At 41.0% G+C, this 57,671-nt stretch carries 57 protein-coding genes and 1 pseudogene (2 of these 58 cut by a window edge); 32 read left to right on the top strand and 26 right to left on the bottom strand.

Translation table 11 applies throughout. From position 1 onward, the window contains the following. From argB to NSMS1_RS21795, 3 genes are all read left to right on the top strand, one after another. On the top strand, window positions 1-247 hold the end of the coding sequence (gene argB / locus NSMS1_RS21785; protein ID WP_224086823.1) for an acetylglutamate kinase. 647 nt of this gene lie to the left of the window's left edge; 247 of the gene's 894 nt are visible here — the last part of the coding sequence; its start codon lies beyond the left edge, outside the window; the stop codon is at window positions 245-247. Window positions 248-382: 135 nt separating this feature from the next. After that, a complete protein-coding gene (locus tag NSMS1_RS21790; protein WP_224086824.1) occupies window positions 383-904 on the top strand; it encodes a tetratricopeptide repeat protein in 522 nt (173 codons plus the stop codon). A gap of 83 nt (window positions 905-987) precedes the next feature. After that, window positions 988-1,836 carry a DUF3153 domain-containing protein gene (locus NSMS1_RS21795; protein WP_224086825.1) on the top strand — a complete coding sequence of 283 codons (849 nt, stop codon included), beginning with the start codon at window positions 988-990 and terminating at the stop codon, window positions 1,834-1,836. Between the two features lie 208 nt (window positions 1,837-2,044). Here NSMS1_RS21795 and pdxH read toward each other — a convergent pair whose 3' ends face one another. Then, a complete protein-coding gene (gene pdxH / locus NSMS1_RS21800) occupies window positions 2,045-2,686 on the bottom strand; it encodes a pyridoxamine 5'-phosphate oxidase (RefSeq protein ID WP_224086826.1) in 642 nt (213 codons plus the stop codon). Between the two features lie 119 nt (window positions 2,687-2,805). Here pdxH and NSMS1_RS21805 point away from each other — a divergent pair, with 119 nt between their 5' ends. After that, window positions 2,806-3,891 (top strand): AI-2E family transporter, encoded by a 1,086-nt coding sequence (locus NSMS1_RS21805; protein WP_224086827.1) that lies wholly within the window; start codon window positions 2,806-2,808, stop codon window positions 3,889-3,891. A gap of 24 nt (window positions 3,892-3,915) precedes the next feature. On the opposite strand, the gene NSMS1_RS21810 is transcribed toward NSMS1_RS21805, so the two are convergent. Beyond that, window positions 3,916-4,542 carry a DUF1361 domain-containing protein gene (locus tag NSMS1_RS21810; protein WP_224086828.1) on the bottom strand — a complete coding sequence of 209 codons (627 nt, stop codon included), beginning with the start codon at window positions 4,540-4,542 and terminating at the stop codon, window positions 3,916-3,918. 301 nt (window positions 4,543-4,843) lie between these two features. Continuing rightward, on the bottom strand, window positions 4,844-5,320 hold the full coding sequence (locus NSMS1_RS21815) for a hypothetical protein (protein WP_224086829.1): 477 nt from the start codon (window positions 5,318-5,320) through the stop codon (window positions 4,844-4,846). A gap of 161 nt (window positions 5,321-5,481) precedes the next feature. On the opposite strand from NSMS1_RS21815, the gene polA reads away from it, so the two are divergent. Beyond that, on the top strand, window positions 5,482-8,400 hold the full coding sequence (gene polA, locus NSMS1_RS21820; protein ID WP_224086830.1) for a DNA polymerase I: 2,919 nt from the start codon (window positions 5,482-5,484) through the stop codon (window positions 8,398-8,400). Window positions 8,401-8,420: 20 nt separating this feature from the next. Here polA and NSMS1_RS21825 read toward each other — a convergent pair whose 3' ends face one another. The 6 genes from NSMS1_RS21825 to NSMS1_RS35155 all read right to left on the bottom strand — a co-directional run bounded on the left by NSMS1_RS21825 (window position 8,421) and on the right by NSMS1_RS35155 (window position 12,989). Beyond that, window positions 8,421-9,170 (bottom strand): DevA family ABC transporter ATP-binding protein, encoded by a 750-nt coding sequence (locus NSMS1_RS21825; RefSeq protein WP_224086831.1) that lies wholly within the window; start codon window positions 9,168-9,170, stop codon window positions 8,421-8,423. A gap of 48 nt (window positions 9,171-9,218) precedes the next feature. Continuing rightward, window positions 9,219-10,385, bottom strand: coding sequence for an ABC transporter permease DevC (gene devC, locus NSMS1_RS21830; protein WP_224086832.1), 1,167 nt, complete (start codon window positions 10,383-10,385; stop codon window positions 9,219-9,221). Window positions 10,386-10,435: 50 nt separating this feature from the next. Continuing rightward, window positions 10,436-10,771, bottom strand: a complete 336-nt coding sequence (locus NSMS1_RS21835) for a DUF2834 domain-containing protein (RefSeq protein ID WP_224086833.1) — start codon at window positions 10,769-10,771, stop codon at window positions 10,436-10,438. Window positions 10,772-10,778: 7 nt separating this feature from the next. Beyond that, on the bottom strand, window positions 10,779-12,071 hold the full coding sequence (locus NSMS1_RS21840) for an ABC exporter membrane fusion protein (protein ID WP_224086834.1): 1,293 nt from the start codon (window positions 12,069-12,071) through the stop codon (window positions 10,779-10,781). A gap of 33 nt (window positions 12,072-12,104) precedes the next feature. After that, a complete protein-coding gene (locus NSMS1_RS21845) occupies window positions 12,105-12,707 on the bottom strand; it encodes a TetR/AcrR family transcriptional regulator (protein WP_224086835.1) in 603 nt (200 codons plus the stop codon). 156 nt (window positions 12,708-12,863) lie between these two features. Further along, on the bottom strand, window positions 12,864-12,989 hold the full coding sequence (locus NSMS1_RS35155; RefSeq protein ID WP_263432528.1) for a hypothetical protein: 126 nt from the start codon (window positions 12,987-12,989) through the stop codon (window positions 12,864-12,866). A gap of 42 nt (window positions 12,990-13,031) precedes the next feature. Between NSMS1_RS35155 and NSMS1_RS21850 the strand changes: the two genes are divergently transcribed. Then, window positions 13,032-13,256, top strand: a complete 225-nt coding sequence (locus NSMS1_RS21850; protein ID WP_224095306.1) for an addiction module protein — start codon at window positions 13,032-13,034, stop codon at window positions 13,254-13,256. Window positions 13,257-13,319: 63 nt separating this feature from the next. Here NSMS1_RS21850 and NSMS1_RS21855 read toward each other — a convergent pair whose 3' ends face one another. The 4 genes from NSMS1_RS21855 to NSMS1_RS21870 all read right to left on the bottom strand — a co-directional run bounded on the left by NSMS1_RS21855 (window position 13,320) and on the right by NSMS1_RS21870 (window position 17,422). Continuing rightward, on the bottom strand, window positions 13,320-15,242 hold the full coding sequence (locus NSMS1_RS21855; RefSeq protein ID WP_224086836.1) for an aspartate kinase: 1,923 nt from the start codon (window positions 15,240-15,242) through the stop codon (window positions 13,320-13,322). A gap of 241 nt (window positions 15,243-15,483) precedes the next feature. Next, window positions 15,484-15,864, bottom strand: coding sequence for a DUF423 domain-containing protein (locus NSMS1_RS21860; RefSeq protein WP_224086837.1), 381 nt, complete (start codon window positions 15,862-15,864; stop codon window positions 15,484-15,486). 27 nt (window positions 15,865-15,891) lie between these two features. Then, window positions 15,892-16,380, bottom strand: coding sequence for a hypothetical protein (locus NSMS1_RS21865; RefSeq protein ID WP_224086838.1), 489 nt, complete (start codon window positions 16,378-16,380; stop codon window positions 15,892-15,894). 115 nt (window positions 16,381-16,495) lie between these two features. Then, the gene (locus NSMS1_RS21870; protein ID WP_224086839.1) at window positions 16,496-17,422 is read right to left on the bottom strand and encodes a nucleoside hydrolase; all 927 of its coding nucleotides are present in this window, start codon (window positions 17,420-17,422) and stop codon (window positions 16,496-16,498) included. A 252-nt stretch (window positions 17,423-17,674) separates the two neighbouring features. Between NSMS1_RS21870 and NSMS1_RS21875 the strand changes: the two genes are divergently transcribed. Continuing rightward, window positions 17,675-19,156, top strand: coding sequence for a cytochrome P450 (locus NSMS1_RS21875; protein WP_224086840.1), 1,482 nt, complete (start codon window positions 17,675-17,677; stop codon window positions 19,154-19,156). Window positions 19,157-19,386: 230 nt separating this feature from the next. Here the strand turns inward: NSMS1_RS21875 and NSMS1_RS21880 are convergent, their stop codons facing one another. Then, a complete protein-coding gene (locus tag NSMS1_RS21880; RefSeq protein WP_015113911.1) occupies window positions 19,387-20,064 on the bottom strand; it encodes a response regulator transcription factor in 678 nt (225 codons plus the stop codon). 1,023 nt (window positions 20,065-21,087) lie between these two features. On the opposite strand from NSMS1_RS21880, the gene groES reads away from it, so the two are divergent. The 3 genes from groES to NSMS1_RS21895 all read left to right on the top strand — a co-directional run bounded on the left by groES (window position 21,088) and on the right by NSMS1_RS21895 (window position 23,804). Continuing rightward, on the top strand, window positions 21,088-21,399 hold the full coding sequence (gene groES, locus NSMS1_RS21885; protein ID WP_067771985.1) for a co-chaperone GroES: 312 nt from the start codon (window positions 21,088-21,090) through the stop codon (window positions 21,397-21,399). An 81-nt stretch (window positions 21,400-21,480) separates the two neighbouring features. After that, window positions 21,481-23,115, top strand: a complete 1,635-nt coding sequence (gene groL / locus NSMS1_RS21890; protein ID WP_224086841.1) for a chaperonin GroEL — start codon at window positions 21,481-21,483, stop codon at window positions 23,113-23,115. Window positions 23,116-23,216: 101 nt separating this feature from the next. Beyond that, entirely contained in the window at window positions 23,217-23,804 is a 588-nt protein-coding gene (locus NSMS1_RS21895; RefSeq protein ID WP_224086842.1) for an HNH endonuclease signature motif containing protein, read from the top strand. Here the strand turns inward: NSMS1_RS21895 and NSMS1_RS21900 are convergent. Then, window positions 23,770-24,725, bottom strand: a protein-coding gene (locus NSMS1_RS21900; RefSeq protein ID WP_263432530.1) for an IS630 family transposase whose coding sequence is annotated in 2 segments (ribosomal slippage) — window positions 23,770-24,383 and window positions 24,383-24,725 — 957 coding nt in all. Because the reading frame shifts where the segments join, the coding sequence is not laid out codon by codon here. The two genes, NSMS1_RS21895 and NSMS1_RS21900, sit on opposite strands and share 35 nt — an antisense overlap. Window positions 24,726-24,969: 244 nt before the next feature. Here NSMS1_RS21900 and NSMS1_RS21905 point away from each other — a divergent pair. From NSMS1_RS21905 to NSMS1_RS21915, 3 genes are all read left to right on the top strand, one after another. Next, complete coding sequence (locus tag NSMS1_RS21905) at window positions 24,970-25,302, top strand: hypothetical protein (protein ID WP_224086843.1); 333 nt, start codon at window positions 24,970-24,972, stop codon at window positions 25,300-25,302. A gap of 63 nt (window positions 25,303-25,365) precedes the next feature. Further along, window positions 25,366-25,512, top strand: coding sequence for a hypothetical protein (locus NSMS1_RS21910; RefSeq protein WP_224095436.1), 147 nt, complete (start codon window positions 25,366-25,368; stop codon window positions 25,510-25,512). Next, window positions 25,481-25,618, top strand: coding sequence for a DUF4351 domain-containing protein (locus NSMS1_RS21915; RefSeq protein ID WP_224086844.1), 138 nt, complete (start codon window positions 25,481-25,483; stop codon window positions 25,616-25,618). The genes NSMS1_RS21910 and NSMS1_RS21915 overlap by 32 nt, the downstream gene beginning before the upstream one ends. A gap of 56 nt (window positions 25,619-25,674) precedes the next feature. On the opposite strand, the gene NSMS1_RS21920 is transcribed toward NSMS1_RS21915, so the two are convergent. Next, complete coding sequence (locus NSMS1_RS21920; protein WP_224085439.1) at window positions 25,675-27,177, bottom strand: IS5 family transposase; 1,503 nt, start codon at window positions 27,175-27,177, stop codon at window positions 25,675-25,677. 338 nt (window positions 27,178-27,515) lie between these two features. Between NSMS1_RS21920 and NSMS1_RS21925 the strand changes: the two genes are divergently transcribed. Genes NSMS1_RS21925 through NSMS1_RS21940 form a run of 4 tightly spaced genes read left to right on the top strand, consistent with a single transcriptional unit; the run spans window position 27,516 to window position 29,794 of the window. Further along, window positions 27,516-28,283, top strand: coding sequence for a class I SAM-dependent methyltransferase (locus NSMS1_RS21925; RefSeq protein ID WP_224086845.1), 768 nt, complete (start codon window positions 27,516-27,518; stop codon window positions 28,281-28,283). 17 nt (window positions 28,284-28,300) lie between these two features. After that, complete coding sequence (locus NSMS1_RS21930) at window positions 28,301-29,140, top strand: urease accessory protein UreD (RefSeq protein ID WP_224086846.1); 840 nt, start codon at window positions 28,301-28,303, stop codon at window positions 29,138-29,140. Window positions 29,141-29,157: 17 nt separating this feature from the next. After that, entirely contained in the window at window positions 29,158-29,460 is a 303-nt protein-coding gene (gene ureA, locus NSMS1_RS21935; protein WP_224086847.1) for an urease subunit gamma, read from the top strand. 10 nt (window positions 29,461-29,470) lie between these two features. Continuing rightward, window positions 29,471-29,794, top strand: coding sequence for an urease subunit beta (locus tag NSMS1_RS21940; protein WP_224086848.1), 324 nt, complete (start codon window positions 29,471-29,473; stop codon window positions 29,792-29,794). Between the two features lie 23 nt (window positions 29,795-29,817). On the opposite strand, the pseudogene NSMS1_RS21945 reads toward NSMS1_RS21940, so the two are convergent. After that, a pseudogene (locus NSMS1_RS21945) lies at window positions 29,818-30,195 on the bottom strand (GxxExxY protein). 129 nt (window positions 30,196-30,324) lie between these two features. Here NSMS1_RS21945 and ureC point away from each other — a divergent pair. Genes ureC through NSMS1_RS21965 form a run of 4 tightly spaced genes read left to right on the top strand, consistent with a single transcriptional unit; the run spans window position 30,325 to window position 35,594 of the window. Further along, the gene (gene ureC, locus NSMS1_RS21950) at window positions 30,325-32,031 is read left to right on the top strand and encodes an urease subunit alpha (protein WP_224086849.1); all 1,707 of its coding nucleotides are present in this window, start codon (window positions 30,325-30,327) and stop codon (window positions 32,029-32,031) included. Next, window positions 32,032-32,985 carry a transposase gene (locus NSMS1_RS35485; RefSeq protein WP_411908642.1) on the top strand — a complete coding sequence of 318 codons (954 nt, stop codon included), beginning with the start codon at window positions 32,032-32,034 and terminating at the stop codon, window positions 32,983-32,985. An 8-nt stretch (window positions 32,986-32,993) separates the two neighbouring features. Next, entirely contained in the window at window positions 32,994-34,154 is a 1,161-nt protein-coding gene (locus NSMS1_RS21960) for a hybrid sensor histidine kinase/response regulator (RefSeq protein WP_224086850.1), read from the top strand. A gap of 57 nt (window positions 34,155-34,211) precedes the next feature. Next, window positions 34,212-35,594, top strand: coding sequence for an aldehyde dehydrogenase (locus tag NSMS1_RS21965; protein WP_224086851.1), 1,383 nt, complete (start codon window positions 34,212-34,214; stop codon window positions 35,592-35,594). 70 nt (window positions 35,595-35,664) lie between these two features. Here NSMS1_RS21965 and NSMS1_RS21970 read toward each other — a convergent pair whose 3' ends face one another. The 3 genes from NSMS1_RS21970 to NSMS1_RS21980 form a co-directional block, all read right to left on the bottom strand. Further along, window positions 35,665-36,255, bottom strand: a complete 591-nt coding sequence (locus NSMS1_RS21970; RefSeq protein WP_224086852.1) for a sulfite oxidase-like oxidoreductase — start codon at window positions 36,253-36,255, stop codon at window positions 35,665-35,667. Between the two features lie 218 nt (window positions 36,256-36,473). Further along, window positions 36,474-36,647, bottom strand: coding sequence for a 50S ribosomal protein L32 (gene rpmF / locus NSMS1_RS21975; protein WP_224095309.1), 174 nt, complete (start codon window positions 36,645-36,647; stop codon window positions 36,474-36,476). 142 nt (window positions 36,648-36,789) lie between these two features. Continuing rightward, window positions 36,790-37,347: a hypothetical protein gene (locus NSMS1_RS21980; protein WP_224086853.1), complete on the bottom strand. Its 558-nt coding sequence runs from the start codon at window positions 37,345-37,347 to the stop codon at window positions 36,790-36,792. Window positions 37,348-37,544: 197 nt separating this feature from the next. Between NSMS1_RS21980 and NSMS1_RS21985 the strand changes: the two genes are divergently transcribed. Further along, window positions 37,545-39,485: a caspase domain-containing protein gene (locus tag NSMS1_RS21985; protein ID WP_224086854.1), complete on the top strand. Its 1,941-nt coding sequence runs from the start codon at window positions 37,545-37,547 to the stop codon at window positions 39,483-39,485. A 118-nt stretch (window positions 39,486-39,603) separates the two neighbouring features. Here the strand turns inward: NSMS1_RS21985 and NSMS1_RS21990 are convergent, their stop codons facing one another. Continuing rightward, window positions 39,604-39,975 carry a Mo-dependent nitrogenase C-terminal domain-containing protein gene (locus tag NSMS1_RS21990; RefSeq protein WP_224086855.1) on the bottom strand — a complete coding sequence of 124 codons (372 nt, stop codon included), beginning with the start codon at window positions 39,973-39,975 and terminating at the stop codon, window positions 39,604-39,606. Between the two features lie 394 nt (window positions 39,976-40,369). On the opposite strand from NSMS1_RS21990, the gene NSMS1_RS21995 reads away from it, so the two are divergent. From NSMS1_RS21995 to NSMS1_RS22005, 3 genes are read left to right on the top strand one after another with little or no spacing between them, the layout of a single operon-like run. Further along, a complete protein-coding gene (locus NSMS1_RS21995; RefSeq protein WP_224086856.1) occupies window positions 40,370-41,569 on the top strand; it encodes an anion transporter in 1,200 nt (399 codons plus the stop codon). A gap of 23 nt (window positions 41,570-41,592) precedes the next feature. After that, complete coding sequence (locus NSMS1_RS22000; RefSeq protein ID WP_224086857.1) at window positions 41,593-42,495, top strand: Dam family site-specific DNA-(adenine-N6)-methyltransferase; 903 nt, start codon at window positions 41,593-41,595, stop codon at window positions 42,493-42,495. Window positions 42,496-42,502: 7 nt separating this feature from the next. After that, a complete protein-coding gene (locus NSMS1_RS22005) occupies window positions 42,503-43,237 on the top strand; it encodes an HNH endonuclease (RefSeq protein WP_224086858.1) in 735 nt (244 codons plus the stop codon). A gap of 145 nt (window positions 43,238-43,382) precedes the next feature. On the opposite strand, the gene NSMS1_RS22010 is transcribed toward NSMS1_RS22005, so the two are convergent. From NSMS1_RS22010 to NSMS1_RS22020, 3 genes are all read right to left on the bottom strand, one after another. Continuing rightward, the gene (locus tag NSMS1_RS22010; protein ID WP_224086859.1) at window positions 43,383-45,155 is read right to left on the bottom strand and encodes a ribonuclease J; all 1,773 of its coding nucleotides are present in this window, start codon (window positions 45,153-45,155) and stop codon (window positions 43,383-43,385) included. Window positions 45,156-45,475: 320 nt separating this feature from the next. Continuing rightward, window positions 45,476-46,360 carry a 4-hydroxy-tetrahydrodipicolinate synthase gene (gene dapA / locus NSMS1_RS22015; RefSeq protein ID WP_224086860.1) on the bottom strand — a complete coding sequence of 295 codons (885 nt, stop codon included), beginning with the start codon at window positions 46,358-46,360 and terminating at the stop codon, window positions 45,476-45,478. 61 nt (window positions 46,361-46,421) lie between these two features. Further along, window positions 46,422-47,465: an aspartate-semialdehyde dehydrogenase gene (locus tag NSMS1_RS22020; RefSeq protein WP_224086861.1), complete on the bottom strand. Its 1,044-nt coding sequence runs from the start codon at window positions 47,463-47,465 to the stop codon at window positions 46,422-46,424. 975 nt (window positions 47,466-48,440) lie between these two features. Between NSMS1_RS22020 and tig the strand changes: the two genes are divergently transcribed. The 5 genes from tig (at window position 48,441) to NSMS1_RS22045 (ending at window position 53,615) form a co-directional block, all read left to right on the top strand. Further along, entirely contained in the window at window positions 48,441-49,859 is a 1,419-nt protein-coding gene (gene tig, locus NSMS1_RS22025; protein WP_224086862.1) for a trigger factor, read from the top strand. Between the two features lie 348 nt (window positions 49,860-50,207). Further along, entirely contained in the window at window positions 50,208-50,906 is a 699-nt protein-coding gene (clpP, locus tag NSMS1_RS22030; RefSeq protein ID WP_224086863.1) for an ATP-dependent Clp endopeptidase proteolytic subunit ClpP, read from the top strand. A 9-nt stretch (window positions 50,907-50,915) separates the two neighbouring features. Next, on the top strand, window positions 50,916-52,253 hold the full coding sequence (clpX, locus tag NSMS1_RS22035; protein ID WP_224086864.1) for an ATP-dependent protease ATP-binding subunit ClpX: 1,338 nt from the start codon (window positions 50,916-50,918) through the stop codon (window positions 52,251-52,253). A 106-nt stretch (window positions 52,254-52,359) separates the two neighbouring features. Next, a complete protein-coding gene (locus NSMS1_RS22040) occupies window positions 52,360-53,277 on the top strand; it encodes an alpha/beta fold hydrolase (protein ID WP_224086865.1) in 918 nt (305 codons plus the stop codon). 104 nt (window positions 53,278-53,381) lie between these two features. After that, window positions 53,382-53,615, top strand: coding sequence for a hypothetical protein (locus NSMS1_RS22045; RefSeq protein ID WP_224086866.1), 234 nt, complete (start codon window positions 53,382-53,384; stop codon window positions 53,613-53,615). Between the two features lie 268 nt (window positions 53,616-53,883). Here NSMS1_RS22045 and NSMS1_RS22050 read toward each other — a convergent pair whose 3' ends face one another. Both NSMS1_RS22050 and NSMS1_RS22055 read right to left on the bottom strand, forming a co-directional pair. Then, window positions 53,884-54,261, bottom strand: coding sequence for a hypothetical protein (locus NSMS1_RS22050; RefSeq protein ID WP_224095310.1), 378 nt, complete (start codon window positions 54,259-54,261; stop codon window positions 53,884-53,886). 633 nt (window positions 54,262-54,894) lie between these two features. After that, window positions 54,895-55,923, bottom strand: coding sequence for an NAD(P)/FAD-dependent oxidoreductase (locus tag NSMS1_RS22055; protein WP_224086867.1), 1,029 nt, complete (start codon window positions 55,921-55,923; stop codon window positions 54,895-54,897). 92 nt (window positions 55,924-56,015) lie between these two features. Here NSMS1_RS22055 and NSMS1_RS22060 point away from each other — a divergent pair, with 92 nt between their 5' ends. Further along, entirely contained in the window at window positions 56,016-56,858 is an 843-nt protein-coding gene (locus NSMS1_RS22060) for a YaaW family protein (protein WP_224086868.1), read from the top strand. Window positions 56,859-57,081: 223 nt separating this feature from the next. Beyond that, a protein-coding gene (locus tag NSMS1_RS22065; RefSeq protein ID WP_224086869.1) for an O-antigen ligase family protein crosses the window boundary here: on the top strand, window positions 57,082-57,671 show its start. Its footprint extends 781 nt past the window's final position; the window shows 590 of its 1,371 coding nt (coding positions 1-590); its start codon is at window positions 57,082-57,084; its stop codon lies beyond the right edge, outside the window.

A 57,671-nucleotide genomic window follows, 5' to 3' on the forward strand; every position in this document is an offset into this window, starting at 1 on the left:
TTTAAAAGATTATAAAGACCCTAACACCCTAATTCCCAAGGTAGATATTCGGGAAGCTAGGGAATTAATATCTAGCGGTATCGTTAGCGGTGGCATGATCCCCAAAGTAACATGTTGTGTGCGATCGCTTGCTCAAGGAGTAAAAGCTGCACACATAATTGATGGTCGCCTTCCCCACGCTTTGTTACTAGAAATCTTTACTGATGTTGGGATTGGAACAATGATTCTCGGTTCTCAGTATAGTTAAGTTATAAGGGAAATGAAGGAGATGAGGGAAATGAGGTACACAAAGCAAATAAGATAAATAAAAATTATTCCCCCACTCCCCACTCCCTACTCCCCATTCTCCATTTCCAAAACAATGCTGATTAGTGAGTAAAAAGTGACTACAGAAAGTTTAGAACTGGCTAGAACTCGATATCAAGCAGGTAAGGCTGCTTTTGAAAATGGACAATATCGAGAAGCTGTAGAAAATTTGGAAAAAGCTAGGGCTTTATTGGCGCGTAACACCCGCCTTGGTGGTGAGGTGGAACTTTGGTTAGTGACAGCCTATGAAGCAGCCGGACGTACAGAAGATGCGATCGCACTTTGTCAACAATTACGTCGTCATCCCCACTCAGAAACTAGCCAGCAAGCTCGTCGTTTGCTTTATATCCTACAAGCACCAAGGCTAAAACGACCTAGTAATTGGATGACGGAAATACCCGACTTAGGTGCATTGTCTGATAATGAGTCCAAAATTCGGATCACAGCCAAGCCACTTAAACCTAGTGAACGCAAACCACCTGCTGAACCAGAATTTGTTGATCTGTCCCAAGTCAATACTAAAGATAATCGCTTTATTGGGTTGGCTTTAATTGTAATTGGATTAACTATTTCATATTTGGTTTGGTTGGGTTTTTAAGAGGCAGGGGAGCAGAGGGGCAGAGGGGCAGAGGAGAGAAAACAACTGACAACTGACTAATGAAATTGAGGAGAAATATATTAATGAATTATGGTAAATTTTTGAAGAAATTAATTCAGAACTTTAATTTTGTTTTATCAAACTTAACTGATAAAAACAAAATTAGAAAACCTATACTTTTATTAATGGTGGCGGTATCACTATTATTGTCCGGTTGTGTTGAGTATGATGTAGGAGTTAATTTTAATAACTCTAATAGTGGACAGTTAGTCCAGCATATCAAATTAGGTGAACAGCTTACCAGCTTTAGCGGTGATTATGTCTACGAATGGTTAAATAGTATAGAGCGACGCGCTCGTAAACTGGAAGGGACAGCTAAAAGAATTTCTCGGCAAGAAGTTGTTGTTACAATTCCCTTTAGTAATGGGAGAGAATTACAAACAAAGTTTAATGAGTTTTTCAATTCTGGTAGGCAGCAAGCAACAGAAACTAGCGCGGCAGAAAACTCAGAGTTACCCAAAGTTGAATCTAACTTACTCGTAGTACAGAATAATTTTCTGTTAGTAGAAAGAAATGAGTTAATCTTTGATTTAGACTTGCGATCGCTCTCTTTAATTGCTAGCAAAGGTAATGTTTTAGCCGATGCTGGTGCTATTCTCGATTTAGAGTTTGGGTTGAAAACTCCTTGGGGAGCGCAAAACATTCAAAGAGTAGAAACTGCGCCCCAACCTGAAAAGAAAGGTGGACGACTCGTTTGGCAACTACAACCCGGCGAACTCAACCATATAGAAGTTGTTTTCTGGCTACCAAGTCCTTTAGGCATTGGTGCTTTGTTAATCACTTTATTCGTCTTGGGTGGAATTTATCTCAGATATAGATTTATGCCTGATCCCCAACTTCAATTTGCTACTAAATCACCAGTAACAGAGTAGGAGGAGATGGGGAAGATGGGGAAGTAGGGGGAGATGGGGAAGTGGGATTAGCAAGTGTAGTCATCAAAAAATCATTAATCTCCCTTATCCCCCTCATCTCCCACCCTTACGGGTTCGCGTAGCGTCTGTCTCCGACACGCTACCGCGTTCGCGCAAGCGTCTCGTAGAGAACGTAAGAGAAGCAAGCTACATCTCCCTCATCTCTCTACTAAGGTGATAGTCGCTGAATTTCCCAGCTACCATCCACATGAGTATAAAGCAGGCGATCGTGTAGGCGGCTAGAGCGTCCTTGCCAAAACTCAATTTCTGTGGGTATCACTCGCAGCCCTCCCCAATGCTGAGGTCTAGGAATCTCTTGATTTTGGTATTTATCTTGCAATTCCTGCATCCGTTGTTCTAAAATCTCCCGGCTGGCAATAATTTCACTTTGATTAGATGCCCATGCACCTAAGCGGCTTTTAGCAGGACGGCTTTCAAAATAGTAATCTGATTCGCTTTCTGAAACCTTCTCCACTCTGCCTAAAATTCTGACTTGGCGTTCTAGTTCTGCCCACCAGAATACCAGGGCTGCTTGCGGGTTTTCTGCGAGTTCTTGACCTTTACGGCTGTTATAGTTAGTGAAAAAGACAAAACCCCGTTCATCAAAGTCTTTTAACAGTACCATCCTTGCCGATGGCTTACCGTCTGGTGTGGTTGTGGCAATAGTCATTGCATTAGGTTCTGGAAGTTGTGCTGCCAATGCCTGCTCAAACCATTTTTTAAATTGTATAAAAGGATTGGGTTCAACCTCGGTTTCACTCAAACCTTCTAAGGTGTAGTCTCTGCGAAGGTCGGCTATGGTTTTGTCCATTGTCATTTATTTCCTTGTTGGTCATTAGTTATTAGTCCATAGTCAATAGTCAACAGTCCATAGTCAACATTCTTTTTCCCTATCTTCCACTCCCCACTCCCTGTTTTCAGTGACATCAGATGCGCCGTTCATCATCCCTGCAACGTTTACTGATTTATGGTCTGAGCGGCCCTATTGTCGCTCTAAATGTCTGGCTACTGTCCGTACTCTTTCGCTATTTTCAAAACCCAATTACGATTCTGAGTATGGCGGCAATTTTGGCTTTTTTGCTGAATTATCCGGTAAAGTTCTTTGAACGCGCCCGAATAACTCGTACTCAGGCTGTTATTATTGTTCTACTGATTACTTTAACTATATTTAGCATTTTGGGTGTTACTTTAGTCCCATTGCTTATTGACCAAACTATTCAACTTTTAAATAAAATTCCTGATTGGTTAAGTGCGAGTCAAGCTAATCTAGAGCTAATTGAAAAATTAGCGAAGCAGCGACGTTTGCCTCTTGATTTGCGGGTGGTGAGCAATCAAATTAACGCTAGTATCCAAAGTTTAGTACAGCAATTAGCTTCTGGGGCAGTAGGATTGGCGGGAACGCTGCTTTCTGGATTACTCAACTTTGTGTTAGTGGTGGTATTGGCATTTTATATGCTTATATACGGCGATCGCGTCTGGCATGGTTTAATCAACCTATTACCATCACAAATTAGAGATTCCTTCTCTACATCTTTACAACTAAATTTTCAGAACTTTTTCCTCAGCCAGCTATTACTAGGGCTGTTCATGATTCTTGCTCTTACGCCTATATTTCTAGTTCTTAAAGTGCCTTTTGCTCTGTTATTTGCCATACTCATTGGTATTTCTCAACTTATTCCTTTCATCGGGGCAAGTTTAGGCATTGGCACAGTAACAGTGCTAGTACTTTTACAAGATTGGTGGTTAGCAGTTCAAGTCGCTATAGCCGCAATTATAATGCAGCAAATTAAAGATAATCTTATAACTCCTAAGTTACTAGGTAATTTTATTGGACTTAATCCTATTTGGATTTTTGTGGCCATTTTGATGGGTTATGAAATCGCAGGTTTATTAGGAACCCTAGTTGCAGTTCCCATTGCTGGCACAATTAAAGGTACTTTCGATGCTCTCAAAAGTGGTAAGCAAGGTGATTTTATGTCTACTGTCACTATCGCTCATGATTCACCCATTGAGTAAATTTGGTCAACAGTCAACAGCAAACTAATTTTTTACTACTTTACTTTTGCGTTGTGCCACGAAACCTAGTGAGACTCGTTTCATAAGTAAGTATAAAATTTCTAGAATAATCAAGCTAATGGTAATAATTATTAGAGGCTGTTTTCCTACAAGTTCTTCTACACCTCTAGTAAGTAAAGCATCTGGCTGAGTAATAAAATCCCAACTATTAAAACGGAGAAATCTACCCCAATAAATGCCAATGGCACAAAGAGCATGAGTAATTAACTCAACTCTTACAATCCATTGACTTTTATTAATTCGGTGTAAATAATATCCTAAATTAATTAAAGAGATGACATAAGCTTCAAATCCAGCCAAAATTACTATTAAATAAACTGGAATTAATACTAAAGTTATCATCCACACAGATTGGATTGTGCGAATATCATATATCAAGTGAATTACATCTGTTAATAAATAAGGCGCATTTGGTAAAAAAGCATAAAAAGCTAAGAACCCTAGCCACCATAACCATGAGCCTCCGCGTCTAGTGCGAAACAACCAAACACTTAAAACTAATGGTATAAAAGCCAGAAATAAGTTCCAAGTCATCCATCTCATATTTATGCTTAAGACTTGCAACACTTTGGCTAATAGTTCTTCTTGCATACCTGTTTGCTCTCAAAACTTATAATTAATATTAATGCGCAATTTATTATTAACAATCTTGTTATTGAAAAAAGCAGACTTTTGGCATACTTTAATGATTGAATTAACTCATCGATTATTTTGATAATATAGCTAATACTTGTTGGTTGGTAACTAAGAAATTAGTATCAACAAACTCCAGTATAACTAGAAAATCTTTAAGAGCAAATTAATCACTCGTAAAAAAAGCAAAAGTTGTAAAATAAATCACAAAATGCTTAAGTAAAATTCAGGTCAATTGATGAATAATACATAAATATTATTAAGGCTGATTGCAGTACTTGTTAAGCTCCACAACCAACTTATCTGATTCTTTGCCAGTAGTTTTAGCTGCATTGGTCAGAACAGTATCAATCTCAGTTCTAGCTTGGCGGAATTTTTCTCTACCTGTTGATGATGCTTCTAGTGTTTTAGCTGTACTTAGTGCTTTACTCGCCTTAGCGATCGCTTGACTAAGATTTTGGAAAACCTTGATATATCGGCTTTGGATATCTTTGAGATTGGGGTCGCTTAAATTAAGTTCCTTTAAAGAAATAGTAATCGCCTCTAAATCTTTGGATAGTTGCAAGCTAGTAGTAACTTGCTGTCCTTTATTTTCTTCAATCAGAGAATTGCCAGCATTCACCACCTGAATCAATCGCTGACATTGAGTAGTCTTATCGTCAAAACAACCACCAAGTAATAAGGCAATGGTTAAACTAACGGGAACAATAACGTTACACTTACGCCAAATCAACATATATTATCTACCACAGTCGAATCTTGACAATCATAGCTAATAGTCATTAGTCATTAGTCAACAGTCAATAGTCATTAATTTATTCTCCTTTCCTCCCCTACTCCCCCTACTCCCTCATCTCTCCCCACTTCCTCATCCCCGCTTCTAGCTACAATAATAGGATGTCTGAAACTTCTATCACTACCACACGCCCTACGTTCATCCTCGTAGATGGACATTCCCTCGCCTTCCGTTCATACTTTGCTTTTGCTAAGGGACGGGATGGTGGCTTGCGTACTAAAACGGGTATTCCTACCAGTGTATGCTTCGGCTTTATCAAATGTTTGTTGGAAGTCATGGCGACACAACAGCCGCAAGCAATGGCGATCGCATTTGATTTAGGTTTGCCTACTTTTCGCCACGAAGCTGACGATACCTATAAAGCTGATCGCCCCGGAACACCAGAGGATTTTGTCCCAGATTTAAAAAATCTTCATGAGTTGCTGGAAGGCTTTAACCTGCCAATTTACACAGCCCCAGGTTATGAAGCAGATGATGTGCTGGGAACTTTGGCGCAAAAAGCTACCGCCGAGGGGTATAAGGTGAAAATTTTGACAGGCGATCGCGATTTATTTCAACTCATCGATCCCCAAAAGGAAATCACTGTCTTAAATTTTAGCCCGGATGCGCTAAAACGCTCTACTAATAGTATTAGTGAAATAAGTACAGAACAAGTTAAAGAAAAATTAGGTGTTTTACCTACCCAAATCGTTGATTATAAAGCCTTGTGTGGGGATAAATCAGATAATATTCCCGGTGTTAAAGGTATTGGGGAAAAAACCGCCGTACAGCTACTTAATACCTATGGTTCACTTGAAGAAATTTATCAAGCTTTAAATGAAATCAAAGGTGCGACTCAGAAGAAATTAGCAGAAGGTGAAGAAGATGCTAAGAAGTCGCAATACTTGGCAAAGATAGTTACAGAAGTACCATTAGAAGTTAATTTAGAAGATTGTAAATTAGTTGGGTTTGATGAAAACATCCTCATTCCCATCTTAGAAAAGTTAGAATTTAATCGTTTTTTATCGCAAATTAACGACCTAAAATTACGCTTTGGTGGCAAAGTAGAGGAAGCACCAACTCCAGAAGTAACACAGCCATTTAATACTGATGAAGATGACAATGATTTGTGGTTTTTCAGTGCTGAAGATACCGCAACCTTTACCCAAAAAACTGATGCACTAATTCAACCACGAATTATTGATAATGAAGCTAAACTTGCAGAGTTAGTAGAGATATTAAAACAATTTACTAACCCAGAAAATCCTGTTGCTTGGGACACAGAAACTAGTGACTTAGAACCAAGAGATGCAGCTTTAGTCGGTATTGGTTGCTGCTGGGGAACAGAACCAGACGCTAACGCTTATATTCCTGTAAGTCATGCAAAAGGAAATAATTTAGATAAAGATATTGTCCTGGCTGCACTGCGCCCAATTTTAGAAAGTGCTGACTATCCTAAGACTTTCCAAAATGCTAAATTTGACCGCTTAGTCTTCCTCGTTCAAGGAATTAACTTAACCGGAGTTGTCTTTGATCCCATGTTGGCTAGTTATGTTTTAAATCCAGATACTAGCCATAATTTAAGTGACTTAACTCTGCGTTATTTGGGGATAATAATTCAAAACTATGTCGATTTAGTGCCTAAAGGTAAAACTATCGGTGATATAGATATCTCTGCTGTAGCAGATTATTGTTGTCTACAAGTTTACGCCACATTCCAACTTGTAGGAAAATTGCGTGAGGAATTAGCAAAAACTCCGGCATTATATAAATTACTGACAGAAGTAGAACAACCCTTAGAAGAAGTTTTAGCGGCTGTAGAATACACTGGTGTCCGAATTGATTCAGATTATCTCAAAGAACTTTCCCAAAAATTAGAGATAGATTTAGCTAAACTACAGGAACAAGCAACCACATTAGCTGGAGAAAGCTTTAATTTAGGTTCTCCGAAAAAATTAAGTTATATATTATTTGAAAAGTTAGGGTTATCTACTAAACATTCACGCAAAATTCAGACTGGTTACTCCACAGATGCAGCAACTTTAGAAAAACTCCAAGAAATTGATGATACTGGTTTCGTCAATGTCATCATTGAATATCGTACCTTATCTAAACTAAAGTCTACTTATGTAGATGCTTTACCTGCATTGGTACGCCCAGATACTCACCGAGTACATACAGATTTTAACCAAACAGCCACATCAACTGGTAGATTATCTTCTTCTAATCCAAACTTACAAAATATCCCCATTCGTACAGCCTTTAGTCGGCAAATTCGTAAAGCATTTTTACCCGAATCAGGTTGGTTAATGGTAGCGGCTGATTACTCGCAAATTGAGTTAAGAATTTTAGCTCATTTGAGTCAAGAGCCAATATTAGTGCAAGCATATCAACAAAATGAAGATATTCACACAGTCACCGCCAAATTAGTTTTTGAAAAAGAAGATATCACCCCAGATGAGCGGAGAATAGCAAAAACTATTAATTTCGGTGTGATTTATGGAATGGGTTCTTTGAGGTTCTCTCGTTCAACGGGAATAGATAAAAATGTTGCCAACGAGTTTATTAAGCGATTTAACGAACGCTATGCCAAAGTATTTGCTTATTTGGAAAGCATGAAAAAACAAGCGATCGCTCAAGGTTATGTAGAAACTATAATCGGTAGGCGGCGGTATTTTGACTTTACCAGCAACAGTTTACGCAAATTTAAAGGCAACAAACCAGAGGATATTGATTTAAGCAAGTTAAAAAACCTCGGCGCTTACGATGCGGGGTTACTGCGAGCGGCTGCTAACGCTCCAATTCAAGGTTCTAGTGCTGATATCATCAAAATTGCGATGGTGCAGATTCAGGAAGTTTTGAAGAAATATCAGGCGCGGCTGTTATTACAAGTTCACGATGAATTAGTTTTTGAAGTTCCTCCGCAAGAATGGGAAGAATTACAACCACAAATTAAGTCAGTAATGGAAGGTGCTGTTAGCTTAACTGTCCCGTTAGTAGTCGATGTGCGTGCAGGTGAAAATTGGATGGAAACGAAATAATTTGTAATTCGTAATTATTTTTAGTGCATCCTAGCTGCAATGTCTACATCATCACCCTTTAGCTGACCATCTTCCATATATATAATTCGATCAGCAATATCTAGAATCCGGTTGTCGTGGGTAACGAGCAATATTGTACAACCTTGTTCTTTAGCCAACTTCTGCATCAATTCCACCACATCGCGTCCTGATTTCTTGTCTAAGGCGGCTGTAGGTTCATCTGCTAATACAATTTTAGGATGACTGACGAGGGCGCGAGCGATCGCCACCCGTTGTTTTTGTCCTCCAGACAGATTTTCGGGATAGTAATTAACTCTTTCTCCTAAACCAACAGTTTCTAACATAGCGATCGCTTTAGCATTGATGTCTTGATTGAAATACTCATCATGCAACTCAAGCGACATCCGCACATTTTCCTTAGCTGTGAGAAAAGTCATCAAATTATGCGCCTGAAATATATAACCAATCTGACGGCGTAATTTAGTTAACTTCTGCTTCCTGGCTCCACAAATTTCTTCTCCCAAAATTTTCAAACTCCCTTCTTGAGCAGAACGCAAGCCACCCATCAAGGTTAATAAAGTAGTTTTTCCTGAGCCAGAAGGCCCTGTCATAATCACAATCTCACCCGCGTTAATTTGCAAATTAATATCAAATAAAACTTGTTTACGCAGCGAACCCGAACCAAAGTAGTGATTAAGATTATTAACAGAAATCACAGGTTCTAAACCAGATGATTGGGTATTAGGCGCAGGTATAAATTCTTGTAACATAGGTTTTTAGGGAACAATGACTAATGACTAATGACCAATGACCAATGACTAAAAAACATCCGCAGGATCAGCAGACCTGAGTTTTCGCATAGCGATCGCACCCGAAACACTACACATAATTACGGTTAGAATAAATACATTAATTGCCCTGTCTAACTTCATCGCTATAGGCAACATGGTTGCAGCGTAAGTCAGTTGATACAACCCAAAAGAGAAGATATATGCAGGCAAATAACCAAAGAGTGCGAGTAATAAGGCTTCTTGAATTAAAGCTACTAATAAATAGCGGTCTGTATAACCCATTGCTTTGAGTGTGGCATATTCTGGCAAGTGGTCGGAAACATCAGAGTAGAGAATTTGGTAAACAATTACAATCCCGACGATAAAGCCAACACCTACACCCATGCCAAAAATAAAGCCGATACCTGTGCCTGTCGCCCAGTATTCTCTTTCTGTTTGGGCAAACCCTTCTGGGGTTAAGACTCTGACATCATTAGGTAGATTGGCGGCTAGTTGCGATCGCACTTTCTCTGCATCTACCCCTGGTTTAAGTGTGATTAATCCTACCTCTATACGGTCTGGTTTGCGTTCTGGAAAGAGTCTTAAAAAGGTAGAATCGCTGGTAATAACGTTACCATCAGCCGCAAAAGAAGCCCCATTACTAAATACTCCTTTGACATTAACGCTGATACTATTCAATTCCGTCTGAAAATTGTTTGTTTTTTTGAAAATATCACCCACAGCGCCGTATTCTGGGCGGCCTGCTTGATCAAATAGGACTTGATTTAACTGTTTTATCTGATTAATGTTCTGTTGAATCTCAGGAATTGCGAAAGCAGACTTCGCTGGATCAATACCCCAGACTAAAATAGCCCTATCCTGACGAGTTTCGGGATTCCGCCATTGTCCCGTGCCAATATATACAGGACTAACTGACTCTACCCCCTCATAACCTAACGCCTGATACATGCGTTCACGAGAAAAGCTTTTCACAGAAAATAGTGTTTGAAATTGAGGATTAATCAACACTAAATCTGCTTGTAAACTGCGATGAGGTTTGATAGCTGCATCAAATAACGCACTTTCAAATCCCATTTGAATAAACATCAGCATATCGGCAAAGGTAATACCTGCCACTGCTACTAATAGACGAGTTTTTTCCTTCATTAATTGCCGCCAAGCAAGCGGCGTTTTTTTAAACATTTTGGTAAGCATGAGATTTAATTCGTAATGGGCTAACGCCCCGCTCCGCTAACGTAATTGAGTTAAGAATTGATTGTTTCAGTTTGTTGTTCTAGATGTTGTTGTCGTATTAACAGAAATAAGGGTAGTCCGAGGGAAACACCAACTGATAGATTTAAAGCTATATAAATCCAGAGGTTTGACATCTTCAAACGTGTACCTTCCCAAAATACAAATACCCAAAATACCAAAGATGTAACAATTAAATCCAAGCCAAAAAAACTCGATATTCTGTTAGCAAATAGCTGTTCGATAAACAGGGGAATATTCAGACCATGTTCTGATAAAAACGGTAGGAACTGGGAATAAGGTAAAACAGTTCCTAAGATACAAAGCAAAAGATAGATAGTTTTCACCATGATCAACTTACTTTGATGGTTCGATTTCTGTTTGTACTTGCAAGTTAGTCAAGCCTGCAACCCGTTTGCTATCTTCGGGACTGAGACGAATTTTCACTTCTACAACACGACTGTCTAAGTTTTCACCCGGTTGGTTGCTAAATACGTTTTGACGGTTTACTTGTAAGCCAATGTGAGAAACTTTCCCTCGCAGTTCGCCACCAAAGGCTTGACCTGTAATTGTTGCTGGTTGTCCTAGTTTTACTTTACCAATGTCGGTTTGATAGACTTCTGCTACGGCTAACATTTGCGAGGTTTGTGCTAAATCAGCTATGCCGTCATCGCTAATTTTTTCGCCGACACGGGTGTGAATTTTGAGAATTTGTCCAGCTATGGGTGCTTTGATGTAAGCTGCTGCTAAGTCAGTTTTGGCACGCTGGAGTGAGGCGATCGCATTTTCTACTTCTGTTTGGGCTGCTTGCACATCCACTGGACGGACTTCGGCAATACTGGTAAGGGTGGCTTTGGCTTCGCTGATTTGTTTATTGCTGGTTGTGTTAATCCTGTTTAATGCAACTTTGGCTTCGGCTAATTGTTTGCTGGCGGTTGAGTTGATGCGGTTGAGTACAGCTTTGGCTTCATCTAGTTGCTGTTGAGCGGTATCTACTGTTAATCTTCTAGTATCAATCGCTGAACTGGAAATTGCTCCTTGGGAGTAAAGTTGCTGATAACGTTCATATTCAGCTTCGGCATTTTTGAGTTCTGCTTCTAGCCTTTTGATTGTGGCTGCTTGGGCTGTTCTGTCGCCTTCCCATTGCGCTTCTATCCTGGCGATAGTCTCTTGTTGGCCTGTTCTATCGCCTTGTAACTGGGCTTGTAAACGTTCTACGCTGGCTTCTTGGGCGCGAATATCACCAGTTTTCGCACCTGCTTTAACTTGATTGAGTCTGGCTTGGGCTACTTGTACTTGTTTTTCGGCTTGTAATACGGCAGTTTGCAAACGGGCGCGGGAGTCTAAAATTGCTACTATTTGTCCAGGTTTGACGTTATCACCTTCTTGGACGAGCATTTGGGCTACGCGATCGCCATCTAAAGCCAGTGGTGCAGATAAACTAATTACTTCTGTTTCTGGTTCTAGTCTACCCAAGGCGGTTATTTTTGGGGTAGCGGCTTGGGTTGGTGCTGAGTCAGATGCCGTAGTTTTAGTTTGCCCAAACTGAGAAACTGCATAAAAAGTAATTCCCGCCGTCATCACAGTAGCACCGATTACTAATGCAATTAATCCTTGATTTGCTGGTTTGAATAGCAATTTTTGACTCATATTCCCCTCACAAAATAAGTTTGTTTAACACTGTCAGTTGTTGTGACAGTTAGCCATTTTTTCTACTTGATTTTGCTGCAAATACGCCTTGAGCATTGTGCCTAACAATGCACATTGTTCTTGAATATCGATGGTTTCATTACACCAAAGCTTTTCCAAAATCAAGCCATTAACTAAACTCAATACAAAGGAAGCTATGACCATATCTTGAATACCTAAAAAGTCACACACAGCCTGCTGGTAACGCCGACTAACACGCTTGAATACAATGTTATTTTGTACTTCCTTTGCTCCTTGGTGCTGGCAAAAATTCACCCAAATATATGTCCACTTGATGCAGTAGTCTTCATTTCTAACTAAATACTTACCTAAAGCTGTCATGGCTTCTTCTATGGTTTTTGCACCATCCATTTCAGCTAATGCTGCACTGATATCTTGTTGACTGATTTCCTCCACTAATTGCTCAAATAATGTTTCCTTACTGGGAAAGTAATGATAAAGCGTACCTGTAGAAACTTTTAATGCTTGTGCAATTTGCCTCATCGTGACGGAACCATAGCCCTTTTCGGCAAACAAATCAAAGCATTTATTGAGCAGTTCTTTACGATATTGGTCATGGTCAACAATCTTAGGCATGGTTATAGTTGATTTATATCGAACGCTCGTTATTATAAACTACGTTCAGTTATAAAGGTTAGTCAAGTACCCACCAAATAAAGCGGTATTAACCTCCTAAAAAAGATTATTACTAGCTAGAAAATTATTAATTGAGAGAGAAAGTGTTAAAAAATCTTAAAGCATTACACATTTCTTAATGTATTCTAGGTCAATGGCGGTGTCAAGGTATTTTCCAGAATCAATCTTGACATTACTGGCAGAGGCGATCGCCCGTAACTCCGGTACTACTTCAAGCTGCAATATTGTAAAATGTTTGAAAACTCAATCCTAATTCCTGTACTCATGAGTTCTCATCCCCTGTTAAAAGTTGAAATTTCTGAACTCAGCGTTGCAGAACGTATCCAACTTGCTGAAGATTTATGGGACAGTATCTTAGAACAGCAAGAGGAAATCCCTCTGAGTGCAGCGCAACAACAAGAATTAGATCGTCGCTTAGAGAGTTACAAAAAAAATCCCGCAAGTGGTTCTAATTGGGAAGATATTAAAAAGTTTTCCCAAACAGAATAGCTTAACAGGCTGTGAAGCGATGAAATCATCAGATTCAGCAACCTGAAACTACTCCTTCCCTAACTAAGCAGGTACTACGAATTTTTCGCTACCAGCTAACTCAAAGGCTGAGTGTATAACTTGCAAAGCTTGGACACCTTGTTCTTGAGAGACAACGCAGCTAATTTTAATTTCCGAAGTTGCAATCATCTGAATATTGATTTGGTGTTTAGCTAATGCGTCAAACATTTTGGCGGCTACACCTGGTTGTCCCACCATACCTGCACCAACAATACTAACTTTAGCGATCGCACTATCTAAAACCACATCACCCCAACCTAATTGTCCTGCTACTTGGGTAAGTAATTGCTGGGCTGTTTCGCCATCGATGCGGGGAACTGTGAAAGCAATATCTCGACGGGGAACACCATCAACGATACGGCAACGTTGGGACTGAATAATCATATCCACGCTGATATTGTGCTTTGCCAGAATACCGAACAATTGCGCCGCCATCCCCGGACGATCTGGTACTTGACGAATCGCCAGACGGGCTTGGTTTAAGTCTAGGGCGACACCGCGAACGGGGGGAAGGGAGTGGGGAGGAGCCACTGCGTTGCGCGGGTTCCCCGCGTTGTAGCAAGTGGCGTTGGGGAGTGGGGAGTAGTGAGACAGCGCTGCGGGAGGGTTTCCCTCCGCAGGCGACTGCGAACCCGGAGGGGGAGTAGGGGAAGAAGTGGCTGGGGTTTCGATTTCAAATGCTTTACGCAACGCTGTAATGGCGCGATCGCCATCTAGGGCATCAACTACGCAACTTACCTTGACTTCGCTAGTGGAAATCATTTGGATGTTCACGCCAGCTTCGGCTAGGGTGGCGAACATCTTCGCGGCTACCCCAGGACGGCCGATCATCCCTGCGCCAGCGATGCTGACTTTGGCAATGTTTTGTTCTAACATTACCTCTGCTTCGTCTGATTTGGGGTTGGTGGGGCTGCGGAGAGATGGGGCGATCGCGGCTGCTACGGCTTCGGCTCGTTTTAATATAGGTGTGGTGACGGTGAAGGCGATGTCATTACTATTACCTTCGTGGATTGATTGAATAATTAAATCTACGTCTACCTTTTGCCGGGAAATTTCCCCAAATAGTCTTGCAGCTACCCCTGGTTTATCAGGTACACGTAATAGTGCTACCTTGGCTTGGTCTGTATCTAATTCTACTTCATCGACTGGACGAGCTAATTCTAAATTGACGAGCGATCGCCCTTGGGGTTTGGGTGTAGTCACCCAAGTACCAGGGTCATCTGTCCAGCTAGACTTGACTACCAAAGGCATACCATAGTTACGAGCAATTTCCACAGCGCGGGGATGGAGGACTTTTGCTCCCAAACTTGCCAACTCCAGCATTTCATTACAGGTAATTTCCGCCATTAACTGGGCTTCGGGTACGAGGCGGGGGTCTGTAGTTAAAATCCCTGGTACATCTGTATAAATTTCACAGAAGTTTGCTTGTAAGGCAGCCGCTAAAGCCACGGCTGATGTATCAGAACCACCACGTCCCAATGTGGTGATTTCTAATTCTCCATTGCTGGAAATACCTTGGAAACCTGCTACGACAACTACCTTACCTTCATCCAGATGACGTTGTAGACGTTCAGTTTCAATGTGTAAAATTCGGGCGCGGGTGTGTTCAGCTTCGGTAACAATACCTACTTGTGCGCCAGTCATGGAAATCGCAGGTTGTCCGAGTTCCTGCAACGCCATACTCAAAAGTGCGATGGTGACTTGTTCGCCTGTGGAAAGCAACATATCCATTTCCCGGCGGTTAGGATTTCGAGATATTTCATTGGCTAACTTGACGAGTCCATCGGTAGTTTTCCCCATAGCAGAAACCACTACCACCAGTGAATTTCCTGCTTGCACTGTTTTATAGACACGCTGTGCTACTGCTTGGATGCGTTCGACTGAACCGACAGATGTACCACCGAATTTCTGAACTATAAGCGCCATATCTTTGTATTAAATCAAGTTGCCTACTTCTTTCAAGGCTCCGCCGGGTTAGGAAGCTTTGAAGGCGTGTTAGTTATTTAGTTTACTAAATATTGAGCAGGATGCTTGATTATTAATAACGCAAAATTTAACAATAATCGAGGAAATATAAACTCTGTGTTCTCTGTGTCTGTGTGGTTAATAAAGTTTAAAGCACAGAGACAGAAAACACAAAGAAAAGAAGTTTTGATTTTTAACGCTTTTAAAACTTTATACTGAAGGCGGCAACAGCTAACGCACCCCAGCCAAGTAAAAAGGCGACTCCACCGAGTGGGGTGATTGCACCTAAAATTTTAATTCCGGTGAGGCTGAGGGCATATAAACTGCCGGAAAAAATGGCAATACCTAGAATAAATAACCAGCCACTTGCTATCAAAGTTGTTGGTGGTGTTTCTAGGCGAGTGATTAAGACGGCTACTAGTAAGAGTGCTAGAGCATGGTACATTTGGTAACGAGCGCCAGTTTCAAATATCTCTAGCGATTGCTCACTAATTTTTTCTCGTAGGGCATGGGAAGCGAAAGCCCCGGCGGCAACTGACAAACCACCTAAAATGGCTCCTACACTTAAAAAAATCTGCGTCATTAGACCTAATTGTCAAGAGATAGGGAATCAGACATCAAAATGATATGATACCGAACCTTCCTCACTGACTTTAAAATTAGCGTTCAATTCTTTAGCTTTTACGTCTAAATATTCTCTAGCGGTGGCTGTAGGGAGTTGTGACTGCATTGCAAAGCCTAAAACTGTAATCCGTCCTTGATTTTCTTGGATCATCCCATAAAAGGTAGCTTGTAGGCGATCGCTTAATTGCTGCTGAAGTGCTTTTTTAGAGTTTCTTTCTTGCAAGTATAGCCCTACACCCAGCCACGTTCCTAAAATCATCGTTGGCACACCAAATATCACACCATTTGTAGCAGTATTCTGAAGTTCATTCAGAGCAGGTGTATTCACATCATCAAATGCAACCTGTTCATTATTACCTGTAGGTATGTCTTTAAGCATTGTATGAATTTCCGCTACCGCAGAGGCTGATAATGTAAGAAACGTGAATCCGAGTGTTAGTAGCCAACCCGCAGCCAACTTTTCCGCAGTCTTCATAGTCCCACTCCAGATTTAAAGTTTGCTTGTGATTTTAACCTCACTTTGTTAAAGCTTCCAATAAATTTATGTAGTTGAGGCTGTTGACTATGGACTGTTGACTATGGACTATTGACTACCGTAAACAACGATATAAAATCTCCTTCCATTTGGGTACATTTATTTCCCAAACGACATTGATATTTGGCTGTTTTTGTAACACTCCTAACTCATCGACGACTGTAGCGCCTCTGGTGAGTTCGCTATTTATTTCCACATCTACGAAGTATTTGCCTTGACGTGTGACAATAGTTGGATCAAGAGCAACTGCGATCGCTACAGGATCAGCTAGAGTTAAACCAGCAGCACCTTGCATTTTCATGGAAACTTCCAAGGCTGTTTTGTTGCAGTCCATTGCTAAACGCGCTCTTTGTGTACCGAAGTTTCTCACTGTTTCTACTTCCGCAGCCGTCAAAGCTGCATCATGACGGCTCAACTCCCAACCAACCATCTCCATCGTCATACCGCTATCAAAGACAATCTTGGCGGCTTCTGGGTCTACCCAAATGTTATACTCAGCCGCAGGCGTGACGTTGCCCACTGTATTTGCAGCACCCCCCATAATTACGCAACGCTGAACCAATGTAGCTATTTCTGGCGCTTTTAACAGCACAGCCGCAATATTTGTTAACGGACCCAACGTCACTAACGTAATTTCCCCAGGATATTTTTTAATAGTTTCAATAATCGCATCAATAGCATGTGCTGAGTGGGGTTCACTTTTCGGTTCTGGATAGAGCATGTTACCCATACCATCTTTGCCATGAAACCAATCAGCATAACTAGCTTCCCGTAACATAGGCTTGTTGCAACCCACATATACAGGTGTAGAAGCGTTGCATACATCAAGGGTGTACAAAGCATTCTTCACGCCTTGCCCAACGGGAACATTACCGTTGACTATTGTTAGTGCTAAAACTTCCACATCTGGCCAATGGTGCGCCATAATGAGCGCCACTGCATCATCAGAAGCTGTATCTGTATCAATGAGAAATTTACGCATAAGATTAATGGTTGATAAAAACGCATGATAACAGAATAAGGTTTATGATTTTGATACACAAAGAAATAAACACTTTACTTATAAAAAAGTTCTTCAAAAACAATTAATAACTAACAATTAAATACTGTATTTTATCTAGCAAATACTTATTAAATGTTTAATAGGTTAACCCATCAATTGAAAATAAATTTTTATTATCTCATCAAGTAATAATAGACTAACATTTCTATATTCCTGGTGTTTTATATAAAGATGGCAATAACCACTGATAGACCGAGATTAACTATACCTGGGCCTAATCCTTTACCCATTTTTGGACGCATTGCACCGCTTGTAGGATATGTTCAAGACTCTATTGCTTTATCGCGTTGTCTATTTAAAAAATATGGTTCAGTGGTGTCTTTAGTAGCAGGAGGCGGGACAAATCTTTACTCATCAGAAGATTACTGTCCTGGTACTGTGCTGGCTTATGGGCCAGAAAATGTTCGAGAGGTTACAAGTCAGCATGAGGTTTATCATAAATACCCCTTAACTGGAGGCTTATATCGTAAGCGTCATGAGTCTCCACGCACGGAAACTTTAAAACATTTTGGTGTAGGTTTATTTGGTGTTAATAGTACAAATCATCGTCAGCATCGCCAATTATTAATGCCAGCTTTTCATAGACAGCGAATTGAGTCTTATTGTGATGATATTGTGACTATTACGCAATCGGTTTTAGAACAATTACCAATAGGTAAATCTGTGAATCTTTGTGAAGTGATGCGAATGCTGACATTGCGCGTCGCTACTAAAACCTTATTTGGTGAGGATATTGGTAATGAGGGGGGTAAGAGTGCCAGATTATTGCAGCAAATTGGTACTTTGTTGGGTTCACCTGCGATCGCCATTCTACCATTCGATATCCCAGGTCTACCTTTCCACCGTCTGCTGAGTTTAATGGCGCAGCTAGATGATGAAATGCGTACCCTCATCCGCCAGAAACAAGCCCAAGGCTTAGACTCAAAGGATGTACTGTCAATGCTTATCCAAGCGCGGGATGTGGACAGTGGCTTAGGATTAGCCGAAGATGAATTACTAGGTCATGTCAGCGTCATCTTTGCAGCAGGTCATGAAACCAGCGCCAACGCCTTAACTTGGACGCTGTTTTTACTTTCCCAACATCCCCAAGTAGCAGCCGACTTACTTGATGAGTTGGAAAGTGTTTTGCAAGGCGCACCACCAACTGTAGAGAAGTTGCAGCAACTACCCTTGTTAGAGCGAGTAATTAAAGAAAGTTTGCGAGTATTACCCCCTGTACCCTGGAATGCGCGAGTAACATCGCAACCAACATCTCTGGGAGGCTATGAATTACCAACAGGGACAGAAGTTTTTGTCAGCATTTACCACACCCATCACATGCCAGAAATCTTCCCCAACCCAGAGAAGTTTGATCCCCAGCGCTGGGAACATAAAGAACCCACGATGTACGAATACAACCCGTTTAGCGCTGGTTCTCGCATTTGTATCGGCGCACCCTTTGCGCTCATGGAGATTAAAATAGTTTTGGCAATGCTGTTAACCCAATATCGCCTGCAATACATTCCTCAGCAACGGTTAGACAGGGATGCACTAATTGTCATGGCTCCCAAATATGGAATGCAAATGCTCATCAACAAGCAAGACCGTCAATTTACCAAGGGTGTGGGTAGCGTCCGAGGTAACGTATGTGAAATGGTAGAACTCAATAATTAATTAGGTAGGCAGGAGGCAGGAGGTTTTGAGCTTCTTGACCTTGACTTATGTAGTTCAGTTTATTTGCCTCTTCCTGCTTAATACCAATTCTTCAAAATTCAACTACTAAATTTTGAATTTTGAATTTTGTAGCGTTAGCTTCCCGTAGGGTATTTTGAATTGATAAAAGCTATCAGCTGTCAGCTGTCAGTTAATCATTATTAAGCTGACGGCTGAATGCTGATAGCTATTTAAGCCATTTGATTTTCAATCGCCCACCGTGCGAGTTCAGTACGGTTATGGAGATTGGTTTTGCCCAACATATTGGACACATGGCTTTCAACAGTGCGCTGACTAACGTTTAATTCTTCAGCGATTTCACGGTTAGCTAAACCCCTAGCAACAAACTGTACTACCTTCAGTTCGGTTGGGGTTAACTGGACATCGAAAGGAACCTGAATGCGGGAACCGTTTTCCCCACCTTTAGCTTGGTGTTCCTTCCAACGGATAGTCTGTTTCAGTGAAGATTCTACTTGTGCAACAAGTTCTTCTGGTTCAAAAGGTTTGACCATGTAAACATCTGCACCTTTGTTCAGACCTTTAACTCGGTCTGCACTTTGTCCTTTTGCCGAGAGGAAAAGAACAGGAATCCAACTGGTACGTTCATTTTGCCGGACTTGTTCAACAAAGGTATATCCGTCCATTTCTGGCATCATCACGTCACAGATGATCATGTCTGGAACATCATGTTCAAGAATTTCCAGAGCTTCTCTTCCGTTTTCTGCCGTGACGACTTCATACCCTCTAAATTCCAAGTAGTCCTTCACCAGCAAGATGAGGTTAGGGTCATCATCAATTAATAGGAGTCGTTTGTGATCTTTCATGCTGGGCTCTTTCATAGCAGTGGCACTTGTCGCGCTTCGATCCATCAAGGTCTTGAATGGTTATCCTTAATATGGTGGATTGTCGAGATATTGTCATTTTTCCCACTTAAGTTGCCCTTTCTTCCTTGGAGTCTTAAAAGTGGTGTTCACTTTCGATGACATCACCAGTGCATTGGCAAAATTCCAGTAAGGATACGCAGAGCAATAGTATTATAATGCGCTATTATATATCCCTTTGAAAGTTGCGGGTGAAAATACACTGATTAAATAATAATCTTTCTAGTCACAAGTAAGTATTGGCTTAAGATGACCCTATCTGTAACACAACCCGCGTTTTCATCGGCTTACTGCTCTACATTACCCTTGTTGATTTTAAGCCTTTGTTGGATGTCCACAAGCAATTCAGGGAACTTTCGGCAAAGGATGGGTTAAAAATGAGATTCTTGCACCACCATTATGCCTATCAAGTGTTTTTTGGATGATCCGCTCAATAACCTCCGGTTTTGCTTGGCGAAACCAGACACTTCCGGTTAGACAATTATTATCGATCTAGAACAACAAACACGCAAGCTCTAAACCTTGAGTTTTGTTGCACTACATCACTGTATTGTTACTCATTGAGCGTATCTCTAGTTACTGTTCTATAACAAATTCCCCACTTTGCAAATAAAGTTCTCCATATAAAAATATTCGTTACTTACAGAAAAAAACCTGAAAATTACGAATAATTGAGTATTAGTACTTACGGGGTTGTTAAATTTGTCATTAGTCATTAGTCATTAGTCATTAGTCATTAGTCCATAGTCCATAGTCAAAAGTCAGGAGGCAGAAGAGGCAAGGGAGCAAGGAAGAGGGACTTCCACCTTTCCCCCTGCTCCCTGCTTCTTTCTCTCCCTCATCTCCCTCATCTCCTTCCTCTTCCCCACTCCCCACTCCCCACTCCCTACTCCCCATTCCCCAGCAATTCCAGTTCGGAAACCCGTACACACTCAAACATTGCCATGCTAGGATGGTTTTCGGTAAATTAGCACTCAGGAGTTGAGAGTGCTAACTCTGGAGAAATTAAATATGGCAGCTGTATCTTTAAGTGTATCGACAGTCAAACCTTTAGGCGATCGCGTTTTCGTGAAAGTGAGCGCATCGGAAGAAAAGACCGCAGGTGGTCTATATTTGCCCGACACCGCTAAGGAAAAACCCCAAGTAGGTGAAGTTGTAGCCCTTGGCGCAGGCAAGCGTAATGATGACGGTAGCCGTCAAGAATTGGAAGTAAAAATTGGCGACAAGGTGCTGTACTCCAAGTACGCTGGCACTGATGTAAAGCTCGGAACAGAAGAATACGTACTGCTTTCTGAAAAAGACATTCTAGCAGTCGTTGGCTAATTAGTCATAGCCATACCAATGACTAATGACCAATGACCACTGACACAACACTTGATTTAACTTCCTGAGATTGACACAACTATGGCAAAGCGCATTATTTACAACGAAAACGCTCGTCGCGCCCTGGAGCGTGGTATTGACATCCTAGCTGAGGCTGTAGCTGTTACCCTTGGCCCCAAAGGTCGTAACGTAGTATTAGAAAAGAAATTTGGTGCGCCTCAAATCGTTAACGACGGTGTAACCATCGCTAAAGAAATCGAATTAGAAGATCATATTGAAAACACTGGCGTTGCTTTGATTCGCCAAGCTGCTTCTAAAACCAATGATGCAGCAGGTGACGGTACAACTACAGCTACCGTTTTGGCTCATGCAATTGTCAAAGAAGGCTTACGTAACGTTGCGGCTGGTGCTAACGCGATTCTGTTGAAGCGCGGTATTGATAAAGCTACCAACTTCTTGGTAGACAGAATCAGAGAACACGCTCGTCCTGTAGAAGATTCTAAGGCGATCGCCCAAGTTGGTGCAATCTCTGCTGGTAACGACGATGAAGTCGGTCAGATGATTGCTGAAGCTATGGATAAAGTAGGTAAGGAAGGCGTTATCTCCTTAGAAGAAGGTAAGTCTGTAACTACCGAATTGGAAGTAACAGAAGGGATGCGCTTTGACAAAGGCTACATCTCCCCCTACTTCGCTACCGATCCCGAGCGGATGGAAGCGATTTTCGATGAGCCTTTCTTGCTGTTGACCGACAAGAAAATTGCTCTTGTGCAAGATTTAGTACCAGTTCTAGAGCAAGTAGCGCGTGCTGGTCGTCCCCTGGTGATTATTGCTGAAGATATTGAAAAAGAAGCTTTAGCAACTTTGGTAGTTAACCGTTTACGCGGTGTACTGAATGTAGCTGCTGTGAAGGCTCCTGGATTTGGCGATCGCCGTAAGGCTATGCTGGAAGATATCGCTATCCTCACCGGCGGTCAATTAATCACCGAAGATGCTGGTCTGAAGCTAGACAACACCAAGCTAGACAGCTTAGGTAAAGCTCGCCGCATCACCATCACCAAAGACAGCACCACAATTGTTGCTGAAGGTAATGACGTTGCAGTTAAAGCTCGTGTAGAACAAATTCGTCGCCAAATGGAAGAAACCGAATCTTCCTACGACAAGGAAAAACTCCAAGAGCGCTTGGCTAAACTTTCTGGTGGTGTAGCTGTAGTTAAAGTAGGTGCAGCTACCGAAACCGAAATGAAAGACAAGAAACTCCGCCTAGAAGATGCTATCAACGCCACCAAAGCTGCTGTTGAAGAAGGTATCGTTCCTGGTGGTGGTACAACCTTGGCTCACCTCACCCCAGACCTAGAAACTTGGGCTAACAGCAACCTCAAAGATGAAGAGTTGACTGGTGCTTTGATTGTTTCTCGTGCATTAGCCGCACCATTAAAGAGAATTGCGGAAAACGCAGGTCAAAACGGTGCTGTAATTGCTGAACGTGTCAAAGAGAAAGCCTTCAACGTAGGTTTCAACGCTGCTACTAACGAATATGTAGATATGTTCGAGGCTGGTATCGTTGACCCCGCGAAAGTAACCCGTTCTGCCCTACAAAACGCTGCATCTATCGCTGGTATGGTGTTGACAACCGAGTGCATCGTTGTTGACAAGCCAGAACCCAAGGATGCTGCTCCTGCTGGTGCTGGCGCTGGCGGCGGTGACTTCGATTACTAACATTCTGTAGTGAGATAAGTGAAAAAACAGCCGCTTCCCTTGTGGAGGTGGCTGTTTTGTTATCAACAATTGAAGTATGAAGGACAAGGAAGCAACAAGTTATGAAAGAGAAAGATGTAAAAATGCTTTGGGGTCGTTCTGGAAATCGGTGTGCTATTTGCAAAATCGAATTAACACCTGTTGGTTCAGAAAGTGTACTAGGCGAAATGGCTCACATTATTGCTGATAAACAGAAAGGCCCTCGCGGGGAAAGTGACCTTACTGCTGAACAAAGAGATGAATACAATAATTTAATCCTTCTGTGTCCAACACATCATACTTTAATCGATAAAAATGAAAAAGAATGGACAGTAGAAAAATTGAAATGTATAAAGTTAGAACATGAAAATTGGGTTACTAATCAACTAAGTCAAAATAATATTTATATTAATCAGATTGATAATTCTAAATTTATTGAACTGAGAGAAAAAGAATGGATTAATTTTGCTGGCAATCAACTATGGGTTATAGCTAGTCTTACACCTCTTAATATTTATGATGATAGTATTAATCCTTTAACCCCACAGTTGTATAACTTAATCAATAGCTTACGTTTGCCTCAATTTGATGGCTATTCAATGCTGTCATATAATTTGAACCCATATATAGCGTTTCTCAGTCTGGTGAAGTACAGTAACAAGAATGGGTAAACCAATTATAAATATCATTTAACGAAACTTGATTAAAAGCACTTTCAATTGCTTTTGCTAAGTCTGGATAACTTCTAGCTCCAATAGAACGTAGTAAATTTTTAATTTTTGACCAACAGTTTTCAATTGGTGAAAAATCCGGCGAATATGGTGGCAAATAAATCAATTTAGCTCCAGCAGCTTCGATTAATTTCTCAATATCTCCACCTTTATGAATTGAACAATTATCCATGATTACACAAGCGCCTTCCCACAGAAGAGGAACTAATTTTTGAGAAATATAAGCCTCAAATGTCAGCCCGTCAGATGCTCCTAAAATACTATATTGACTAATCACGCCTTTAAGAGCAATCGCTCCAATTATGGAAACATTTTTACAGCGTTTTTGAGGTCGTGACCCATGCGCTCTTTTACCTTTTTTAGAACGGGCGGAGTGTCTTATTAAAGATAGATTAGCTCCGGCTTCGTCAAGAAAGACAAGGTTTTCCTCTGGTATCCCATGAAGTTGAAGCCAGAACTGTACCCTTAATAATTGAACTCTTTCAGTTTCTTTTTCGTCAGCGTGCAATGTTTTTTTTTAAGGCTTATTTCTCTCCTCTGTAACATCCTGTCTACCGTAGATATACCAACTGTTATTCCTGTTTTTTCTTTGAGAATGAAGCGGATTTCTGATAAAGTCGAATCATTCTTAGCTTCGACTATTTCTTCCAGAATCTTAATTTGTTCTTCGTTGAGCTTTGGAGGAGTTTGTTTTGTCCTAACTTTAGGAGCGATACTTGCTGTTTCTCTATATTGCTTTAGTAATTTCTCAATAAAACCTAAACTGACACAAAATTTGTTTGCTAATTGACGTTGTGATATTCCACCTGACAAGTATGTATCAAATATTTTTTGGCGAAAGTCCAGGGAATATGGTTTCATTTTTACCCTTGAGTAGATACACTGATTTATTTTAATTACTGTACTTCATTAGACTGGTAAACGCTATAATACAAGACCAAATGAACATGGAATTATTAACCAAGATTTACCTAATGAACAGCTAAACAAACTTGGTCATAAAATTCAAATTTTTAGAAATGGTCATTGTGAATTTCTAATTTCTTTAGAATGTCTTAGAACTGGTACAGATATAACCTCTAATAATATTTTAAGATATTTAGATATGAGCAATAGTTTTATTTCTCAGATAGAGGGAATAATGAAAATTTGGAATACGTATTTACCCTTTAATGATATGTTATTAACTGTCACAATGGTTAATACTAATTATATTAGTTTATATTCAGGACAACGAATATCCTTTGCTGGCCCTTTAGTAGGAGAGCCAGTAACCTCACAAACATTGAAATACAGTAGAGTTATTAACAAATCTGAAAATATACAAGTTTTACAAGAGTTTGTAGTAAAAAGATTTGTAAACTATTTTGGGCTAAATATTAATAGTGTTTTTTCAGAAAATGGCAATATTAATTTACCTAATAGACTTTATTTTTAACAAGTAAAATGCGTTACAGCTTATCATATATAAACATCCTTACATAGGTATTCAAAATCAAATTTGAGTTACGACAACGCTTGTAAATATTTAGCAGAACAGTATCCCCAAGAATTTGTGCGCTGGTTGTTGGGAATAGATGCACAACAAATTGAAGTATTAAAAACTGAATTAACCCTTGAACCAATTCGCCGACACTACATTATTTGAGCGTGTTGGGAATTTATCTGCTGATCAGTTAGAAGATTTAGGAGAAGCGTTATTTGATTTTGCAGAAGTTAGTGATTTAGAAGTTTGGTTAAATCAGCAAAATTAGTATTTAGGGCTTGCTGAAAAAGTCATTTCAAAGGAAGAGAAAAATTGATTAAGTAGTCAGTCCAGAAAAAAGATAAGTTTTTGTTGTTTAAGGTTTAATGAAATATCAGTTTCGATAATAGAAGAAGTAAAAAAAGACTCAGTTTTGAAAAATAGGCAAAAAAATACACAAAAAAGCCGTAATAGCAGAGTAGAAAGATTCATAACTAAAAAAGTTATGGCAATAGCGGTGAAAGAAGTATGAGGAAGTTTAGCCATAACTCTACCAAGGCTAAATCTTCGTTTACCTTGTCCAAACTTGCCCTCAATACAATTACGAATCCTTTCGTCATAAGCGGCTTGTTTCTTCTTTTCAGGGCTGACATTTTGGGGGGGTCTACCTAGTGGTGGGCCACTAATTCTAATTCCCCTTTCTTGACACCAAGCTCGATTCTCCCTCGTCCGATAAATCTTATCAACATGAACTGATTCAGGATAATATCCGGTGTAGTTTTTGTATGCTTCTACTTGTGATTTTAAGTCTCCTGATTCGTTAAAGTTGTCCCAACTAATATGGTCTAAAAATACATAGCCATCATAGTAACTAGCTGAAAACTTAGCCCCAAACTCTACTGTTCTCCCGGCTTTACCTCGGATAATCGGACGAATGTGTGGTTGGTTTAAACTGACAATGCGGTCTTGTATACTAATTTTTTGATTTTCATATAACCATAACTGTTGACGATAAACTTCTGCTACTACTAGCAACATCTTATATTGACTGTTGCTCAGTTTTAATAGTGACGCACCTAAATTTATTAGCTGCTGAATATGAGTTAAATTTCTGTTGATATATTGCAGTTGCTTTCTGATAGCTTTCCTTCTTTCTTTAACTGTTGGTTTTCTTTTCTTGGCTACTGCTAAATAATCCTTTCTTGCTTTGTTTCTGTAGGTTCTTGGTTTGTTGATATTTCTTACTAATAAGGACTTATATAATGTATCTATGATTGTTTCTGTTTGCTTTCTGGCTTGATTTAATAATCCTAAATCTGTCGGATAACTTATGTCTGCTGGCGCACAACTAGCATCTAATATTAATTTTCCTCTATTGGCTGGCTTACTTTTTGAATCCTCGACCTCTGGCTTTTTTGCTCTTACTTCTACCTCCTGTTTATTTTCTAACATCTTCCTGACTATTTCTTGATTGATTTTATTGACTAATTCTATATCTATCCTTTCTCTAAAATGAACTAGCATTGACGGGTCAAATGCAGATTCATTACTATATGCTGACATTCCTATAAAGTATTGCAGATACGGGTTCTCCCGAATTTGTTCTACTGTCTCTCTGTCACTTATTCCTAATTTTTCTTTAATTATTAATGCTCCCAACGCCATTCTAAATGTTTTGGCTGGCGCTCCCATTCTTGCTGAAAATATTTCTGCGTACTCTGCTTCAAATTTTGACCAAGGTATCATGTTCGCCATGATTACCCATCGGTTATCTGACGCTAGTTTTCCCCCAAAGGGTAGTTCAAAGTTTTCTGCTGCTTTTTCTTGCTTTTGCGCTCTTCGATACATTTTAACGCAACTTGCTACAAGGATTTTTACTTATCTTACCCTTTTTCTTTTCACCTTATTTTTCTTTCCTGACCCTGAAACTCTTCATTCTGCTATCTTTCGCCCTTATTCAGCCAGCCCTATTTATAGTTATATGAAAGCAGCTACTTGTTATAAGTGGCTGTTTTTCATAAAAATACTTCTGGTAATTCTTTGGTATTTATATTTACTAAACTTTCTATTGGTGTGTAGAAAATGTACTTTTTAGTGCGATCGCCTAACATGATATCGTTTTGTGGAACGCCAACACACCAAATCCCCTATATTAAAGATTGATTCTGAGTTTTGCAACAACATATATGAGCGAAACTGATACCACACCTCTACACACCCTCAAGCCTCTAGATAGATTTTCCGATAGAGCGGAAGCTTATGTAAAATATCGTCCTAGCTATCCAGCCGCAGCTATTGATACTCTTCTTGATGGTTTATCCTCGCCAGTTGTAGCCGCAGATATTGGCGCTGGTACAGGAATTTCCTCACGCTTATTAGCTGAACGTGGTGTGAGAGTTATAGCTATTGAACCAAACGCAGCGATGAGAGAAGCTGCTGAACCTCATCCATTGGTAGAGTTTCGTGAGGGAACGGCAGAATCTACCCAAATAGCGGATAATTCAGTTGATTTGGTAACTTGTTTTCAAGCCTTCCACTGGTTTAACCCAGAACCAACTTTATTAGAGTTTCACCGCATCCTCAAACCATCGGGACGGTTGGCTGTGGTGTGGAATAACCGTGATAAAGAAGATGCTTTAACCGCAGAGTATAGCCGCATAGTCCGCGAAGCATCGAATAACCACCCAGCAGAATCAAGGATGCAGTCGGTAGAACCTTTGTTAACTACTCCACATTTTACTAATATTCGTGAGTATACATTTATTTATCGTCAAGAATTAGATTTAACTGGCTTAATTGGTAGGGCGATGAGTGTATCTTATCTTCCGAGTGAAGGTGCTGCATACGAACAAGCGATCGCTGATTTACAAGATTTATATCAACAGTTTCGCAATGACCAAGGTTTAGTGTACATGGTTTATCGTACTAGCGTACACCTTGGCGAAGCAATTTAAAAATCATATCTATATAAATGACTTCTAATGCACAACTAACAGAAGGCTGGCATGGAAAACTTAATTTAGTTTATGCCGATCGCTCCAATAACACCCAGTTAATTTACAATCACCAGCAAGCACCGCTAAAGGTACAGCGTCCGTTTTATCCAGAAGGGGATAAGGTTTGTCATAGTGTGATTTTACACACGGCTGGGGGTGTGGTGGGAGGCGATCGCTTATCTTATAATTTCCACCTCCAACCCAACGCGCAGGCTTTAATTACTACCGCCGCAGCCGGGAAAATATATCGCAGCAATGGTTTACTGGCGAAGCAAACTATTAATATTCAAATCGATGCGGGTGCTTGTTTGGAATGGCTACCGCAAGAAACAATTTTATTTAACGGGGCAATTTATCGCCAAGATTTACGGGTAGAATTAGCGACTGGGGCGAATTTTTTAGGCTGGGAAATTACGCGATTTGGTCGTAGTGCTAGGGGAGAAAAATTTTATCAAGGAGAATGGCGATCGCATACCGAAGTTTACCAAGAAGGTGTTCCTTTGTGGATAGATCGTCAATGGCTACCAGGGAATGAGGCGGTTTTCCACAGTCCACACGGCTTACATGGACAGCCGATAGTCGGTAGTTTTGTGTGGGTGGGTAGTGTGGTTTCTCAAGAATTTGTGCAGAAAGCACGGGATTTATGGATTGGTGTTGGGGAAGTTGGGGTAACGCAATTACAAAATGGATTTTTGTGTCGATATCGTGGTGTTTCTACATCTGAGGTGAGAAACTGGTTTACGGTTGTTTGGCAGTTACTACGAGTGTCTTTTCTGCATCGTGGTAGCTGTGTACCCAGAGTATGGCAGGTTTAGTTTGTAATTCTTAATTTATGCAGCTTACACCGCAGGAAAAAGATAAATTATTGATTTTTACAGCCGCTTTAGTAGCAGAAAGGCGCAAGAATAGAGGTTTGAAATTGAATTATCCAGAAGCAGTGGCTTACATTTCTGCTGCTATTTTGGAGGGTGCAAGAGATGGACGGACAGTGGCGGAATTGATGAGTTATGGCACAACTCTTTTAACAAGAGATGATGTGATGGAAGGTATAGCGGAAATGGTGCATGAGGTGCAAGTTGAAGCCACTTTTCCTGATGGGACAAAGTTGGTGACAGTACATAATCCTATTCGTTAATTTGAAAATTATGATTCCAGGTGAAATAATTACACCAACCGGCGAAATTGAATTAAATGCTGGTCGTGATACTGTGAAATTGCTAGTAGCTAATACAGGCGATAGACCAATTCAAGTAGGTTCCCATTTTCATTTTTATGAAGTTAATAATGCGTTGAATTTTGATAGGGAATTAGCGTTAGGAATGCGTTTGGATATTCCTGCGGGGACGGCTGTTAGGTTTGAACCAGGGGATGAGAAGGAAGTGAATTTGGTTCCTTTGGTGGGAAGTCGTCGGGTTTATGGGTTTAATGGGAGGGTGAATGGGGAGTTAGGAAACGCGGAGGGGCGCTGAGGTTAGCGCAGAGGGACGCGGAGTTAGAGGTTGTTGGCTACACGTTTGATACCTTCTTTGAGGTGGCGGACGTTGAAGTTAAGGAGGAGTCCGAGTTTACATTTAGTAAGTTTTAGGTAGGTGAGAAGTTGGACTGAGTGAATGGGGTTGAGAGATTCCACCGCTTTAACTTCAATTATGACTTTATTTTCTACCATCAAATCCAATCAATAAGCACAATCTAATTTCACTTCTTTATACACAAGCGGTACAGGAATTTGCTTACCAACCTTAAACCCCTCCTGCTGCAACTCATAAAACAAACACTCCTCATAAGCCGACTCCAACAACCCTGGCCCCAACGCCGTATGCACCCTCATTCCACACCCAATTATCCTTCCACATAAACTATTCTCATCCATTCTCTGCGTACCTCCCTCCGGGTTCACCAGTCGCCTGCGGAGGGAAACCCTCCTACAGCGCTGGTTCACCGCGCTAACCTCCGCGCCCCTCCGCGTTTCAACTATAACCTCATTTCTCAGGAGTGTATAATGCCTTACAAAATGTCCCGCCGCGCCTACGCCGAAACCTACGGCCCCACAGTAGGCGATCGCATCCGCCTAGCTGATACAGAATTATTTATACAAGTAGAACAAGACCTCACCACCTACGGCGACGAAGTGAAATTTGGTGGTGGTAAAGTCATCAGGGATGGGATGGGACAATCCCCCATTTCTAACGCCGATGGTGCAGTAGATTTAGTCATTACTAATGCTTTAATCCTCGATTGGTGGGGGATAGTTAAAGCAGATATCGGCATTAAAGATGGCAAAATATTCAAAATTGGGAAAGCTGGGAATCCCTATATTCAAGACAACGTAGATATTATTATCGGCCCTGGAACCGAAGCCTTAGCTGGGGAGGGAATGATTCTCACGGCTGGCGGTATTGATACCCATATCCATTTTATTTGCCCCCAACAGATAGAAGTAGCGATCGCCTCCGGTATCACTACCATGATAGGTGGTGGTACAGGCCCAGCCACGGGAACCAACGCCACCACCTGCACCCCCGGCCCTTGGAATATGTACCGGATGTTGCAAGCGGCTGATGCTTTCCCCGTCAACTTAGGATTTTTGGGTAAAGGTAACGCCAGTCAACCCCAAGGACTCACAGAACAAATTTTAGCAGGGGCGATCGGTTTAAAGCTCCATGAAGACTGGGGAACCACACCCGCCACCATTGACACCTGCTTAACTGTCGCCGACGAATACGATGTGCAGGTAGCCATCCACACCGACACCCTCAACGAAGCCGGATTTGTTGAAGATACCATCGCCGCCTTTAAAAACCGCGCCATCCACACCTACCACACCGAAGGCGCAGGTGGGGGACACGCACCAGATATTATCAAAGTCTGCGGACAAGCTAATGTCCTCCCCTCTTCCACCAACCCCACCCGTCCTTACACTGTCAACACCCTAGACGAACACCTCGATATGTTGATGGTATGTCATCACCTAGATCCAGCGATCGCTGAAGATGTAGCCTTTGCCGAATCCCGCATCCGCCGCGAAACTATCGCCGCCGAAGATATTTTGCATGATTTAGGCGCGTTTAGTATGATTGCGTCTGACTCCCAAGCGATGGGTAGAGTAGGAGAAGTAATAATTCGCACTTGGCAGACATCTCACAAAATGAAGATACAACGCGGAAGCCTTGCGGGAGATGGGGAAGGAGATAATTTAAGAGCTAAAAGATATGTTGCCAAATATACTATAAATCCCGCAATTACTCACGGCATCGCTCAGTATGTAGGTTCCGTAGAAGAAGGCAAACTTGCAGATTTATGCTTGTGGCGACCAGCGTTTTTTGGCGTGAAACCAGAGATAGTCATTAAAGGCGGAATGATAGCTTGGTCACAGATGGGAGATGCTAACGCCAGCATCCCTACACCGCAACCAGTACATATGCGCCCCATGTTTGGCAGTTTTGCAGGCGCGAGACACGCCACATCTTTAACCTTTGTTTCCCAAGCTGCTTTAGAAAGAGATATCCCCAGTCAGTTGGGCTTAAGAAAATCAGCCATCGCCGTTTCTGGAACACGCCAATTAACTAAGCAGGATATGAAACTCAATGATGCTTTACCTCATATAGAAGTAGACCCGGAAACCTATGAAGTTAGGGCTGATGGGGAATTGTTGACTTGTGAACCTGCGACAATTTTACCTATGGCACAGAGATACTTTTTATTTTAAATGACTGAGCAATCGACCGATTACGATAGCCCGTGGAAAGAGGTCATCGAATTATATTTCCCCCGCTTTCTGGAGTTCTTCTTTACCCAAGCTTACACCGAAATCGATTGGACGCGACCTTACGAATTTCTGGACAACGAACTACAACAACTCGAACCAGACGCAGAAATTGGAAGGCGTTTAGTTAATAAAGTTGCCAAGGTTTGGTTACTGGACGGTGAAGAAGCTTGGGTATTGGTTCATGTAGAAGTGCAAGGACAATATGACAGCCAATTTGCCGAACGGATGTACACCTACAATTACCGCTTGTTTGACCGTCATAAAAAGCGAGTCATCAGCTTGGCAGTTTTAGCCGATGAACAAGCAAATTGGCGACCTAATAGCTATAGCTATCAACTAGGCGGTTGTCGCGTCAGTTTGGAGTTCCCCATAGCGAAATTGTTAGACTATGAAGCAACTTGGGAAACCCTAGAACAAGCCACCAATCCCTTTGGGATAATTGTGATGGCACATCTCAAAACCAAGGCAACGCAACGAAACCCAGAAAGTCGGCTACAGTGGAAATTAAGCCTAGTGAGAAGGCTATTTGAGAGGGGATACAGCCGAGAAGATATTCAAGAATTATTCAGGTTCATCGACTGGATAATGGTTTTGCCAAGGGAATTGGCGCTAAGTTTTAAAACAGAAGTCAGGAGTTACGAGGAGGTACAAAGGATGCGGTACGTAACCAGTATTGAAAGATTAGCAAAAGAAGAAGGCAAAGAAGAAGGGATTAGAGAAAGTGTGCTTGATGTTTTAGATACCAGATTTGGCGAAGTACCAACTTCTATTGTGGAAGCGATTAATAGAATTGATCAACCATCCTTACTCAAGACACTGCTGAAAAGAGCGATCGCAATTCCATCAACTACAGAATTTCAGCAACTCTTAGATAATCTCACATCTGGAGAATAAACAATCAAATGAGTGCAAAATCTCCTCAATCTGGCAAAATTCTGGTGGTTGACGATTCGCCAGATAACGTATTTTTAATTAAAACTATTTTAGAAGAAGAAGGTTATACCGTTACCACTGCCGAAGATGGCTTCTCAGCATTAGAACAATTGCAAGCATCCCCTTGTGATTTGGTACTGTTAGACTTAATGATGCCGGGAATGGATGGTTATGAAGTCACCAGGCGGGTTCGCGGGGAGATGAATTTACAGCAGTATATTCCCATCTTGTTAATTACTGCCCATGATGCGCCAAATGTAGCACATGGTTTAGACTTGGGTGCTGATGATTTCATCCGTAAGCCTGTAACAATGGATGAGTTACTCGCCAGGGTGCGATCGCTGTTACGCTTGAAGCATAGTATGGATGAACGCGACGAAATTGCCCGTCAGCGTGAAGATTTTGTCTCTCGTCTCACACACGATTTACGCACACCTTTAGTTGCAGCTGATCGGATGCTGGTATTATTTCAACAAGGGGCATTGGGAGACTTATCACCGCAAATGCACGAAGTAATTACCATTATGGCACGGAGCAATATCAACTTGCTTTCGATGGTAAACACTTTATTAGAAGTTTATCGCTTTGAAGCTGGGCGTAAAACCTTAGCATTTCAACCAGTAAATCTTAGACAGTTACTAGATGAAGTAATTGGAGAATTAAACCCTTTAGCCCAAGAAAAAGGCTTGGTAATTAATAGGGATTTTGAGGAAGCATTAATATCAAGTACCGTGACAGGCGATGGCGTTCCGCCCACCGTAGGCGATCGCTTAGAACTGCACCGCTTATTTACCAATCTTATAGGCAATGCCATTAAATTTACCACATCTGGTTCAGTAACTATCCGTATCAAAACTGTAACACTAAGTAAACAGCAAGATTCTTCTTCATCTGCCATCAACCAAGACTATATAAATGTAGAAATAGCAGATACAGGCCCAGGTATTCCCCTGGATGAACAAGCCACATTGTTTGAAAGATTTCGTCAAGGTAGTCATAAAATTGCTGGTAGTGGATTAGGTTTGTATCTTTCTCGACGGATTGTTGAAGCTCACCAAGGTAATATCTCTGTTGTTTCCGATACAGGCAAAGGCAGTATATTTACTGTTAATTTGCCAGTCAAAATATGAATCTAAAGTATAATTTATATTTGATTGAGTATGCTAAAAAAAATAAGGTAAATATAAATGGTTACTATTTCTACATCAAAAATTACTGAAATAATCGAACAACAACGTATTTTTTTTCATACTGGTAAAACTAAAGATGTTAATTTCCGTCTAAAACAACTTCAAAAACTTAAACAATTAGTTACCGAAAATACGGCAGCAATAACTCAAGCCTTAAAAGCAGATTTAAACAAATCAGAATTTGAAGCTTATGCCACAGAAATAAGCTCAATTAATGAAATTAGTTATGCTATCAAAAATATCAAAAATTGGACTAAACCGAAAAAAGCTGATGTTCCCCTAGACTTCTTTTCTTACTCAGCAAAAATTTATCCAGAACCGTTAGGTGTGGTTTTAATTATTAGCCCTTGGAATTACCCATTTGGTTTAATCATTTCACCCTTAGTTGGAGCGATCGCCGCCGGAAACTGCGCTATCATCAAACCATCAGAACTTGCGCCTCATACCTCTAATTTAGTAGTAGAACTAATTACTAAATATTTCCCCAGTGAGTATATTGCAGTAGTAGAAGGCGGTGTAGAAACTAGCCAAGAACTACTAGCAAATAAATTTGACCACATCTTTTTTACAGGTGGTACATCCATAGGTAAAATTGTGATGGCAGCCGCAGCCAAACACCTCACACCAGTTACATTAGAGTTAGGTGGAAAAAGTCCTTGTATTGTTGATACTGATATTAATCTCGAACATACAGCCAGACGAATTACTTGGGGTAAATTTATTAATTCAGGTCAAACTTGTGTTGCACCTGACTATCTTTTAGTGAATCAAAATATTAAACAAGATTTAATCGCCGCTATACAAAAAACACTCAAAGAGTTTTATGGTGATAACCCAGCCCAAAGCCCTGATTATGGCAGAATTATCAGTCATAGACATTTTGAGCGTTTAACGAAGTTTCTCAACAACGGAAAAATTGTAGTTGGAGGCGAAACAAACTTTGAAGAAAAATATATCGCTCCAACAATTTTAGATAACGTTGCTTTAACAGATACAGTAATGCAGGAAGAAATTTTTGGGCCGATTTTACCAGTGATTGAATATACAGATATTAAAGATGCGATCGCCTTAATTAATTCTCAAGCAAAACCCCTCGCTTTATACCTATTTACGCAAAATCAACCTCTACAACAACGCATCCTGCAAGAAACCTCATCTGGCGGAGTCTGTATCAACGACACAATCATGCACATAGGCGTTTCATCCCTACCATTTGGTGGCGTAGGAGATAGCGGTATCGGTAGTTATCACGGTAAAGCCAGCTTTGACACCTTTTCCCATTACAAAAGTGTCCTAAAAAACTCCTTCTGGCTAGACCTAAACTGGCGTTACGCCCCTTACAAAGATAAATTGAGCTTACTCAAAAAAATTATTAAGTAGGTAATAGGGACTTTGGAAAAGGGGAAAGAGGAAAATAACTATGGACTGTGGACTAATGACTAATGACTAATTAACTATACCTTTCCTCCGCCCAAGGTTCACCCCGACGGTTGTAACCATTGCGTTCCCAAAAACCCAGTTCTTCCTTATCCAGAAACTCCAGACCATTAACCCACTTAGCACTTTTCCAAGCATAAAGATGAGGTACAACTAAGCGCATCGGCCCACCATGTTCCAAGGGGAGGTCTTCACCAAATAATTTAAAGGCAAAGAAGTTTTCTTCCCTCACAAAATCGTCCATTGCAATATTTGTAGTGTAACCACCATAGCAATGTTCCATTACATGAGCGGCTTGAGAATCTACCTCAATCAGATTCATAAAATCTGTAACTTTAATCCCCGTCCATTTCACATCAAGTTTAGACCAACGGGTAACACAGTGAAAGTCTGCTGTAAATTCGTGATGAGGTAAAGCTATAAAATCCGACCAAGTAAAAATGGCAGGTTTTACCAAACCCCAAACCCGAAACTCCCAACCATCAATACTGACTTTAGGTGCTGCGCCATAGGTGAGAACAGGGAAACCCTTAGCTAGATGCTGTCCTGGGGGAACTCGGTCAGCATTTTCTTGGTCTGGTTTCTGAAAAAATTTTCCTAGCATATTTATATAAAACGTAACAATAAAGATGTTGCTGAGTACAAATCAATACTTTCATTTTCCCAGCAAAGAAATTTCTATCGATAAATATTAATTTTAATAAACACTAAAAAATCTGGAGCTATAGATAACTTACTCTTTATATGATTATTTGATCATCAGTCATGGGTGAAAGGTAATGGGTAATTGGTTCTGCCGATTACTCATTACCCATTTTTTTCTTATTCTTCTTCGTCTTCTTCTTCCGCAGTAGGATAGACAAATGTAGAACGTCCAGTCAAAATTGATTTGCCCAAGGAGATAGCTTTTTGCGCTTCCACAGCAGCCTTATGTCTCCAGGTAGCTCGACGCTTATCGCGTTTTGATTTAGATGTTTTCTTCTTAGGAACCGCCATACTAGCTGATATCGTAATTCTTGACAACCTTCCTATTCTAAGCGATCAAATCACGATGATCACTATCTGGAAAGAAAAAGGGAATAGTCAATAGTCCATAGTCAACAGTCAACAGTTAACAGTCAACAGTTAACTGTCACCTCTACTTCGGTTCTGCTGGTGGCTGGGGAGAGGCTGCGGGAGATGGTGTAGGGGTGGGATTGGGTGCTGTTGTGGGAATTGTGACGGCGGCTGCTGGGTTGGCTGAGTTTTGGGGATTGTTAAAGAGTAGGAGTGATTGGGCGCTTTTGAAGTAAGTCGCCCAGCGTTGTGGATCGGGACGGGTGCGCCATTGCTGACGGCTGACATCCAAAAGTAAAACTGGTGCGATCGCTCCATAACTTTGTACGGAGATGTACACAGAAATATCTGTAACTAAAATATCCTTATCAAAGCTGCGTTGAGCTGCTGCCCTAGCTGCCATTTCTGCCCGGCGTAGTATGGCTTCGTAGCCCTCATCAGGTAATCTATCAATAGTCAAGTCAACTCTGGCTGTGTAAGCTCGCACAATCTGGGGAAAAGCTATTTCTGTTACAAGCCATACAGGAACGGGAAACAAAAGCAAAAATATTAACGGAAATGTCCGGATTTTTTTGTCAATTTGGCTAATAGGTTTAAAGGGAATGGTTAATGATAGTTGTTGAGGACTACTTTTACTCATGACCTGTTCTCTCCTTAATTGAGGTTCTGTACTTTGAATGGCTTGGAAAATTTTCGGAAACGGAAAGTAATAAAAAATACGTAATTTTAATGACTAGATGATAATCTTCTAGACTATTAGACATAGGTTAGCTTTGTTTTTTCAGCAAAGCCAACCGCAATTTTAGGCAACCATACAAACAACCTACAAAGAGCGGGATGGCAAACTACTGGGCGATCGCCATAGGCGTAAATCAATATCATTTATTTCAACCTTTACGTTGCGCTCAAGCCGATGCCGAGGCGCTAAAAGACTTTTTAACTCAACAAGCAGGCTTTTTCCCCCAACAATGCCTGCTGATGACGGATACTTCCACACCTGTTGAAGACCGACCTACCTATCCCACTAAAGACCATATATTGTTATGGCTGGAAGATTTAGCCGCAGTCTGTTGGCAACCAGAAGACCATTTATGGTTTTTCTTTAGCGGTTATGGAGTCAACCACAACGGCAGAGATTATCTCATGCCCGTAGAAGGTGATCCCAAATTTGTGGAAGAGACTGGTATCGAAGTGCGATCGCTAATGCAAAGTTTGCAGTTAGCTAACCTGAATGTATTACTCATCTTCGATATCAACCGTGCTTCTGGCAGCTTGGGAGAGACTCCCGTCGGTAAGGAAATCATCGAACTAGCCGAAGAATTACAACTCGCCACCATCTTGTCCTGTCAGCCAGACCAATTTTCTCAAGAAAGTAGAGAACTAGGACACGGGATATTTACGGGTGCATTGTTGTCGGCTCTACGTTCCGGCTATGGCAGTGATTTAACCCAATTACAAGAACACTTAAGTGGTCTTACTCCCGAACTATCTCAACATTACTGGCGACCTACACAAAACCCTGTAGCGGTTATCCCCTTCCCTGAACAGGCAATTCTGCCCCCAGTAGAAAACACAACCGAGACAGAAGTAGAACTTAGCGCCTCGATCCCCAGCACCATAGAACCCTCGGAACCTGAAGCAATTATTTTTTCCGAGGAAAACTTTGCTATGGCGTTTACAGCACCCTCCATAGGAGAACCCCCAAAAAATACCGACAAGCTGCCAAAATTCGATATTTGGAAGGGATATCAAGGTTTAGAAACTAACGGTAACGGCAAATCACCAATCCTCACCCTAGATAAACAACCATTACCCAGCACAAAAACGGAAGTTACCCAGCAATCTGAAGAAGAAAGTGCAGCTGGGCGGTTCATCCCCGAAGCACCCCAACCTTATATCTCTCGGCTACCCGCTAGTAAGGTAGAGCCTCCATTGTGGAAACAGTTTCTTCTGTGGGGTGGTGGGACTATGGTAGTGGTGTCCTTAATTTCTATTGTTCTACTTCGCAATCAGGTTAAGGTTTTAAAAGCGAGGCAGCAATTAGCCGCTACAAGTGATGCACAAATCATCAAAAAACCTTCAACTCCAAGGCCACTTCCTAAACTATCTCCCGCCCCGCTAACAATTCCCAAAAATCAATCAACTGCTCAAATTGCGCCTATTTCTGAATCAAAAAAACGCAACCAAGCTGTATTAGACTTAGCGAAAATGTCCCTGAGACAGACTCAAGCTAGTGATCTGAGCTTGGCTATTACCACAGCGAAAAAAATCAAACCCGGCGAACCCCTACACGAACAAGCCCAGGAAAATATTAAAATTTGGAACCAGATGATTTTAGACTTAGCAGAAGGTCGCGCCAAACAAAGACAATACGCCAATGCGATCGCAGCTGCTAAATTAATTTCTAAAGACGAAATTCTTTATACTAAAGCTCAAAAGTCAATTGAACAATGGCGTTCAGAAGCCAAACAATTGTTAGCCAATCAAACCTTAATAGAGGCTGCTAACGGCTTAATTAAACCAGGGCAAGCTTCCACTTATAACCGTGCCATTGAAGTAGCCAAAAGAGTACCACAAGGTCAACCAGGCTTTGATTTAGCAAAAACATCTATTAATAAATGGAGTGAAAAAATTCTTGACCTAGCTAAAAATCGCGCCGATCAAGAAAATTTTAATGCGGCCATTGCCACCGCTACCTTAGTTCCAGAAGGAACAGCAGTCTACGAAGATGCTCAAGAAGCCATCCAGAAATGGGAAGCAAGAAAAAAGAGTCAATAGTCCACAGTCCACAGTCAATAGTCCATAGTCAGACAGCTTTCACTGTTGACTAAGCGCAAAGTCTGAGCGGAAGTTTCCTCCGCTCAGAACTTTGTAAGAGATGACTAATGACTAATGACTAACAATACTGTGATATATCCTCGCCGCATTCATCCGCTAGATAACATAGGGCGCGGAAACGCAAGCTGACGACTTCTTCATATAAAGGGTTGAGTTTACACATTGGCGGAATGTGTAACAAAGTCTTACCGAATAATTTAATGTCGCGCTCAAAGGGACATTGAGCCGGAATCATTTGACATATGCGGTGAGCTAATTGGCGATCGCTCACTTCAACATTGTCTAACCAGCGTCGTAGGGGTTTAAGAATATCCCACCCTGACCGAGAAATTGGCAACTGGGTTAAACGAGTATTGTTAACTTCTGTGTGATTTATAAAAACCCAGCTTGCAACAAAAAACTTTTTTGTGGTATTATCAAATACCTTCATGGTTGTGCCTCTTTGTTTATGAGGATATTCACCTTTCCGATGAACTTATACAGTGTGACCACTACCTTGTCGGGAAAAAACTAACTTTGGCAACGATTTAACTTAAATTTGGGTAGTTACTGAGGTTCAAACACAATTTATTACTACGTCAAGTTAATCGCAAATTTCTCGGAAGCGGTAGTGTAATCATCCGATCTTGTTCATAACTTGACACAGTTTAAATTTTAGTGAAGACATCTATCTTTGGACAGAATCAAACCTAATCTTTACAAGTCTTAACACAGACAGATATTCTTTAGGTAAATAATTTAAAAAAACAAGTAGTATCACTGATAAATAGGTGATGTAGAGGCTCTGTTTAAGTATTACTACTTGCAATAACTTAGTAAATATCGTGCTTTTCATTCAATTTGCAGTTTACGCCGTATTAGGGCTGACATATCTAGGGTTAGCCTTGGGCTACATTCCGGGTTTGCGGATGAACCGTGCCACCATTGCCTTAGTTGGCTCTGCCTTCTTAATTGCTTTGGGTGTGTTGAATTTGCAGGAAGCTTGGCAAGCAATTGATGCTAACACCATTGTGTTTCTGTTAAGCATGATGGTAGTTAACGCCAACTTAGCTTATGCAGGGTTTTTTCGCCGTGCCTTATCGGTGTTGTTGAGCTTTACCCGTAGTCCTTTAGGCTTATTGATAGCTTTAACCTTTGGTAGTGGGATACTGTCGGCTGTTTTCCTCAACGATACTCTGGCGCTAGTGTTTACGCCTTTGACTTTGAGTTTGGCTCAAGCTTTGAGCTTAAATCCTATTCCTTATTTACTAGCGATCGCTGGAGCAACTAATATAGGTTCTGTAGCTACCCTAAGTGGTAATCCGCAAAATATCTTGATAGGTTCTTTTTCTGCCATACCTTATCTAGAATTTTTGCGTGTCTTAGCTCCCGTAGCCTTTACAGGTTTGATAGTTCAGGTAGGCTTATTGTGGTTACTTTACCCTGATGTACGTTCAATCAAACCTTGCCAAATTTTACCCAGCACCAACCAACGAATATATAAACCTCTATTTAATAAAACGGTAGTCATTACTACTGGCTTACTTATAGCTTTTACTATTGGCTTACCTTTAGCACAGTCAGCTTTAGTGGCGGCCAGCTTGTTGCTAATTACCAGAAGAATTAAACCCCAACGAATATTAAAAAAAGTAGATTGGAATTTGTTAGTGATGTTTTCTGGGCTGTTTATTTTGACAAAAGCCACTCAGAAATTAAACCTACTACAGCCATTTACTCATGCCATTAACTCTGCTGCCAGTTTGTTGGGAGTAACAGTTATTTTATCTAATATGATTTCTAATGTTCCGGCTGTGCTGCTATTGCACCCTTTGATTTCCCAAGGTGATACAAAATCATGGCTATTATTAGCAGCAGGTTCAACTTTAGCAGGTAATTTAACTTTATTTGGCTCAGTAGCCAACTTGATAATTGTAGAAGCTGCGGCAGATTTAGGTTATAAACTTACTTTTTTAGATCATTTACGTTTTGGTGTGCCATTAACAGTCTGTACTGTAATTTTGGCTTACTTTCTTGTGATAAACTAACTCAGATATTTTTTGATTCCAAAATGGCTAGTCTTCCACATCCCATTCAGTATCAAGGTAGTAAAAGAAATCTTGCGTCAAGTATTCTTAGGTTTCTACCTAATAAGATAGGACGACTGGTAGAACCATTTGCTGGAACCGCAGCAATTAGCATTGCTGCCTCTGCTAAAGGCATTACTCAAGAATTTTGGCTCAACGATTTGAATCAACCATTAATTGAACTGCTGGAATTAATTATAGAAAAACCAAGTAAGATAGCAGATCAATATACAAATGTATGGCATGAACAGCATGAAAATTCAATCTATCACTACTTTCAGGTGAGGGAAGAGTTTAATAAAACGAATGATCCGCAACTATTTTTATATTTACTCTCCCGATGTGTTAAAGGTGCTGTTCGTTACAACTCTAATGGACTTTTCAATCAAAGTCCTGATAAAAGACGAAAGGGAACACAACCTGAAAAGATGAGGAAAAATATAGAGGGTGTTTCTAACCTTTTGAAAGGTAAATGTAAATTTACATGCTTGGACTTTAGAGATGTTTTAGCTGAAGTTCAAAGCAATGATTTTGTATATCTAGATCCACCTTATCAGGGTGTGTCAGGGGATAAAGATTCAAGATATTTTTCTGGAATAGTTTTTAATGATTTTGTTTTAGCCCTCGAAACATTAAATAGAAGAGAAATATCATTTGCAGTTAGTTATGATGGCAAACTAGGCAATAAAACATTTGGTCAAGAATTGCCTGAAGAATTAGAACTTAGAAGGATTGAAATTGAAGTAGGGCGTTCATCTCAAGCAACTTTGTTGGGAAGAGAAGAAGTAACGGTAGAATCTTTATATTTATCTCAAAGTTTGCTGAAAGAATCTATTTTCAATATAGAAAGCTATATTCACAGAGTACCCAAACAACTTGCTCTGTGAGAATGATATGGACAGTCATCAAAATCTACCAGATGATTTTATAAAACTTTGTCAATCAGTGACAGCTAAAAGACCGAAAGCTGTTATTAATCATATTCTGCAATATGGTTTTATAACTACAGAAGAACTGAAAGAAAGATACGGATACAATCATCCTCCCAGAGCAGCACGAGATGTTAGAGAACACGGAATCCCTTTAGAAACCTTTCGCGTAACAGGTAGCGATGGTAGAAAAATAGCTGCTTATAAATTTGGAAATGTTGCTAAAACTAGATTTTCTAGGTTATCTGGTAGAACAGGCTTATCGAAGCAGATAAAAAACGAATTAATCAATAAATATGGTTGTAAATGCTTTATTTATTTAGAAGAGGTTGACGAACGTGAATTACAGATTGATCATCGTGTTCCCTTTGAAGTTGATGGTGAACCAGAGTTAGAAGCTGATAACTTCATGTTACTTTGTGGCTCCGCTAATCGGGCTAAATCTTGGTCATGTGAGCATTGTGAAAATTGGCGTAGCATCAAGGACAAGTCTATTTGCTTATCATGTTACTGGGCATATCCAGAAAACTATACACATATTGCAATGCGACAAGTCAGAAGGATAGACCTCATTTGGCAAGGAGAAAATGTTGAGATTTACGAAAGATTAAAACAACAAGCAGCTAGTTTGAACAAAGAAATCCCTGAATTTATCAAAGAGATTATTGAAAGAGAAATTAGACGAAATATTGACGATTAACAACTAACACTTCGTCATAGCGATCGCCTCACGAACTCGTCTACACTAAATATCACACAACAAAACGCAAAGACACCTTACGTACCTTTGCGTCTTTGCGCCTACCGCAAGCGGAACGCCTGACGGCGAATGCGTGAGCTAAATCTTAAGAAGCTACCTGAGCAGCCGTCCGAGTCCGCCGCCTTCTACCATCAGTAGCAACCTTCACTGGTTGTTCATCAGGAATTTGCATCAATAAAGTCACCGATGGCTGACATTGCAACTCACGACGAATAGAACGTTGTAACTCACGCTCTAAAGTCCCTTGTAAGCCACCCCAATCAACTTCAGGTTGCTCACCTACTGTAGTGGCAAATTCAGACCAACGCACACTCAAAATTTCTTCTATGCGCTGTTGTACCCACTTTTGCAGAAGCGATCGCTCTACACTAGTGACAACACCACGCAGATGAATCTCTGGTTTAGCCAGTAATTTACCCTGCCAATCGATAGCAGCTGCAATAGTCACAATTCCTTCTTCTGCCATACGCTGGCGTTCTTGCAGCACCTTGGCACTAACCATACCGGAACTTGTAGTATCCACCAACTCAATACCCGATGGCACTTTCCCAGCGACGCTAATTGAGTTTTCTGTGAGTTCGATGACATCCCCATTCTGAATAATCACCATATTCTCGGCAGGAACACCCATCTTCTGCGCTGTTTGAGAGTGTTTTACCAACATCCGGTGTTCGCCGTGGACGGGTACAAAGAACTTGGGACGGGTTAACGCCAGCATTAATTTCTGGTCTTCCTGACAGCCGTGTCCAGAAACGTGAATCCCCTGTTCCCTACCGTAAACTACTTTCGCCCCTTGCAGCATCAACTTATCGATGGTGTTGACTACGGCAATGGTGTTTCCGGGAATGGGGTTAGCAGAGAAGACAACGGTGTCACCTTCGCGGATTTTGATGTGGGGGTGTTCTTTGTTGGCAATTCTCGTCATCGCCGCCATTGTTTCACCTTGGGAACCAGTGGTGAGAACTAACACGTTCTCATCTGGCAAACCACGAACTGTATGTAGAGGTTGCAACAAATTATCTTCACATTTGATATAACCCAAATTACGAGCATGGGCAATCAAATTCAACATGGAACGTCCAACAACTGTCACTACACGGTTATGCTTCTTCGCCAGTTGCAAAATCATGTTGATGCGATGCACGCTGGAAGCAAAGGTAGTAACAAATAACCGCCCTTCTGCTTGGCTAAATACTCTATCTAGGTTGGGGAATACTGAGGCTTCCGAAGGGGTAAAACCTGGTACTTCAGAGTTAGTAGAATCACTTAACAGACAAAGTACACCTTTCTCTCCATGTTCTGCGAGGCGTTGGATATCAAATCTTTCACCATCGACTGGGGTATGGTCAAATTTGAAGTCGCCTGTGTGGATGACTACACCCAAAGGTGTGTGAATAGCTACCGTGAAACTATCAGCGATGGAGTGAGTGTTACGGATATACTCAACAAAAAATGCTTTACCAATGCGGACTACATCACGAGGTAAAACTGTCCTTAATTCTGTGCGATCGCGTACTCCCGCTTCTTCTAATTTACCCTCTAGCATTGCTATTGCTAGTCTAGGGCCATAAATCACCGGAATGTCAAATTGTTTGAGGTGAAAAGCAATCCCACCAATATGGTCTTCATGACCGTGGGTGACAACCATCCCCTTAATTTTATGGCGATTTTCTCGTAAATATGTCGTATCTGGCAGGACGATATTTACCCCGTGCATCGCCTCTGTAGGGAAAGCTAATCCCGCATCTAACAAGATGATTTCATCATCGTATTCAAAAACGCAGGTGTTTTTCCCAATTTCGTGTAAACCGCCCAAGGGAATAATTTTTAGGCTGGTATTAGTTTCGTTGTTAACCATTTTCTCCTTAGTTTGTTGTTTGTCGTTTTAGAGTTAATAAGTTTGTAAATTCAGCTTCTTTTAGGGATGACAAGATTAGCCTACTTGTGCCAAGCAGCCATTTAATTAAATCTGCAATTTTCGCTAAAATAAAAAGGGTTTTTATGTTGAATAATTCATTCTATATTTATTAGGTTTTAGCACAAGTTTTGAGAAGATTAGAAGCCAGGCATGAATAAAACTTTTCTCATCGATTTTTGCAGTTTTTTATACTAAATCGTTATTTCTGCCAAGCTCCATAAATAATTAATATCTTGTTTTAGTCAACGTAATAATGACGATTAAATTAAACCAAGATTTTTCATGACTGCCTCTAATTTTTGGCTGACTTCTGCATCAGCTTCGCTTAGTGGCAAACGAGTAGAACCAACCTCCCAGCCTTGAAGTTTTAATGCTTGTTTAATGGGAATCGGATTTGTGGTGATAAATAGAGCTTTAAACAATGGTAAGAGCCGAAGATGAATCTCACTGGCGACTGTCACTTGCCCAGCATTGTAAGCTTGAATCATTTGCTGTAGTTGGTTCCCTACCAAATGGGAAGCCACACTAACTACACCTTTTGCCCCGATCGCTAACAAGGGCAAGGTTAACGAATCATCTCCAGCGTAAATCTCAAAGTCTTTTGGTGTCAAGCGGCGGATTTCCCCAGCTTGGTCGAGATTACCACTAGCTTCTTTAATACCCACAATGTTGTCGATTTCGGCTAACCGCACAACTGTCTCTGGGCTGAGATTTTGACCAGTCCGCCCAGGAACGTTGTATAACAATAGCGGTAGGTCGGGACAGGCTTGAGCTATCGCCTGAAAGTGCTGGTACAAACCCGCTTGCGGCGGTTTATTGTAGTAGGGTACAACCTGTAGAGTACCATGTACTCCTATTTTAGCTGCTTTTTGCGTAGCTGCGATCGCTTCTTTGGTGGAATTGGAACCACAGCCAGCAATTACCTTGGCTTTACCTGCCACAGCCTGTAAAACTTCGACAAATAACTGGTATTCTTCATCCCAACTCAAAGTGGGTGATTCTCCTGTTGTCCCACACACCACCAATGTATCTGTCCCATTGTCAGCCAAATGCGCTGCTAGTTCCGCCGCTACAGCATAATTAACACTCCCGTCCGCTTTGAACGGTGTAATCATAGCGGTTAAAACTGTGCCGAAATCTCCCACCCTTTTGTTACTCCTCTATATTTTTTTTGTTAGTTGTCAGTTTGTGTTCACCATTCACTGACTAACTCGCAACATACGCCTTTGCAGGTTGGAGTAAATTCTTTTCTACCAACAACTCGGCTATTTGTACCGCATTTAGTGCTGCACCTTTACGAATTTGATCGCCGCACAGCCAAAGTTCTAAACCGAAGGGATGAGAAATGTCTTGGCGGATTCTGCCTACTAAAACTTCATCACGACCGCTTGCTTCTATGGGCATGGGGAAGTAATTTTTACCCCAATCTTCTAATAATTTTACGCCAGGGGCGTTCCTTAATATTTCCCTGGCTTCATCGGGAGAAAACGGTTGGGCAAACTCTAGATTAATTGCTTCTGAGTGGGCGCGTAGTACGGGAACCCGTACACAAGTCGCTGTAATTCTAATTTCTTGTGTGCCGAAAATTTTGCGGGTTTCGTTGACCATTTTCAACTCTTCCTCACAATACCCTATGTCAGTTAAGGGGGAGTTATGCGGAAATAAGTTAAATGCTAAGGGGTAAGGTAATACTTCGGCTACTGGTTCCTCACCGTTTAAGATAGCGCTACTTTGAATTTTGACTTCCTCCATCGCTTTTGCACCCGCACCACTAGCAGATTGATAGGTAGCGGCGACGATGCGTTGCACTGGTTTAACTTGGTGTAGCGGCCATACTGCCAATGTCATCAAAATTGTAGTGCAGTTGGGGTTGGCGATAATCCCTTTGTGGTTGGCTGCGGCTTGAGGATTTACCTCTGGTACGATCAGGGGAACATTAGGGTTCATACGGAAGGCGCTGGAGTTATCGATCACCACTGCACCCTTTTCTACCGCTACCGATGCCCAAGCTTTGGATGTGGAACCACCAGCACTAGCTAAGACTATATCGACATTTTCAAAGGCGCGATCGCTCACTGCCTCTACTTGGATATTTTCTCCTTTAAACGGGAGCGATCGGCCAACGCTCCTTTCTGATGCCAATAATTTTAACTCCCCCACCGGAAAATTCCGGCTTTCCAGTAATTCCAGCAACTCTGTGCCAACAGCACCAGTCGCCCCTAAAATAGCTACGCGATACGATCTAGACAAATTAATTCCTCCTTCCTTAGAGGTGATGGTTTATTTTTGATGTTTTTTACAGAAGATTTTATGAAAATAAGAATAGTTGAATATCTGAGGTCAATTTTTTCTGATTTTTAGCAATATTTTTGAAATTAGTTTTTTTAATTTTCGGGTTTACAGAACTTAATTAATTTAATTAAAGAAGTCTACAGGATTTTTTGCTTAGTTTTACAACCAAATCTAAAAAAATTATATTTATTATACAATAAATCGCTGTCGTAGATAAAAATCAGGGAAGTATAAGATTTTGACTACTTTTAAGTGTTTCCTTTCTCTATCTTTGCCTATGCAGAGAAAAATCTAGGGAGTAGGATGTTTCATATATATCTATAAATTCATTATTCCAGCAATTACAATCACACCTATGATGTGCGTTAGCTAGATAAGCATGTAATATGATGCAATGTAAACCAAGACAGTATAGTCAACCAACTTTAAAATTTCAAGCGGCAATTCTTGGATTAACCCTGACAATAGATCCAACATTCTAATATAGGATACAGACTTGTTGGTTTATTGGTTGTGAAAACCAGGATATCACGATAACAGCCCCGTAGAACTGATGCAGTAGCTCTAACTATGACTGTTGCGGTAAAGTTATAGCGCTAAAGCGTCAAGTCCTTTGCCATTAGCAGTAAAGTGGAGAGTGCCAAGTGCTGAGTAAAAACATGAGCCTCCTAGCCTTGAGCCTCCTAGCCTCTGTTTCACATTTGGCAGTTAAACTTATTTCATCAGTCTGCCTTGTAGACACCTCCCATTCTCACCAAGAGACATTAACTCAAAAGAAGCGATGAAAAATCATGAGTGCCGAGTCCTAACTGAAAAGTTCCGAGTCATGAGTGCTACTATCCACTCAGCACTCACCACTCATAACTAAGGTTTAGTCAATCGCATCTTAAATATGTACTTGGAGTCACAAAATCCAAAATTTAGAGACGAAGCATGAAAGTTACCCAGGAAAAACTCCCCGCCAGCCAAATCGGTCTGGAAATAGAAATTACACCAGAAATTACGCAAAAAACTTACGAACAGGTAATTAAAAACTTATCCAGTACTGTCAATATTCCTGGGTTTCGTAAAGGTAAAGTGCCAAGAAATGTATTATTACAGCGTTTAGGCACAACTCGCGTCAAAGCCGCAGCTTTGGAAGAACTATTGCAGGATGGGATTGAGCAAGCAATTAAACAAGAATCCATCGCCGCCATTGGTCAACCACAGCTGCGCTCATCTTTTGATGATTTAATTAATAATTACGAACCTGGAAAACCCTTAACTTTTTCGGCGGCTGTGGATGTAGAGCCAGAAGTTAATCTCACTAAGTACACTGGGTTAGAAATTAAAGCTGAGGAAGTTACGTATAATCCAGACCAAGTTGACGAAGTTTTAGAAAAAGAACGTCAACAATTGGCGACATTAATTCCGGTGGAAGGTAGAACCGCTCAAATTGGTGATGTGGCTGTAGTCGATTTTAAAGGCGTGATTGCCAAAGCAGAAGGCGACGACGAAAACGCAGAACCAGAACCCATTCCTGGCGGTGAAGCCAGCGATTTTCAAGTGGAATTACAGGAAGATAAATTTATTCCTGGCTTCGTGACTGGCATAATAGGCATGAATCCTGGGGAAACCAAAGAAGTATCAGCACAATTCCCCGATCCCTACGTTAACCAAGAGTTAGCTGGGAAACCTGCCATTTTCACGGTGACACTCAAAGAAATCAAAGAAAAAGAACTGCCAGAATTAAATGATGACTTCGCTCAAGATGTGAGTGATTTTGAGACAATGGAAGCGTTGCGTGCTTCTTTGGAAGAACGTTATCAAAAAGAAGCCGAAGACAAAACTAAGGGGAATAAGCAAGAGGCTTTGTTAGCGGAACTGCTGAAGTACCTAGAAGTAGATTTGCCAGAAACCCTAATTGAGAAAGAAGTAGACGCAATTCTGTCACAAACAGCAATGCGCTTTGCTCAACAGGGAATGGATGTGAGGAAAATCTTTACTCAAGAAATTATTCCACAGTTGCGGGAGCGATCGCGCCCTGATGCTGTAGACCGTATTAAGCGGTCTTTAGCATTACAAGAAGTGGCAAAACGCGAATCAATCGAAGTCACTCCAGAAGAAGTTCAAGCCAGAGTTACTGAACTGATACAACAGTATCCTGACGAAGATATTGACCAAGATAGATTACAAGGGTTCGTAGAACAGGAACTAATATCCGAAAAAATCATTGATTGGCTGTTGGCAAATTCTACCGTTGAACTTGTACCCGAAGGGTCATTAGCAAGTCAAGAAGAATTAGATACAACTGCACCTGAGACTGAGGCGGAAACTATAGAAACTGCCGCAGAATCAACAACAGGGGAATAATTAAGCTGGTTGTGTAGGGTGTGTTATGCCGTCAAGGCTCAAACTATAATACACCCTCTCAACTTTTAGTCAATACTACCCAAATACCCCCTCACACAAACGGGGATTTTTAGGTTATAAATGCTGAGTCATGAGTATTAAAAATTTTTACTCATCACTCAACGCCTAATGCACACAAAGTAGCCAATGGCAACGTTTACACTCGCCCTTGCCTGATTGGGGGTCACACGAGAAGAATGTAGATGAGGCATAATGGTTAACACATAGGTAAATCAAAATCTCATTTATTGACCTAGAGGCAGCATTTGTTGCCGAAATCTCTGTACCAACTATATTTAACGTTCTCCTATGCTTTTATCGCAGTCGGCAAATTACCCCATCAAAAGTTTAAGTCGATTTGGCATGTCCTCCCACCTCAACGGCATCAGTAACATTGTGCCAATGGTTGTCGAACAATCAGGTATGGGGGAAAGAGCCTTCGACATCTACTCCCGTCTACTGCGAGAGCGGATTATCTTCTTGGGAACTCCCATTGATGATGCTGTAGCCAACACCATTGTTGCTCAGTTGCTATTCTTGGATGCTGAAGACTCAGAAAAAGACATCCAAATTTACATCAACTCTCCCGGCGGCTCTGTCTACGCAGGCATGGCAATCTATGATACAATTCAACAAATCCGTCCTGATGTTGTTACTATATGTTTTGGGTTAGCAGCAAGCATGGGGGCATTTTTGTTAACCGCAGGAACTAAGGGTAAACGTATGTCTTTACCTGATTCCCGCATTATGATTCACCAACCCCTCGGCGGCGCTCAAGGTCAAGCCATCGATATAGAAATCCAAGCGCGGGAAATTCTTTACATCAAGGGTCAATTGAATCAGTTATTGGCTGATCATACTGGTCAACCCCTAGAAAGAATTGAAGCAGATACCGATCGCGACTTCTTTATGTCAGCAGAAGAAGCCAAAAATTACGGTCTAATCGATCAAGTCATCTCCAGACAAAATCTTCCCACAGCAGGGGAAAACGTCACCATCGTGAATTAAGAGGCTGGTATGTCTAAGTACGACTCCCATTTAAAATGTTCTTTCTGTGGCAAGTCTCAAGAGCAGGTGCGGAAATTGATCGCAGGGCCGGGAGTTTACATCTGCGATGAATGTGTAGACTTGTGTAACGAAATACTAGATGAGGAGTTGCTAGATACAAGTGGTGCGGCGGCACAACCAGCACCAAAATCAGAACAACCTCAAAAACGCCGCGCCCGTTCTGCCAATCTCTCTCTAACTCAAATACCCAAGCCGAGAGAGATTAAAAAGTACCTAGACGAACACGTTATAGGTCAAGATGAAGCGAAAAAAGTATTATCTGTAGCTGTTTATAACCACTACAAACGCCTAGCAATCTTGCAGTCTAAGGGCAGTGGAAAAAATGGAGATGATGCCGTAGAACTGCAAAAATCTAATATTCTCTTAATTGGCCCTACAGGTTGTGGTAAAACCCTCCTTGCCCAAACCCTAGCGAAAATTCTTGATGTACCCTTCGCTGTGGCTGATGCGACAACGCTCACAGAAGCAGGGTATGTAGGGGAAGATGTAGAAAATATTTTACTACGATTATTACAAGTAGCCGATTTGGATGTAGAAGAAGCCCAACGCGGCATTATCTACATCGACGAAATCGATAAAATTGCCCGTAAGAGTGAAAACCCCTCCATTACTAGGGACGTTTCCGGCGAAGGTGTTCAACAAGCCTTGTTAAAAATGTTGGAAGGTACAATTGCCAACGTTCCACCCCAAGGCGGACGCAAGCACCCTTACCAAGACTGCATCCAAATCGATACCAGCAATATTCTATTCATCTGTGGTGGAGCCTTCGTTGGTTTAGAGAAGGTGGTAGAGCAGAGAGGCGGCAAAAAGGCAATAGGATTTGTACAGCCTGGAGAGGGGCAATCCAAAGAAAAACGGGCAGCCGATGTACTGCGTCATCTAGAACCAGATGATTTGGTGAAATTTGGTATGATTCCCGAATTTATCGGTCGTGTACCAATGGTAGCCGTAGTTGATCCGCTAGATGAAGAAGCCCTGATGGCAATTCTCACTCAACCACGCAGCGCCCTAGTTAAGCAGTACCAAAAACTGCTGAAGATGGATAACGTCCAACTAGACTTTAAACCAGATGCGCTGCGAGCGATCGCACAAGAAGCCTACCGTCGCAAAACTGGCGCAAGAGCATTACGCGGTATCGTGGAAGAACTCATGCTAGATGTGATGTACGAGTTACCATCCCGTAAAGATGTAACACGCTGCACCGTCACTAGAGAAATGGTAGAGAAGCGTTCTACAGCAGAATTGCTAGTACATCCTTCTTCACTACCTAAGCCAGAATCGGCATAATAGTCATTAGTCATTAGTCCTTAGTCATTTGTCATTAGTTAATAAACAGTTGACTGTTGACTATGGACTATTGACTGTGGACTATTGACTATGGACTCTTGAAAAAATGCCTTATATTACTGTTCGCGGCGTTGAGCATTATTACGAGTGGATAAAACAGCCATCTGAAACAGCAAAGCCTGTGATGGTGTTTATTCATGGTTGGGCTGGTTCGGCTAGGTATTGGCAAAGTACAGCTAATGCTTTATCAGACCAATTTGACTCTCTACTCTACGATTTACGTGGGTTTGGACGTTCCAAGGGAAAACCAACTGTTGTTGGTGCTGGTGAGGCTGTAGCTGAGGCTGAGACAAATCAACAAAAGTCTCAAGCTATTCAAGAATTGACTTATGAATTAGAAGAATACGCCCAAGATTTAGCAGTGCTACTTGATGAATTGCAGCTTGGGCGTGTTTATATTAATGCTCACTCGATGGGTGCTTCCATCGCCACATTATTTTTTAACCTCTACCCCCAACGAGTGGAACGGGGAATTTTAACTTGTAGCGGTATTTTTGAGTACGACGAAAAAGCCTTTGCTGCTTTTCATAAATTTGGTGGCTATGTAGTCAAATTCCGTCCTAAATGGTTAGGAAAAATTCCCTTTGCTGACCAGATGTTTATGGCGAGATTTTTACATCGTCCCATACCCAAGAGCGATCGCCAAGACTTTTTAGAAGACTTTCTCGCTGCCGATTATGATACAGCTTTAGGAACAATTTTCACTTCTGTCAGTAAGGCTCAATCTGAGTTAATGCCCCAAGAGTTTGCTAAGTTACAAGTACCAACTCTACTGGTAGCTGGAGAGTATGACCAAATTATCCCCGCGCAAATGGGACAACAAGCAGCAGCCTTGAATAACAAGGTGAAATTTGTAGTAATGTCTGATACAGGACATTTTCCTATGTTAGAAGATGCGCCTACTTATCTGCAACATGTGCGAGAGTTTTTGCAAGTGGCTGCACCAGAATTGCAAGCCAATTAATTTGTGCAAAAGATTACCAAAGTTGAACATTACACCGAAATTTACCTACTTTTAAGAATTTGCTTTTACACTAAAGATGTAATTTCAACTATCAGACTATCCTCATGCAGTCTCAGCAAGCCTACACCACCCTGAATCGTCCAGGTGATAATAGTACATTTGTTTCAACTATCTCAACAATGTCTAGTTATCACCCTTGGGGGAAAACACCAGACCAAGCTCGTGGTGAACTTATTGACGTTGCTGAATTATTTCAACAAGAGTACGAGGAAAATGAACGTTCTCTACCGGAATATGTTCACATATCCACAGAAGAAGAACGCTATCAGCTAAGGTGACTAGTTTGTATTTCACTCTAATCTTAAGAGTGTATAAATCCGCTTTTTTAAGCAAGAATCATTTTGTCCATCGGGGAACCAAGCACTACGATACGCTACACATAGCTTGCTTCTTTGCAGCAGTATGTACGCACGCTTTGATTAAGGCGTAGTTTATTGCATCTGCCTACCTCAGCTATCATTTTATACTTAGTCAATAGTCAACAGCCTATATTTTGATTTTTGTTAATTTACTAATAACTGATGACTATTGACTAATGACTAATAATTAACCAAACCAGTGGGATGGTTCACAACCTACTTGTACTGATTGACAAAGGTGATGACTAATCCAATCTGCCTTTTCTTGGAAAATAGAATAAATACCTTGGTGAATTAAACGCTGTAGGTGTTGTTGCTGTTCTAATGGACTACGAGGTAACTTGTTGTTCATCCAGCTTTCTTTGTCACCGCTTTGCATTAGTAGTTGCTCGTCCGATATGACGCTATACAAGCAAGGAATACGGTTGAGGACAAAAGCGATCAACTCTTGACGCAAATCAGGAATGGCAAATGCTTGTTGATAAGGATGATAAGCATAAGTATCTAAAACATTGTTAATCTCTCCCAAGACTGATTGCTGTGTTAAATTAACTACTGTTTTCATCATGTTTTAACTCCTTTTTTATCTATTTAGCAATTAAATTTGCGCAGAAAAACACCCTTCTAAATGGCAATCTCTTTCAGATCAGCATTTAGAAGTTATCTCTGTATTAATATTCCGACCGTAAACGAACTTTTTATTTGTGTAGCTGTCCAGAAAACTGGCCTTACACTTTATTTAGGAATTGAGACTGATTGACAGTATAACGCTTAAAAAAAGTACTCAAGAAACCAAGATAGTCTGATGTTTTCTAGTTATATTTTAATTTTTTCAAATTTATGAGATTTTAATGAAAATCTACACAAAATGCAGTAATCATGTTGAGGGATCAGATAAAAAGTATCTTAGTACTATGAATAACAGTAAATAGTTAAGCGAAGTATAACTAACTTGGTTTCTTAACATTACTTATTAAATATCAATTTGACTACTTTATAAGGCTTAGTTTAATAATTCAGCCATTTCAAATATTTTAATTTTATGAAGAAGTATAATTAATAATAAATATAAAAATTTCGTAATTATTTAAACTATCCAAGGATAGATGCAACCATAGAAATTTATGGCTGCATAAGGAAATATAGCCCGTATTCATAAACATTCTCTTCTCAATGTTGGAAGAAGGAAAGAAAAAGCTTAGGTGAATACTTTAAGAAAGTTTTCTCCTGGTAGAACTAGCTCCATCAAAACATTATTAATCTCTACAGATGCGGCTAACCCAGAAAGCATTGCCCCTTCTACAAGATTACCTCCACACCAGTCACCACAACAGACTAGAGGTAGTTCAGCTTGTGCAGATAAAACTTGCTGTTGCCAAGGGTTACGAGGAAAGGCGTAACGCCAACGATGTACTTGTAACCATTCTGGTGTTTCTAACCAAGAGAGTTCTAGAGTTTGGGCTGCATATTTTAACATTTCCTGACCTACAGGTTGTAAATCTGAAGCCTCCAGATGCAGTTGAGCAAAATTAGCGCTGCTTTGCAAAACAAATACTGCTTGTTGGGGTTGAGGACGCTTGCTACTATCTAAACCAATCCATCCCAGAACAGCATCATCGACAAAGGTGTAAGCTTTCCAATTTGGTAGGGGATGAGACGAAGAAGGTACTCCCGCGATCGCACTAATACAAGGATAAAATTCTACAGCACTCAGATTTGTCAGAAATTCTTTACCTAACACATCCTCACCCAACGGATTTAATAACATCGTTGCTTGAGGTGCTGGGATAGCAATAACTAAAGCTTTAGCAGTTAATTTTTCATTACCGGATTCTAAAGTTAAACACCAGCTTTTTTTTGGTGTTAGGTTAACTTCTGTAACACGCTCATTTAGCAGAATATTAATATCTTGCGCCAGAAATTTAGCGATCGCACTCATTCCCGCAGGCGCAACATAACGCGGTGTGGTGTTGGGTTGGGGTTCTGTCCAGAGTTCTAAGATATGGCGATCGTACAATAACTCTACCAAACTAGTAAATAATTCACCTTTAGGCTTTAAATAGCAAGCTCCATGATCTGCGCAAGTGCCGTGTAAGCGCCGTGTAGCAACTCGTCCGCCTAAACCACGGGACTTTTCCACAACTAAAACCGAATATCCAGCTTGACTTAATTGTTGGGCGCAAACCAAGCCAGCGATACCTGCACCGATAATTACAATGTCATTCATAAAATTATTCCCTATTCCCTACTCCCCATATATTCTGATAGCTAATAGTAGAATAGGGTACAGGAAAGCTGCATGGAAGGGAGGAAGGGACATTGGATGAACTGAGGGCGGCGTTAGAGTTAGCAACTGAAGAAGAATTGCAAGACTTAACAGCAATTTTGTTTAGTCGTAAGTTCAATCCCCTCGATTATGTTCAGACACCTGAACCTATCGAAATTCAAAGCCAAAACAGAGAAGCTTGGCTAGATTCACTAGAACATCGCTTTCGGTTTTTAGCCGCCGATGGAGTGACGGTATTACGAGGCAAGACAAACCAAGTAACTTATCGTCAAGCATTAATTCAAGTCTGTAAGTATTTAAAAATTCCTTACTCTCAAGATTTAACAACAATTGATTTAGAAGCAGAAGTATTTTTACATCTGCTAGGACAAGTTTGGAAAAAATTACCAGAAAAAGAAAAACAAAAATTGGCTACCCAAGTGCAACGTCAACTTGTGAAATCAGAGGTAACAGAACCTTTACCTCTGTTGTTACAACCTGATCCCTTGGGCTTGCTGTTAAAAGGTGGTAGCGCCTTAGCTGTCACATCCCTTGTTAAGCCATTTGTATTACAACAAATTGCCAGACAATTTGCCATTCACTTTGCTACCTATCAAGTCACTAAAGACGCACTAATTCAAGGCTCACAAGCAGCAACAACACAGTTTCAAAGCTATGTTGCATTGCAAATGGCGCGTCAGGGTATGACTGTAAGCGCAGCCCGTTATGGGGCAGTTCGCAGCCTCTTTGCCTTTGTTGGCCCAGTTATGTGGGCTTGGTTTTTCGCCGATTTAGGCTGGAGAACTATCGCTACAAACTACGGTCGCATCATCCCTACTGTTTTTGCTCTAGCACAAATTCGTCTTACCCGTGCTGAATGTTGGGAATTGGCTTGAAGACAGTGGACAGTGGACAGTGAACAGTGTAGAAAAAAGGGACTTCCCACTAAAAAATATCCCATCACTTTGTAGGCAGGGGGCAGGGAGCAGGGGGAAGAAACAGTTGCTTTGAGTTTAAAAATTGGGATAATTTATTTTCTGGACTTCCCTAACCTGATAACTGTCAACTGTCAATTGTCCACTGTCAATTGTCAACTAACTATTAACCTGGGGTTCTAACTTGAAGTTAGCTTTTTACCATCCCAAACCTGACTGCCAATTTTCTTGGAATTGCTTTCAATTGGGACTATTATTTTTTCCGCTCACACCTTTTGTAGGATTTGTGAGCATTATGTTAGCGGCGTTAGTAACTTGGGTACGCCAATACCGCAGCATCATTCGCCGCCCGATCAATTGGGGATTTGGGTTACTAAGTTTTTTATTGTTTGTTTCCGCCTGCTTTGCCAATGACAAAACCGCAGCTTTTGTCGGCTTGTTTAACTTACTCCCATTCTTCGTATTATTTACAGGCTTAGGCTATCTAATTCAAACAACTGCTCAATTACGCCAAATAGCTTGGATTCTAGTCATTGGTTGCGTACCAATGGTAATCATGGGCTTTGGGCAGTTGTTTTTGGGCTGGAACTTGCAAATACAAGTTTTGTGGATTTTATTAGACTGGACGATCGCACCCGGTGGAAGTCCTCCAGGACGCATGTCTGCTCTATTTATGCACGCTAATATCTTTGCAGCTTATCTAGCGATCGCTTTCACTCTCAGCATTGCATTACTGCTGGAACAATGGCAAGAAAGAAGGCGGGAGCCAGGAGC

Source organism: Nostoc sp. MS1 (genome assembly GCF_019976755.1).
GTDB lineage: Bacteria > Cyanobacteriota > Cyanobacteriia > Cyanobacteriales > Nostocaceae > Trichormus.

What these genes read in the sequence shown, in the direction of transcription:
- NSMS1_RS21795 (WP_224086825.1), top strand. Translation starts at nt 988, where the DNA reads ATGAATTATGGTAAATTTTTGAAGAAATTAATTCAGAACTTTAATTTT.
- pdxH (WP_224086826.1), bottom strand. Translation starts at nt 2,686, where the DNA reads ATGGACAAAACCATAGCCGACCTTCGCAGAGACTACACCTTAGAAGGT.
- NSMS1_RS21805 (WP_224086827.1), top strand. Translation starts at nt 2,806, where the DNA reads ATGCGCCGTTCATCATCCCTGCAACGTTTACTGATTTATGGTCTGAGC.
- NSMS1_RS21810 (WP_224086828.1), bottom strand. Translation starts at nt 4,542, where the DNA reads ATGCAAGAAGAACTATTAGCCAAAGTGTTGCAAGTCTTAAGCATAAAT.
- NSMS1_RS21815 (WP_224086829.1), bottom strand. Translation starts at nt 5,320, where the DNA reads ATGTTGATTTGGCGTAAGTGTAACGTTATTGTTCCCGTTAGTTTAACC.
- polA (WP_224086830.1), top strand. Translation starts at nt 5,482, where the DNA reads ATGTCTGAAACTTCTATCACTACCACACGCCCTACGTTCATCCTCGTA.
- NSMS1_RS21825 (WP_224086831.1), bottom strand. Translation starts at nt 9,170, where the DNA reads ATGTTACAAGAATTTATACCTGCGCCTAATACCCAATCATCTGGTTTA.
- devC (WP_224086832.1), bottom strand. Translation starts at nt 10,385, where the DNA reads ATGCTTACCAAAATGTTTAAAAAAACGCCGCTTGCTTGGCGGCAATTA.
- NSMS1_RS21835 (WP_224086833.1), bottom strand. Translation starts at nt 10,771, where the DNA reads ATGGTGAAAACTATCTATCTTTTGCTTTGTATCTTAGGAACTGTTTTA.
- NSMS1_RS21840 (WP_224086834.1), bottom strand. Translation starts at nt 12,071, where the DNA reads ATGAGTCAAAAATTGCTATTCAAACCAGCAAATCAAGGATTAATTGCA.
- NSMS1_RS21845 (WP_224086835.1), bottom strand. Translation starts at nt 12,707, where the DNA reads ATGCCTAAGATTGTTGACCATGACCAATATCGTAAAGAACTGCTCAAT.
- NSMS1_RS21850 (WP_224095306.1), top strand. Translation starts at nt 13,032, where the DNA reads ATGAGTTCTCATCCCCTGTTAAAAGTTGAAATTTCTGAACTCAGCGTT.
- NSMS1_RS21855 (WP_224086836.1), bottom strand. Translation starts at nt 15,242, where the DNA reads ATGGCGCTTATAGTTCAGAAATTCGGTGGTACATCTGTCGGTTCAGTC.
- NSMS1_RS21860 (WP_224086837.1), bottom strand. Translation starts at nt 15,864, where the DNA reads ATGACGCAGATTTTTTTAAGTGTAGGAGCCATTTTAGGTGGTTTGTCA.
- NSMS1_RS21865 (WP_224086838.1), bottom strand. Translation starts at nt 16,380, where the DNA reads ATGAAGACTGCGGAAAAGTTGGCTGCGGGTTGGCTACTAACACTCGGA.
- NSMS1_RS21870 (WP_224086839.1), bottom strand. Translation starts at nt 17,422, where the DNA reads ATGCGTAAATTTCTCATTGATACAGATACAGCTTCTGATGATGCAGTG.
- NSMS1_RS21875 (WP_224086840.1), top strand. Translation starts at nt 17,675, where the DNA reads ATGGCAATAACCACTGATAGACCGAGATTAACTATACCTGGGCCTAAT.
- NSMS1_RS21880 (WP_015113911.1), bottom strand. Translation starts at nt 20,064, where the DNA reads ATGGATCGAAGCGCGACAAGTGCCACTGCTATGAAAGAGCCCAGCATG.
- groES (WP_067771985.1), top strand. Translation starts at nt 21,088, where the DNA reads ATGGCAGCTGTATCTTTAAGTGTATCGACAGTCAAACCTTTAGGCGAT.
- groL (WP_224086841.1), top strand. Translation starts at nt 21,481, where the DNA reads ATGGCAAAGCGCATTATTTACAACGAAAACGCTCGTCGCGCCCTGGAG.
- NSMS1_RS21895 (WP_224086842.1), top strand. Translation starts at nt 23,217, where the DNA reads ATGAAAGAGAAAGATGTAAAAATGCTTTGGGGTCGTTCTGGAAATCGG.
- NSMS1_RS21905 (WP_224086843.1), top strand. Translation starts at nt 24,970, where the DNA reads ATGAGCAATAGTTTTATTTCTCAGATAGAGGGAATAATGAAAATTTGG.
- NSMS1_RS21920 (WP_224085439.1), bottom strand. Translation starts at nt 27,177, where the DNA reads ATGTATCGAAGAGCGCAAAAGCAAGAAAAAGCAGCAGAAAACTTTGAA.
- NSMS1_RS21925 (WP_224086845.1), top strand. Translation starts at nt 27,516, where the DNA reads ATGAGCGAAACTGATACCACACCTCTACACACCCTCAAGCCTCTAGAT.
- NSMS1_RS21930 (WP_224086846.1), top strand. Translation starts at nt 28,301, where the DNA reads ATGACTTCTAATGCACAACTAACAGAAGGCTGGCATGGAAAACTTAAT.
- ureA (WP_224086847.1), top strand. Translation starts at nt 29,158, where the DNA reads ATGCAGCTTACACCGCAGGAAAAAGATAAATTATTGATTTTTACAGCC.
- NSMS1_RS21940 (WP_224086848.1), top strand. Translation starts at nt 29,471, where the DNA reads ATGATTCCAGGTGAAATAATTACACCAACCGGCGAAATTGAATTAAAT.
- ureC (WP_224086849.1), top strand. Translation starts at nt 30,325, where the DNA reads ATGCCTTACAAAATGTCCCGCCGCGCCTACGCCGAAACCTACGGCCCC.
- NSMS1_RS35485 (WP_411908642.1), top strand. Translation starts at nt 32,032, where the DNA reads ATGACTGAGCAATCGACCGATTACGATAGCCCGTGGAAAGAGGTCATC.
- NSMS1_RS21960 (WP_224086850.1), top strand. Translation starts at nt 32,994, where the DNA reads ATGAGTGCAAAATCTCCTCAATCTGGCAAAATTCTGGTGGTTGACGAT.
- NSMS1_RS21965 (WP_224086851.1), top strand. Translation starts at nt 34,212, where the DNA reads ATGGTTACTATTTCTACATCAAAAATTACTGAAATAATCGAACAACAA.
- NSMS1_RS21970 (WP_224086852.1), bottom strand. Translation starts at nt 36,255, where the DNA reads ATGCTAGGAAAATTTTTTCAGAAACCAGACCAAGAAAATGCTGACCGA.
- rpmF (WP_224095309.1), bottom strand. Translation starts at nt 36,647, where the DNA reads ATGGCGGTTCCTAAGAAGAAAACATCTAAATCAAAACGCGATAAGCGT.
- NSMS1_RS21980 (WP_224086853.1), bottom strand. Translation starts at nt 37,347, where the DNA reads ATGAGTAAAAGTAGTCCTCAACAACTATCATTAACCATTCCCTTTAAA.
- NSMS1_RS21985 (WP_224086854.1), top strand. Translation starts at nt 37,545, where the DNA reads ATGGCAAACTACTGGGCGATCGCCATAGGCGTAAATCAATATCATTTA.
- NSMS1_RS21990 (WP_224086855.1), bottom strand. Translation starts at nt 39,975, where the DNA reads ATGAAGGTATTTGATAATACCACAAAAAAGTTTTTTGTTGCAAGCTGG.
- NSMS1_RS22000 (WP_224086857.1), top strand. Translation starts at nt 41,593, where the DNA reads ATGGCTAGTCTTCCACATCCCATTCAGTATCAAGGTAGTAAAAGAAAT.
- NSMS1_RS22005 (WP_224086858.1), top strand. Translation starts at nt 42,503, where the DNA reads ATGGACAGTCATCAAAATCTACCAGATGATTTTATAAAACTTTGTCAA.
- NSMS1_RS22010 (WP_224086859.1), bottom strand. Translation starts at nt 45,155, where the DNA reads ATGGTTAACAACGAAACTAATACCAGCCTAAAAATTATTCCCTTGGGC.
- tig (WP_224086862.1), top strand. Translation starts at nt 48,441, where the DNA reads ATGAAAGTTACCCAGGAAAAACTCCCCGCCAGCCAAATCGGTCTGGAA.
- clpP (WP_224086863.1), top strand. Translation starts at nt 50,208, where the DNA reads ATGCTTTTATCGCAGTCGGCAAATTACCCCATCAAAAGTTTAAGTCGA.
- clpX (WP_224086864.1), top strand. Translation starts at nt 50,916, where the DNA reads ATGTCTAAGTACGACTCCCATTTAAAATGTTCTTTCTGTGGCAAGTCT.
- NSMS1_RS22040 (WP_224086865.1), top strand. Translation starts at nt 52,360, where the DNA reads ATGCCTTATATTACTGTTCGCGGCGTTGAGCATTATTACGAGTGGATA.
- NSMS1_RS22045 (WP_224086866.1), top strand. Translation starts at nt 53,382, where the DNA reads ATGCAGTCTCAGCAAGCCTACACCACCCTGAATCGTCCAGGTGATAAT.
- NSMS1_RS22050 (WP_224095310.1), bottom strand. Translation starts at nt 54,261, where the DNA reads ATGAAAACAGTAGTTAATTTAACACAGCAATCAGTCTTGGGAGAGATT.
- NSMS1_RS22055 (WP_224086867.1), bottom strand. Translation starts at nt 55,923, where the DNA reads ATGAATGACATTGTAATTATCGGTGCAGGTATCGCTGGCTTGGTTTGC.